Source organism: Streptomyces sp. 4N124, assembly GCF_052245395.1.
Classification (GTDB): domain Bacteria; phylum Actinomycetota; class Actinomycetes; order Streptomycetales; family Streptomycetaceae; genus Streptomyces.
This window is the reverse complement of record NZ_JBQQBS010000005.1, coordinates 223,947-276,377: the sequence shown is the minus strand read 5'-3', so window position 1 is coordinate 276,377 and position 52,431 is coordinate 223,947. Positions and strand designations below refer to the sequence as shown.

Annotated in this window: 45 protein-coding genes (1 of these 45 cut by a window edge); 27 read left to right on the top strand and 18 right to left on the bottom strand. The window is 71.0% G+C overall.

All coding sequences use genetic code 11. The features are described from left to right. From ACTWQO_RS07675 to ACTWQO_RS07665, 3 genes are all read left to right on the top strand, one after another. On the top strand, positions 1–1,194 hold a 1,194-nt coding region (locus ACTWQO_RS07675), incomplete at its 5' end, for a S1C family serine protease (RefSeq protein WP_443236447.1). Between the two features lie 244 nt (positions 1,195–1,438). Continuing rightward, positions 1,439–1,888, top strand: a complete 450-nt coding sequence (locus ACTWQO_RS07670; RefSeq protein WP_443236446.1) for a sec-independent translocase — start codon at positions 1,439–1,441, stop codon at positions 1,886–1,888. Between the two features lie 303 nt (positions 1,889–2,191). Continuing rightward, positions 2,192–2,860: a hypothetical protein gene (locus tag ACTWQO_RS07665; protein WP_443236460.1), complete on the top strand. Its 669-nt coding sequence runs from the start codon at positions 2,192–2,194 to the stop codon at positions 2,858–2,860. Positions 2,861–2,984: 124 nt separating this feature from the next. Here ACTWQO_RS07665 and ACTWQO_RS07660 read toward each other — a convergent pair whose 3' ends face one another. The 3 genes from ACTWQO_RS07660 to ACTWQO_RS07650 are packed head-to-tail and all read right to left on the bottom strand — an operon-like array spanning position 2,985 to position 6,079. Beyond that, entirely contained in the window at positions 2,985–4,118 is a 1,134-nt protein-coding gene (locus ACTWQO_RS07660; RefSeq protein ID WP_443236445.1) for an Mrp/NBP35 family ATP-binding protein, read from the bottom strand. 43 nt (positions 4,119–4,161) lie between these two features. Beyond that, entirely contained in the window at positions 4,162–4,752 is a 591-nt protein-coding gene (locus ACTWQO_RS07655; RefSeq protein WP_443236444.1) for a DUF1003 domain-containing protein, read from the bottom strand. Then, positions 4,742–6,079: a magnesium transporter MgtE N-terminal domain-containing protein gene (locus ACTWQO_RS07650; RefSeq protein ID WP_443236443.1), complete on the bottom strand. Its 1,338-nt coding sequence runs from the start codon at positions 6,077–6,079 to the stop codon at positions 4,742–4,744. The genes ACTWQO_RS07655 and ACTWQO_RS07650 overlap by 11 nt, the downstream gene beginning before the upstream one ends. 226 nt (positions 6,080–6,305) lie before the next feature. Between ACTWQO_RS07650 and ACTWQO_RS07645 the strand changes: the two genes are divergently transcribed. Further along, complete coding sequence (locus ACTWQO_RS07645; RefSeq protein ID WP_443236442.1) at positions 6,306–7,061, top strand: hypothetical protein; 756 nt, start codon at positions 6,306–6,308, stop codon at positions 7,059–7,061. A gap of 7 nt (positions 7,062–7,068) precedes the next feature. Here ACTWQO_RS07645 and ACTWQO_RS07640 read toward each other — a convergent pair whose 3' ends face one another. Both ACTWQO_RS07640 and ACTWQO_RS07635 read right to left on the bottom strand, forming a co-directional pair. Continuing rightward, positions 7,069–7,581, bottom strand: a complete 513-nt coding sequence (locus ACTWQO_RS07640; RefSeq protein WP_443236441.1) for a hypothetical protein — start codon at positions 7,579–7,581, stop codon at positions 7,069–7,071. 23 nt (positions 7,582–7,604) lie between these two features. Next, complete coding sequence (locus tag ACTWQO_RS07635) at positions 7,605–8,720, bottom strand: magnesium and cobalt transport protein CorA (RefSeq protein ID WP_443236440.1); 1,116 nt, start codon at positions 8,718–8,720, stop codon at positions 7,605–7,607. A 466-nt stretch (positions 8,721–9,186) separates the two neighbouring features. Between ACTWQO_RS07635 and ACTWQO_RS07630 the strand changes: the two genes are divergently transcribed. The 4 genes from ACTWQO_RS07630 (at position 9,187) to ACTWQO_RS07615 (ending at position 12,282) form a co-directional block, all read left to right on the top strand. Then, positions 9,187–9,771 (top strand): suppressor of fused domain protein, encoded by a 585-nt coding sequence (locus ACTWQO_RS07630; RefSeq protein ID WP_443236439.1) that lies wholly within the window; start codon positions 9,187–9,189, stop codon positions 9,769–9,771. 210 nt (positions 9,772–9,981) lie between these two features. Then, the gene (locus tag ACTWQO_RS07625) at positions 9,982–10,623 is read left to right on the top strand and encodes a DUF6758 family protein (protein WP_301983807.1); all 642 of its coding nucleotides are present in this window, start codon (positions 9,982–9,984) and stop codon (positions 10,621–10,623) included. A 146-nt stretch (positions 10,624–10,769) separates the two neighbouring features. Beyond that, a complete protein-coding gene (locus ACTWQO_RS07620) occupies positions 10,770–11,630 on the top strand; it encodes a PHP domain-containing protein (RefSeq protein WP_443236438.1) in 861 nt (286 codons plus the stop codon). A 46-nt stretch (positions 11,631–11,676) separates the two neighbouring features. Continuing rightward, on the top strand, positions 11,677–12,282 hold the full coding sequence (locus ACTWQO_RS07615; protein ID WP_443236437.1) for a MarC family protein: 606 nt from the start codon (positions 11,677–11,679) through the stop codon (positions 12,280–12,282). Between the two features lie 79 nt (positions 12,283–12,361). On the opposite strand, the gene ACTWQO_RS07610 is transcribed toward ACTWQO_RS07615, so the two are convergent. Further along, positions 12,362–12,514 carry a hypothetical protein gene (locus tag ACTWQO_RS07610; protein ID WP_155060754.1) on the bottom strand — a complete coding sequence of 51 codons (153 nt, stop codon included), beginning with the start codon at positions 12,512–12,514 and terminating at the stop codon, positions 12,362–12,364. 192 nt (positions 12,515–12,706) lie between these two features. Here ACTWQO_RS07610 and ACTWQO_RS07605 point away from each other — a divergent pair, with 192 nt between their 5' ends. Beyond that, on the top strand, positions 12,707–13,600 hold the full coding sequence (locus tag ACTWQO_RS07605) for an NYN domain-containing protein (RefSeq protein WP_443236436.1): 894 nt from the start codon (positions 12,707–12,709) through the stop codon (positions 13,598–13,600). 1 nt (position 13,601) lies between these two features. Here the strand turns inward: ACTWQO_RS07605 and ACTWQO_RS07600 are convergent, their stop codons facing one another. Continuing rightward, entirely contained in the window at positions 13,602–14,474 is an 873-nt protein-coding gene (locus tag ACTWQO_RS07600) for an alpha/beta fold hydrolase (RefSeq protein WP_443236435.1), read from the bottom strand. Between the two features lie 126 nt (positions 14,475–14,600). After that, on the bottom strand, positions 14,601–16,970 hold the full coding sequence (locus ACTWQO_RS07595) for a DEAD/DEAH box helicase (RefSeq protein ID WP_443236434.1): 2,370 nt from the start codon (positions 16,968–16,970) through the stop codon (positions 14,601–14,603). 483 nt (positions 16,971–17,453) lie between these two features. Between ACTWQO_RS07595 and ACTWQO_RS07590 the strand changes: the two genes are divergently transcribed. Continuing rightward, a complete protein-coding gene (locus tag ACTWQO_RS07590) occupies positions 17,454–18,209 on the top strand; it encodes a ferritin-like domain-containing protein (RefSeq protein ID WP_443236433.1) in 756 nt (251 codons plus the stop codon). 139 nt (positions 18,210–18,348) lie between these two features. Here the strand turns inward: ACTWQO_RS07590 and ACTWQO_RS07585 are convergent, their stop codons facing one another. From ACTWQO_RS07585 to ACTWQO_RS07570, 4 genes are all read right to left on the bottom strand, one after another. After that, positions 18,349–18,618 (bottom strand): hypothetical protein, encoded by a 270-nt coding sequence (locus ACTWQO_RS07585; RefSeq protein ID WP_443236459.1) that lies wholly within the window; start codon positions 18,616–18,618, stop codon positions 18,349–18,351. A gap of 181 nt (positions 18,619–18,799) precedes the next feature. Next, positions 18,800–19,027, bottom strand: coding sequence for a DUF3107 domain-containing protein (locus tag ACTWQO_RS07580; protein ID WP_210577227.1), 228 nt, complete (start codon positions 19,025–19,027; stop codon positions 18,800–18,802). Positions 19,028–19,197: 170 nt separating this feature from the next. Continuing rightward, entirely contained in the window at positions 19,198–19,839 is a 642-nt protein-coding gene (locus tag ACTWQO_RS07575; protein ID WP_147993574.1) for a TetR/AcrR family transcriptional regulator, read from the bottom strand. A 171-nt stretch (positions 19,840–20,010) separates the two neighbouring features. Further along, on the bottom strand, positions 20,011–20,232 hold the full coding sequence (locus ACTWQO_RS07570; protein WP_210577228.1) for a hypothetical protein: 222 nt from the start codon (positions 20,230–20,232) through the stop codon (positions 20,011–20,013). A 284-nt stretch (positions 20,233–20,516) separates the two neighbouring features. On the opposite strand from ACTWQO_RS07570, the gene ACTWQO_RS07565 reads away from it, so the two are divergent. The 7 genes from ACTWQO_RS07565 to moeZ all read left to right on the top strand — a co-directional run bounded on the left by ACTWQO_RS07565 (position 20,517) and on the right by moeZ (position 29,341). After that, positions 20,517–21,515, top strand: coding sequence for an alpha/beta fold hydrolase (locus ACTWQO_RS07565; protein ID WP_443236432.1), 999 nt, complete (start codon positions 20,517–20,519; stop codon positions 21,513–21,515). Positions 21,516–21,523: 8 nt separating this feature from the next. After that, positions 21,524–23,026 (top strand): DUF3152 domain-containing protein, encoded by a 1,503-nt coding sequence (locus tag ACTWQO_RS07560; protein ID WP_443236431.1) that lies wholly within the window; start codon positions 21,524–21,526, stop codon positions 23,024–23,026. A 226-nt stretch (positions 23,027–23,252) separates the two neighbouring features. After that, positions 23,253–24,965, top strand: a complete 1,713-nt coding sequence (locus ACTWQO_RS07555) for a DUF3492 domain-containing protein (protein ID WP_443236430.1) — start codon at positions 23,253–23,255, stop codon at positions 24,963–24,965. Then, positions 24,962–26,239 (top strand): hypothetical protein, encoded by a 1,278-nt coding sequence (locus tag ACTWQO_RS07550; RefSeq protein WP_443236429.1) that lies wholly within the window; start codon positions 24,962–24,964, stop codon positions 26,237–26,239. The genes ACTWQO_RS07555 and ACTWQO_RS07550 overlap by 4 nt, the downstream gene beginning before the upstream one ends. A 163-nt stretch (positions 26,240–26,402) precedes the next feature. After that, a complete protein-coding gene (locus ACTWQO_RS07545) occupies positions 26,403–27,362 on the top strand; it encodes an NAD-dependent epimerase/dehydratase family protein (protein ID WP_443236428.1) in 960 nt (319 codons plus the stop codon). After that, entirely contained in the window at positions 27,350–28,099 is a 750-nt protein-coding gene (locus ACTWQO_RS07540) for a spherulation-specific family 4 protein (protein WP_443236427.1), read from the top strand. Before ACTWQO_RS07545 ends, ACTWQO_RS07540 begins: the two co-directional genes overlap by 13 nt. 63 nt (positions 28,100–28,162) lie before the next feature. Then, entirely contained in the window at positions 28,163–29,341 is a 1,179-nt protein-coding gene (gene moeZ, locus ACTWQO_RS07535) for an adenylyltransferase/sulfurtransferase MoeZ (RefSeq protein WP_443236426.1), read from the top strand. Positions 29,342–29,403: 62 nt separating this feature from the next. Here the strand turns inward: moeZ and ACTWQO_RS07530 are convergent, their stop codons facing one another. From ACTWQO_RS07530 to ACTWQO_RS07520, 3 genes are all read right to left on the bottom strand, one after another. After that, the gene (locus ACTWQO_RS07530; RefSeq protein WP_443236425.1) at positions 29,404–30,915 is read right to left on the bottom strand and encodes an alpha/beta hydrolase; all 1,512 of its coding nucleotides are present in this window, start codon (positions 30,913–30,915) and stop codon (positions 29,404–29,406) included. 138 nt (positions 30,916–31,053) lie between these two features. Then, positions 31,054–32,604 (bottom strand): alpha/beta hydrolase, encoded by a 1,551-nt coding sequence (locus tag ACTWQO_RS07525; RefSeq protein WP_443236424.1) that lies wholly within the window; start codon positions 32,602–32,604, stop codon positions 31,054–31,056. A 61-nt stretch (positions 32,605–32,665) separates the two neighbouring features. Further along, a complete protein-coding gene (locus tag ACTWQO_RS07520; RefSeq protein ID WP_443236423.1) occupies positions 32,666–35,473 on the bottom strand; it encodes a lysylphosphatidylglycerol synthase transmembrane domain-containing protein in 2,808 nt (935 codons plus the stop codon). A gap of 177 nt (positions 35,474–35,650) precedes the next feature. Here ACTWQO_RS07520 and ACTWQO_RS07515 point away from each other — a divergent pair, with 177 nt between their 5' ends. The 5 genes from ACTWQO_RS07515 to nudC all read left to right on the top strand — a co-directional run bounded on the left by ACTWQO_RS07515 (position 35,651) and on the right by nudC (position 45,875). After that, complete coding sequence (locus tag ACTWQO_RS07515) at positions 35,651–36,064, top strand: MGMT family protein (RefSeq protein WP_443236422.1); 414 nt, start codon at positions 35,651–35,653, stop codon at positions 36,062–36,064. A gap of 323 nt (positions 36,065–36,387) precedes the next feature. Next, on the top strand, positions 36,388–39,792 hold the full coding sequence (locus tag ACTWQO_RS07510; RefSeq protein ID WP_443236421.1) for an ATP-dependent helicase: 3,405 nt from the start codon (positions 36,388–36,390) through the stop codon (positions 39,790–39,792). Positions 39,793–39,883: 91 nt separating this feature from the next. Then, positions 39,884–43,363: a UvrD-helicase domain-containing protein gene (locus ACTWQO_RS07505; RefSeq protein WP_443236420.1), complete on the top strand. Its 3,480-nt coding sequence runs from the start codon at positions 39,884–39,886 to the stop codon at positions 43,361–43,363. A 10-nt stretch (positions 43,364–43,373) separates the two neighbouring features. Further along, the gene (locus ACTWQO_RS07500; protein ID WP_443236419.1) at positions 43,374–44,786 is read left to right on the top strand and encodes a dipeptidase; all 1,413 of its coding nucleotides are present in this window, start codon (positions 43,374–43,376) and stop codon (positions 44,784–44,786) included. A gap of 144 nt (positions 44,787–44,930) precedes the next feature. Further along, a complete protein-coding gene (gene nudC, locus ACTWQO_RS07495; RefSeq protein ID WP_443236418.1) occupies positions 44,931–45,875 on the top strand; it encodes an NAD(+) diphosphatase in 945 nt (314 codons plus the stop codon). Positions 45,876–45,930: 55 nt separating this feature from the next. On the opposite strand, the gene ACTWQO_RS07490 is transcribed toward nudC, so the two are convergent. After that, a complete protein-coding gene (locus ACTWQO_RS07490) occupies positions 45,931–46,173 on the bottom strand; it encodes a mycoredoxin (RefSeq protein ID WP_009293545.1) in 243 nt (80 codons plus the stop codon). 185 nt (positions 46,174–46,358) lie between these two features. Between ACTWQO_RS07490 and ACTWQO_RS07485 the strand changes: the two genes are divergently transcribed. From ACTWQO_RS07485 to ACTWQO_RS07465, 5 genes are all read left to right on the top strand, one after another. Beyond that, positions 46,359–48,557, top strand: coding sequence for an ATP-dependent DNA helicase UvrD2 (locus ACTWQO_RS07485; RefSeq protein WP_443236417.1), 2,199 nt, complete (start codon positions 46,359–46,361; stop codon positions 48,555–48,557). A gap of 165 nt (positions 48,558–48,722) precedes the next feature. After that, a complete protein-coding gene (locus tag ACTWQO_RS07480) occupies positions 48,723–49,049 on the top strand; it encodes a hypothetical protein (protein ID WP_443236416.1) in 327 nt (108 codons plus the stop codon). A gap of 173 nt (positions 49,050–49,222) precedes the next feature. Then, positions 49,223–49,591, top strand: coding sequence for a WhiB family transcriptional regulator (locus ACTWQO_RS07475; RefSeq protein ID WP_188183286.1), 369 nt, complete (start codon positions 49,223–49,225; stop codon positions 49,589–49,591). After that, the gene (locus ACTWQO_RS07470) at positions 49,588–49,911 is read left to right on the top strand and encodes a hypothetical protein (protein ID WP_443236415.1); all 324 of its coding nucleotides are present in this window, start codon (positions 49,588–49,590) and stop codon (positions 49,909–49,911) included. Before ACTWQO_RS07475 ends, ACTWQO_RS07470 begins: the two co-directional genes overlap by 4 nt. A gap of 136 nt (positions 49,912–50,047) precedes the next feature. Then, on the top strand, positions 50,048–50,257 hold the full coding sequence (locus ACTWQO_RS07465; protein ID WP_443236414.1) for a hypothetical protein: 210 nt from the start codon (positions 50,048–50,050) through the stop codon (positions 50,255–50,257). A 27-nt stretch (positions 50,258–50,284) separates the two neighbouring features. On the opposite strand, the gene ACTWQO_RS07460 is transcribed toward ACTWQO_RS07465, so the two are convergent. Together ACTWQO_RS07460 and ACTWQO_RS07455 are read right to left on the bottom strand one after the other, a co-directional pair. Beyond that, complete coding sequence (locus ACTWQO_RS07460; RefSeq protein WP_443236413.1) at positions 50,285–51,655, bottom strand: ABC1 kinase family protein; 1,371 nt, start codon at positions 51,653–51,655, stop codon at positions 50,285–50,287. Beyond that, positions 51,648–52,431 carry the 3' portion of a ThiF family adenylyltransferase gene (locus tag ACTWQO_RS07455; RefSeq protein ID WP_443236412.1) on the bottom strand. The gene runs 431 nt beyond the window's last position, so 784 of the gene's 1,215 nt are visible here — the last part of the coding sequence; its start codon lies off the right edge, out of view; it ends in the stop codon at positions 51,648–51,650. Before ACTWQO_RS07455 ends, ACTWQO_RS07460 begins: the two co-directional genes overlap by 8 nt.

Sequence of the window (52,431 nt, the reverse complement as noted above, 5' to 3'; positions counted from 1 at the left end):
TGGCAGAACTACGACCCCTGGGCCCCCGTCACCGCCCCCCTCCAGCAGAACGGCGCGGCGGTACCCACCACCACCCAGCGTCGTAAGCGCGCACGTAAGGCTCTGCTCGGCGGTGCCCTGCTGCTGGCGCTGGTTTCCGGGGGTGTCGGGGGTGCCGTGGGGGCGTACTTCGAGCGGAACGGTGGCGTGGGGAGTGTGGAGTTGCCGCAGGCCGATGTGGAGCCCACCGGTCGGCCCGTGGACAGCGTGGCGGGGATCGCCGCGCGGGCGCTGCCCAGCGTGGTCACCCTGCATGTCAGTGGCAGCGAAGCACAGGGCACCGGCACCGGCTTCGTGCTGGACGACCGGGGCCACATCCTCACCAACAACCACGTCGTGGAGCCGGCTGGAACAGGCGGCGAGATCTCCGTGACGTTCCACAGCGGCGACACCGCCAAGGCCAAGGTCGTGGGCCGGGACGGCGGCTACGACCTCGCCGTCGTCAAGGTCAGCGGCGTCACGGGGCTCAAGCCCATGACGCTGGGCAACTCCGACAACGTCCAGGTCGGCGACCCCGTCGTCGCCATCGGCGCCCCCTTCGACCTGGCCGGCACGGTCACCTCCGGCATCATCAGCGCCAAGGAGCGCCCCATCACGGCGGGCGGCGAGAGCGGCGACGGCAGCGATGTGTCGTACGTCGACGCCTTGCAGACCGACGCGCCCATCAACCCCGGCAACTCCGGTGGACCCCTGCTCGACGCCGAGGCCCGCGTCATCGGCATCAACTCCGCCATCCGCTCCGCCGGCGACGGCTCCGACCTGGACGGCGGCCAGGCCGGTTCGATAGGGCTCGGCTTCGCCATCCCCGTCAACCAGGCCAAGCGCGTCGCCGAGGAGCTGATCAACACCGGTAAGGCGACCCATCCGGTCATCGGCGTCACCCTCGACATGGAGTACGCCGGCGACGGCGCCCGCGTCGGCACGAAGGACACCGGCGGGGGCCCCGCGGTCAACGCGGGCGGCCCCGGAGACAAGGCCGGCATCAAGGCGGGCGACGTCATCACCGAGGTCGACGGCCAGCGCATCCACTCCGGCGAGGAACTGATCGTCAAGACCCGCGCCCACCGCCCCGGCGACCGTCTGGAGCTGACACTGGAACGCGACGGCAAGGAGATCCGGATCGCGCTGGTGCTCGGCTCCTCCGACGCCGACTGAAACACCCCGAGAACAGTGACCCGCCGAGACTCACAGAAACGTCACAGTCCGGACCCGTTCAAGCCGCCCATCAGCGCCCCCACAAGGCAAACAACTCCGAAAACCGCACTCCCACCCGCATTCGGAGGCCTCGGGACAGTACCGGTCGTACGGCATAGCCGGGTACCGTGGACCCGGCCCGGACCACGGAAGACCACACAGACCACCGAGGGCCGAGGACCGAGGGACTCGCAAGGAGCTTCAGGTGTTCAATGACATAGGACCGCTCGAGCTGATCACGCTCGTTGTCCTCGCCGTGCTCGTCTTCGGTCCGGAAAAGCTTCCGAAGGTCATTCAGGACGTCATGCGGACCGTCCGCAAGATCCGTGAGTTCTCGGAGAGCGCCAAGCAGGACATCCGCGAGGAACTCGGGCCGGAGTTCAAGGACTTCGAGTTCGAGGACCTCAACCCCAAGACGTTCATCCGCAAGCAGCTGGACAACGACGAACTGGGGATCAAGGAGATCCGCAACGGCTTCGACCTGAAGAAGGAGATGGCCGAGGTCACGGACGCGGTCCAGGGCCGCGACGCCGACACCTCGTCGTCTTCGTCCTCCTCCGCGTCGTCGGGCTCGTCCGGCTCCCGCATCGACATGACGAAGAAGCCCGAGAGCCCGCGCGACGAGCGCCCGCCGTTCGACTACGACGCCACCTGAGCGGTCGTACGACGCGGGCTGAGCAGTACATACGTCGCCGCCGGAGCCGTACGACCGCGGCGCCCGCCGGCGTCGTACGTGACGCGTTTCATACTCCGCCCCTGCGCCCTGCGGCCTGAAGACGGCGTCCGAGCGGCCCACGCGCCGGGCGATTTCCCGGCTGCCCCGAGTGCTGTGGATATGCTGCCGAGTTGTTGTGCGGACCGGATGACTGCGCCCGAGGGGGGCGGGCCGTCCCGGGCCGACGAGAGCAAGGGGGGCGGGCCGTACCGGCCCGACACGAGCGAGGAGGCGTCCGGGCACATGGAGACGACGAGTCGAGTCGCGCAGCCGGCAGCCGCGGAGGGTGGACAACAGGTCCCCTCCGCCAGGCGTACGGTCGACGGCTACCTGCTGGCGCCCTTCCCGTGGTACGGCCTCGACGAGGCCTTCACGGGGCCGCGCTGGCTGATGCAGGTGGGGACGGCGGCCGACGGGGCCGTGGAACACGGGTCGATCGGGCACGGTGACGAGCCCTCCGTCCGCAGCGAGAGCGTTGCCGCGGCCGCTGCCGATGCCAGGGAGAAGTTCGCGGTCGTGGTGACCGTCGCGGCGAATCCGTCCCGGCGGAGCGCCGACGGTACGGGGCTGCTGGAGGCCACGTCGGTGTCCTCGGCGGCGTGGCTGGCGGGGGTGGGGCTGCTGTCCTTCACCTGGCCCGGGCAGATGGACCACTCCCTGCGGGACGACTGGCTGGAGCAGCAGACGGAGACGGCGTGGGCGCTGGCCGACGATCTCGCCGGGGCGGCGTGGTCGACGTTGTCCCTGCCTGTGGACGGGGTGCCTACGCCGTTCCACTACCGGGAGTCCGAGTTCGGGTGGGTGCTGGCCGGGTCCACGCCGGAAGGGGTGCATGTGGGGGCGTACGGGCGAGGGATGAGTGCGTATGGGCTTGGCTTCGCCGTGATCAAGGACGTGGCTGCTTACGCGTGACAAAGGGCGCCGCCGGGTTTGCGGCGCCCCTTCGCCGTAGGGCTTCAGACGTGTCGCGGGTGCGGGTTCGCTGTGGCTGGTCGCGCAGTTCCCCGCGCCCCTGACGGGGCGCCCCGCACCGCCACTAGAACTTGTTGCGCGGCGTGATTCCCAGCGACATGCCCGACAGGCCCCTCTGCCGTCCGCCCAGCTTCCCCGCGATCGCCCGCAGTGCGGAGCCCGCCGGGGAGTCCGGGTCGGTCAGGACGACCGGCTTGCCCTCGTCGCTGCCCTCGCGGAGGCGGACGTCGATCGGAATGGAACCCAGGACCGGGACGGACGTGCCGGTCGTGCGGGTGAGGCCATCCGCCACGACCTGGCCGCCACCCGTGCCGAAGACGTCGACCATCTCGCCGCAGTGGGGGCAGGGGAGGCCGGACATGTTCTCGACGACGCCGACGATCTTCTGGTGGGTCTGGACGGCGATGGAGCCGGCGCGCTCGGCGACCTCGGCAGCGGCCTGCTGGGGCGTGGTGACTACGAGGATCTCCGCGTTCGGCACCAGCTGGGCGACCGAGATGGCGATGTCGCCCGTGCCGGGCGGGAGGTCCAGCAGCAGCACGTCCAGGTCGCCCCAGTAGACGTCCGCCAGGAACTGCTGCAGCGCGCGGTGGAGCATGGGGCCGCGCCAGACCACCGGGGCGTTGCCCGGCGTGAACATGCCGATGGAGATGACCTTCACGCCGTTCGCGGTCGGCGGCATGATCATGTTCTCGACCTGGGTGGGGCTGCCGTCGGCGCCCAGCATGCGGGGCACGGAGTGGCCGTAGATGTCGGCGTCGACGACGCCCACCTTGAGGCCGTCCGCCGCCATCGCCGCCGCGAGGTTGACGGTGACGGAGGACTTCCCGACGCCGCCCTTGCCGGAGGCGACCGCGTACACGCGGGTGAGGGAGCCGGGCTTGGCGAAGGGGACCTCGCGCTCGGCCGTGCCGCCGCGCAGGGCGGAGGCCAGCTCCTTTCGCTGTTCGTCGCTCATCACGTCCAGTTCGACGTCGACGCGGGTGACGCCTTCGACCCGCGACACCGCCTCCGTGACGCGCTGCGTGATCGTGTCGCGCATCGGACAGCCGGAAACCGTCAGGTACACGGCGACCGCGACCGCTCCGTCCGCACCGATCTGAACCGACTTGACCATCCCGAGTTCGGTGATGGGGCGGTTGATCTCGGGGTCGTTCACCGTCGACAGTGCTTCACGCACCGCGTCTTCCGTAGCCATAAGGACGATGGTACGGCGCCTCACAAGTACCCCGGAAAGCCCGTCAGCGGTCGTCTACGTCACGTCCGAGCGGCCGATCTGCCGGGAATACGCCGTGCCCGTCCTGCCGGTCCTCCATTTCCTTGACCAGGTCCTGCAGCTCCGAGCGGATCCAGTCCCGGGTCGCGACCTCGCCGAGGCCGATGCGCAGGGCGGCGATCTCCCGGGTCAGATACTCGGTGTCGGCGATCGACCGCTCGTTCTGCCTGCGGTCCTGTTCGAGGTTGACCCGGTCGCGGTCGTCCTGCCGGTTCTGCGCGAGCAGGATCAGCGGCGCGGCATAGCTGGCCTGCAGCGACAGCATCAGCGTCAGGAAGATGAACGGGTACTCGTCGAAGCGCACCACACTGGGCGCGGCCACGTTCCACAGCACCCACATGATGATGACGAACGTCATCCAGACGAGGAACCGCCCGGTGCCGAGGAAGCGCGCGATGCGCTCGCTCAGCCGCCCGAAGGCCTCCGGATCCCACTCCGGCAGGACCCGGCGCCGGGGCGGGGCGGGCTGGTCGAGGCGGGGATGGCGCGGCCGGGCGGCGGCCGTCGCGCCGGTGGGCGTCCGCTCACGGGCCGCGGTCTCGCGCTCAGGCACCACTCGTCCCCACCCCCTCGTCGAGGTCCTCGAACTCCGACTCCCGCCAGTCGTCGGGCAGCATGTGGTCGAGTACGTCGTCCACGGTCACCGCCCCGAGCAGCGACCCCGACTCGTCGACGACGGGCGCGGCGACCATGTCGTACGTCGCGAAGAACCCGGCGACGAGGGGCAGCGCCGCGTCCGGGGCGAGCGGTTGCAGGTCGTCGTCGACGAGCGAGCTGACCAGGGTGTACGGCGGGTCGCGCAGCAGACGCTGGAAGTGGACCGTGCCGAGGTACTTGCCGGTCGGTGTCTCGTCGGGCGGGCGGCAGACGTAGATCTGGGCGGCGAGTGCCGGGGACAGGTCGGGGTTGCGGACGCGGGCGAGGGCGTCGGCGACGGTGGAGTCGGGACGGAGGATGATCGGCTCGGTGGTCATCAGGCCGCCCGCCGTGCGCTCCTCGTACGCCATCAGACGCCGTACGTCGGCCGCTTCGGCCGGCTGCATCAGACCCAGCAGCCGCTCCTTCTCCTCCTCCGGCAGTTCGCCCAGCAGGTCGGCCGCGTCGTCCGGGTCCATCGCCTCCAGGACGTCCGCCGCGCGCTCCTCCTTCAGCTTGCCGAGGATCTCGATCTGGTCGTCCTCCGGGAGTTCTTCGAGTACGTCGGCGAGGCGGTCGTCGTCGAGGGCGGCGGCGACCTCCGCGCGCCGTTTGGGGGAGAGGTGGTGGAGCACATTCGCCAGGTCGGCGGGGCGCAGCTGCTCGAAGGTGGCGAGGAGGCTCTCGGCGCCCTGTCCGTGCTCCTCCAGGGAGAACCCGGTGACGTGGGACCACTCGACGGTCAGCGTCTCGCCCGCCCGTCTCCCACCACCACCCTTCCAAGGAAGCGCTTCGCGCCCTTTTTCTTTGGCCCGCCGGAAGGCGCTGCCTTTCCTGCCCTTGCGCACGAACACCCGGTCGATCTCCCAGTCCCGACGCGCCGGCAACTGCTGCACCGACACATCGAGCACCGTGACCTCCTCGCCGGTCTCCGCCAGCGTCACGCGCCGGTCGAGCAACTCACCGAAGACCAGCCGCTCGGTGGGCCGCTGCTCGAAGCGCCGGACGTTGAGCACACCGGTGGTGATGACCTGGCCGGACTCGATGCCGGTCACCCGGGTCATGGGCAGGAAGATCCGGCGGCGGGTGGCGAGTTCGACGACCAGTCCGAGCACCCGAGGCGGGCGCCGCCCGACACGCAGCACGACGACGAGATCGCGTACCCGCCCGACCTGATCACCGGCCGGATCGAAGACGGCGACGCCGGAGAGGTGCGAGACGAAGATCCGGGGGGCGCCGGCTGCCATGGCTGCGCCTCCTTCTCGTACGGGTTGCTGCATCTGTTCCGAAGTGTCGTACAGGTTGCTCGCACATGTTCTGAATTGCCCGCTCGAACGGCCTTCAGGCTAGCCCGTCCCGATCGGGTCCGCCCTGGTGAGCGGTCCGGACGGACTGGCTCCGCCGGACCCGCCCGGCCCCGGTACTCTGCGGTACGCCGCTGAAGGAACCCTCGTCAGAAAGGCAGCCCCACCTGTGACTGCGATTCCCCAGGGCCGTACCCGCAGGGCCACGCTGGTGGGCGCGATGTGCGCCCTGGCCGTGACGGGCACGGTGACACTGACGGGATGCAGCGAGGACCCCGACGCGGGCACGAACGGGGTCGGCAAGCTGCCGGCCGACAAGATCCAGAGCAGGACCCGCACGGCCGCCGAGTCCGCCACCGCGGTACACCTCTCCGGAACCGTGGTCACCAGTGGGCGCACTTACAAACTCGACATGCGTCTGAAGTCCGACGGCGGCTCGGGCGAGGTCACCGCTGAGGGGACGACGTTCCGCCTGCTGCGGACCGGTGAGCAGCTGTTCCTGAAGGCCGACGCGGAGTTCTGGCATCCCGAGCACGCCAAGGGCGACGACTCCGACGACACGGCCGCCGCCGACAAGCTCGACGGCAAGTATGTGAAGGTGCCCCAGGGCGACCCCTCGTACAAGAAGTTCAGCGGCTTCACCGACAAGGACGTCCTCCTGGACGGCCTGCTGACCCTGCACGGCACCCTGGAGACCGACGGCCACCACGAGGAGTCCGGCACCCGCACCATCCGCCTCGCCGGCGACAAGGGCTCCGGCGGCACCCTCGACGTCTCCCTGGAGGGCAAGCCGTATCCCCTCCGCCTGGTCCGCGCGGGCAGCGCCGGCACCCTGCTCTTCACGGAGTGGGACAAGGACTTCAAGATCGAGGAACCGAAGCAGGACGAGACGGTGGACTACGGCAAGGCGTTGCCGACGTCCTGACGACCGCCTACTTCTTCTTCCGCTTCTTCAAGAGCAGACGCGGCAGGCCCGCCGGCATCGGCTGACGCGTAGTCGCCGACGTCGGCAGCGGCGCCGCCGCCTGGTTGTCGTCGGGCAGCGACGCCGTCGTCCCTGTCGGCTCCAGCCGCACCACGCGACACTCCCGAGCCCACCGCTGAGGCATCGCCTCTCCGTCGGGCGCGTTCAGCCGCTTGCCCTTGAGCTCGGCGACCGTGGCGTCCCACTGCTCGGACCCCGGCGACAGCTCGACGACCTTCGCCGCCCAGGAGACCAGCCGGCCGCCCTTGTCCTTGCTGCGGACGGTCACTTCGGCGGCGGCCCCGTCGGCCAGCCCCGGCAGCGGCTGCTCGCCCGGCCCGTCGCCGATCAGACACGCAGCACCCTCGTGCCACACATGCCACAGCGCACGGACCGGTCCGCCGGGCCCCTTGACCCAGATGAGGCCGGACTTCTTGGTGGCCTCCTCGACGAGGGCCTGGTCGAGCAGCTCACGTGTCATGAGCCCAGCCTAGCCAGCCACGCTCACAGCCAGCCGTTGCGCTTCAGGGTGCGGTGGATGCCGAAGCAGATGGCGACGGTGATGGTCAGGACCATCGGGTAGCCGAACTTCCAGCGCAGCTCGGGCATGTAGTCGAAGTTCATGCCGTACACACCACACACCATCGTCGGTACGGCGATGATGGCCGCCCAGGACGTGATCTTGCGCATGTCCTCGTTCTGCGCGACGGACGCCTGCGCGAGGTTGGCCTGGAGGATCGAGTTGAGCAGCTCGTCGAAGCCGACGACCTGCTCCTGCACTCGGGCCAGGTGGTCGGCGACGTCCCGGAAGTACTTCTGGATGTCGGGGTCGATCAGCCGCATCGGCCGCTCACTGAGCAGCAGCATGGGACGCAGCAGCGGCGCTACGGCACGCTTGAACTCCAGCACCTCACGCTTGAGTTGGTAGATCCGCCCGGCGTCCGTACCGCGCGGGGAGCCCTTGCGTCCCGGCGAGAACACCTCGGTCTCGACCTCGTCGATGTCGTCCTGCACGGCGTCGGCGACCGCGACATACCCGTCGACCACATGGTCGGCGATCGCGTGCAGCACCGCCGAGGGGCCCTTGGCGAGCAGCTCGGGGTCGTCCTGCAGCCGGTGCCGCAGTGCCCGCAGTGAGCCCTGCCCACCGTGCCGGACGGTGATGAAGAAGTCCCGTCCGGTGAAGCACATGACCTCGCCGGTCTCCACGATCTCGCTGTTGGCGGTGAGTTGGTCGTGCTCGACGTAGTGGATGGTCTTGAAGACGGTGAACAGGGAGTCGTCGTACCGCTCCAGCTTGGGCCGCTGATGGGCCTGGACGGCGTCCTCGACGGCCAGCGGGTGCAGCCCGAACTCGCTTGCGATACCGGAGAATTCGGCCTCGGTGGGCTCGTGCAGCCCGATCCAGACGAAGCCCCCGTCGCGCCGCACCTGGCGCATCGCCTCGTGCGGGGTGAGCGGCGTCGGGGTCTGGAGGCGGGCGCCGTCGCGGTAGATGGCGCAGTCGACCACGGCCGAGGGCGTCGACGGGTCGCGCGTCGTGTCGTACCCAGCGGTGTCCTTGCGGAGCGACGGACGGGACGGACGGACGGCGGCACGCAGGTCGCGGATCATCGACATGGCAGGCTCCTTCGCGGACAGGCAGCGAAAGGCTCCGACGAGGGGTGGAACTACCCGGAATGGGGACGTCCTGACTTCACATGTTTGGCACGTCCACAAAGCGGGGAGCACCGCACCATCGCGGTGGTGAGCTTCGCTACTGATTCAGCTACTGCTGCGGGACAGACAGATCAGGCAATACGAAACGAAGGCTCTTCCGCGGTGAAGAAGGTGCGAGAGGTGGCGGCCGGCTAGAGAAGCAGAGCGGCTACGTCAGCGGCGGGAAGAGCGGGTGCTACTGCACGGTCGACTTCGATCCATTGCAGCCCCACCTCCTCCGGCCGGTCCCTCGTAAGGGAGTGTCGTCGGCGTCGGGACTCGATCGCGACGCCGCAGCGTGCTGCCCCGAACCTCGGGCAAGAGTATCAGCCGACTGAAGTGTCAAGGTGCTCGTTTGCCCGGTCCTGACGAGTTCTATGCTCACCGCATGGTTGATGTTCTTCCTCTGGTCGAGGCCCGGTTGCGCACCGCGCTGGGCGAACCGGACGCCCGCGCCGCGGTCACCTTCCTCGGTACCGACCGCATCGAGGTGCTGCGTTTCCAGCAGGACGACATCGTCCGCTACGCCACGCTGGGGATGTCCGCGCACCCCATGGCGGACCCCACCGCGGTCCTCGCCGACCCGGTCAAGGGCCCCCGCGCCGAGCTGGTCCTCTCCGTACGATCCGGGCTCGCCGAGACCGACAAGGTGCTCCGCCCGCTCGCCGTCCTCGCCGCCTCTCCGCAGGTGGAGGGTCTGATCGTGGCTCCCGGCGCGTCCCTGGACGTCGGGGATCCCCTCTGGCCCGGCGCCCCCTTCACCTCGGTCCTGGTCGCCGAGCCGGGCGGCCTCGTCGAGGACCTGGACCTCGACGAGCCGATGGACCCCGTCCAGTTCCTGCCGCTGCTCCCCATGACCCCGAACGAGGCGGCCTGGAAGCGCGTGCACGGCGCGCAGGCCCTCCAGGAGCGCTGGCTCACGAACGGGACGGACCTGCGGGATCCGTCCCGCAGGTCCGTCCCGCTGGACTGACCCCCCGAGTGACCCATCTCACCAACCGCTGGCCGCGATCGGCCAGTTGGCGAACACCTCACTCCCCGCAGAAGGTGGTTGGTGTGTGCACGCGGTAAGTCAGCTCGGCTAATTAATGCAAGACGCATCTAGTTACGCCTTGTCAGGCGTTCCGGCCGGACGGGTGATCGTCCTTGACGTGGCGGAGCAGGGGTAGGACCGTGGGGCCCTATGAGGGGCGAACCCAGTTGCCCGAAGTGTGGTGGCCGGGTCAGGGCTCCCGGACTCTTCGCCGATTCCTGGCAGTGCGATGTGCACGGCACCGTGCATCCGCTGCAGCCCGTGATCCCGCCCAGCGTCGAGGCCCTCAGCGTCGTGGTGCACCGCACGCAGGTACCCGTGTGGATGCCGTGGCCGCTTCCGGTCGGCTGGCTGTTCACCGGTGTGGGCTGCGCGGGCGACGACCGCAGCGGAGGGCGCGCGACCGCGGTGGCGTGCTCGGGGCCGGGGCCGCTCGGCGGTATGGGTGAGTTGATTCTGGTCGCCGAGGAGCTTGGTGTCGGGCTCGGTGCGCGGTACGCGGGGATCGACGGGCCCGATCCGGGGCCGTACATGAACGTCGAGAAGCCGCCGCAGGCGAAGGTGCTGGCCGCGGGGCGGCCCACGCCGTTGTGGCATGTTGCCGGGTCGCCCGACGACCGTGCGGTCTTCGCCGGTGAGGCGCGGGGGTTGTGGCTGTGGGCGGTGGTGTGGCCCGAGCAGTCGGGGCTGCTGATGTATGACGAGCTGGTGCTGACGGATTTGCGGGATGCGGGGGCCGAGGTGGACTTGGTGCCTTGTGGCGCGTTGTCGCCGCGGTTGCTTGAGCCGTAGGGCGCCTGAGAACTCGGGTGGCTGGGTTTCGTGGCGGCTGCGGGTTCGTTGTGGCTTGTCGCGCAGTTCCCCGCGCCCCTGGGTGGGTGATGCAGCCGTTAGTCTGAGGTGTCCCCTCCGTACCATCACCCGCTGGAGTTCGCGCAGTGCGAATAGATCTGCACACCCACTCCACGGCTTCCGACGGCACGGACACCCCGGCTGAGCTGGTGCGCAATGCTGCCGCGGCCGGGCTGGATGTTGTCGCGCTGACCGATCACGACACGACCCGTGGGCACGCCGAGGCGATTGCCGCGCTGCCGGCAGGGCTGACGCTCGTTACCGGGGCCGAGCTGTCCTGTCGTATCGACGGGATCAGCATGCACATGCTGGCCTATCTGTTCGATCCCGAGGAGCCGGCGTTGCTGGCCGAGCGTGAGCTGGTGCGGGACGATCGGGTGCCGCGGGCCAAGGGCATGATCGGCAAGCTGAACGAGCTGGGCGTGGCGGTGACGTGGGAGCAGGTCGAGCGGATCGCCGGTGGCGGGTCCGTGGGGCGGCCGCATGTCGCCTCCGCGCTGGTGGAGCTGGGCGTCGTACCGACCGTGGGGGACGCCTTCACGCAGGACTGGCTGGCGGACGGCGGGCGGGCGTTCGTCGAGAAGCACGAGACCGACCCCTTCGAGGCGATCGGGCTGATCAAGGCGGCGGGCGGGGTCGCGGTGTTCGCGCATCCGGCGGCCAGCAAGCGGGGGCGCACCGTGCCGGAGTCCGCGATCGCCGAGATGGCCGCCGCGGGCCTCGACGGCATCGAGGTCGACCACATGGACCACGACCCGGAGGCGCGTGAGCGGCTGCGGGGGCTGGGGAAGGAACTGGGGCTGCTGACCACCGGCTCCAGCGATTACCACGGCAGCCGCAAGACGGTTCTGCTCGGCGAGTACACGACGGATCCCGAGGTGTACGGGGAGATCACGCGGCGGGCGACCGGGGCGTTCCCGGTGCCGGGGGCCGGTGGAGCGGGCTGACGCTCACCCCCCACCCACCAGTCCCTCTCTCTCGCAAGGCTCACCCATGTTCGACGTTGCCGTCTTCGGCTCTCTCTTCCTCACCCTTTTCGTCATCATGGATCCCCCCGGGATCACCCCGATCTTCCTGGCGCTGACCTCCGGCCGTCCGGCGAAGGTGCAGAAGCGGATGGCCTTCCAGGCCGTCTGTGTCGCCGGCGGTGTGATCACCGTGTTCGGGCTGCTGGGGCATCAGATCCTCGACTATCTGCATGTCTCCGTCCCCGCGCTGATGATCGCGGGCGGGCTGCTGCTTCTGCTGATCGCGCTCGACCTGCTCACCGGCAAGACGGACGAGCCGAAGCAGACCAAGGACGTGAACGTGGCGCTCGTACCGCTGGGCATGCCGCTGCTCGCCGGGCCCGGTGCGATCGTCTCCGTCATCCTCGCCGTGCAGAAGGCCGACAGTGTCGCCACGCAGGTGTCGGTGTGGGTGGCGATCCTGGCCATCCATGTCGTGCTGTGGCTGGTGATGCGGTACTCGTTGCTGATCATCCGCGTCATCAAGGACGGCGGCGTGGTCCTGGTGACACGGCTCGCGGGCATGATGCTGTCCGCGATCGCCGTGCAGCAGATCATCAACGGGATCACGCTGGTGATCCAGGGGAGCTGAACCCCGCGCAAGCGCAGAGCCCCCGCCCGGCGTCGGTGCCGGGCGGGGGCTCTGAAGCTTCTGCGGTGATCCGCGTCTGTTACGAGGCCGTGGTGTCGGCCGGACGGATCCACAGCCGCTGGCCTATGGCGGCGGCCTGCTGAACGATCCGGTTGACGGAGGCGGCGTCCACAACGGTGGTGTCCACGGGCGTGCCGTCGACGTCGTCGAGTCGCATGATCTCGAAGCGCATGGCTTCTCCCTTCGTCTGGTCATCCTCCTGAGGAGAATTGCTGTACGTCTCTAGTCAACGAGCTGCGTGTTACAAACATTCCCTACGCTAAAGAAATTTTTCGAACGGCTAACTACTGTCGGGTATAGGAGGTTTCGGAGACCCTTTGGGACCGGTTGTGTTCACAGCGTGACCGCCGGGACAATGGAGGCGATGAACGACGACCTCGCGGCGCTCGGCGCCCGTATCGACCGCACCAACGAGCTGCTCCAGCGCATGCTCGCCGAGGTGGCGAAGACGCCATCGACCCATGCGATCTTCGTCGACGCGGGGTATCTGTACGCGGCCGCGGGCCGGCTCGTCGCCGGGACCGAGGACCGGCGCGCCTTCGACCTCGACGCCGAGGGACTGATCGACGCGCTCATCGACAAGGCCCGCACGATCTTCGCGGACAGCCGGCTGCTGCGAGTCTACTGGTACGACGGCGCCCGGCGCCGTATCCACACCGCCGAGCAGCAGTCCATCGCCGAACTCCCGGACGTCAAGGTGCGGTTGGGCAATCTCAACGCCAACAACCAGCAGAAGGGCGTCGATTCCCTCATCCGCTCCGACCTGGAGTCACTCGCCCGGCACCGCGCGATCAGCGACGCGGCCCTGCTCGGCGGCGACGAGGACCTGGTGTCGGCCGTGGAGGCGGCGCAGGGGTACGGCGCGCGGGTGCACCTGTGGGGCATCGAGGCGCCGGACGGCCGTAACCAGGCGGAGCCGCTGCTGTGGGAGGTCGACAGCCAGCGCACCTTCGACCTCGACTTCTTCAAGCCCTACGTCGCCCGGCGCACCGCCCCCGCCTTCGACGCCACGGGGACCCGGCCCACCCGCGAGGACGTGCGCTTCGTCGGCGCGCAGATCGCGGCGAAGTGGCTGGCGGCGCGCGGCAGGGAGTCGCTGGTGGAGCTGCTGCCCGGGCATCCGTATCTGCCGGGGTCCGTGGACCAGGATCTGCTGGTGGAGGCGGAGGGCCTGCTCCAGTACTCGCTGCGCGGCCAGGCGGATCTGCGGCGGGCGCTGCGCGACGGCTTCTGGGAGCACCTGCAGACGCTGTACTGACTCAGTCCCGGCCGGCGTCGTCCCAGAAGTCCGCGAGGGCGTGGGCCGTGGGGAGCGGCTGGTCCATGTTGGGCGAGTGCTCCGCTCCGGCCACGACCGAGCGGCGCGCCTTCAGTCGTACGGCCATGTCGTCGAGGAGCGTCACGGGCCAGGCGTCGTCGCGGGAACCCGACAGCACATGGAACGGGAGCGGGACGGCGGCGAGTTCGGCGACTCGGTCCGGCTCGGTGCACAACTGGCGGCCCGTCGCGATGAGCTGGGCGGGCTTGTTGCCCAGCCAGCGACGCTGAAGCTGACCCAGGTCGCCGATTCCGCGGGCCGGGCCGCCGACCTCCTCCGGAGGGCCCATGGCCAGGATCGCCTCCCACACCTCGGGCATCGTCAGCACCGCGAGCGTGTCGTGCAGCAGCTTGATGCGCTGCTTCTGGGAGTCGGAGACCTCGGCGGGACCCGAGGCCATCAGGGTGAGCGAGCGGAAGGGCGAGTGGTCGAGGAGGACGGCGGCGCGGGCGATCAGGCCGCCGAGGGAGTGCCCGAGGAGATGCAGGGGCGTGCCGAGTGCCGCGGCCTGTGCGAGCACGTCCTTCGCCAACTCGTCCTGCGCGTAGGCCGATTCATCGTGCTCCGGGCCGTCGGACTCGTGCTGTCCGCGCCCGTCGACGGCCACGACCCGGTAACCGCGCGCGTTCAGCGGCTCGTGCAGCAGCGTGAAGTCCTCCTTGCTGCCCGTGAAGCCGGGGACCATCAGCACGACGCCCCTCGGCTCGACGCCGGACGGCACGGGCGAGTCGACGGCGGCGAAGTCGCCACGGGCCGTGTGCAGCCGGTGGAGGCGGGCGCCGGGCGGCGGGGGAACGGGCGCTGAGCTGGTCACGAGGTGAGGCTATCGGGTGGGGCGGCGACGTCGGTGCCCGGTTCCCGGCCGTTGTGGGACGGCGGGTGCGCAAGAACGCCGATGGCCCGGTCCACGCGAGGTGGACCGGGCCATCAGGGTGAGCTATCAGCCCTCCGCGGGCTCCGCGGCGGCCGTGGCCTTGCGCGTGCGGCGCGGCTTCGGCTCCGTGGTCTCCGGCGCCTCGGTGACCGCCGTGGCCTTGCGGGTACGGCGGCGCGGAGCGGCAGCCTCCGGCTCCTGCGTGGCCTGCGCCGGAATCTCCGCCGTCTCGACGGTGGCGGCGGCCTTGCGGGTACGGCGGACCTTGGGCTTGGCCTCCTCCGTGCCGTCGACGGCGTCGACCGCGGCCGTGGCCTTGCGGGTGCGGCGCGGCTTGGCCTCCGCGGCTTCCGGCACCTCGGTGGTGGCGGCAGCCTTGCGCGTACGGCGGGGCTTGGCCTCCGTACCCTCGGCCGTGTCGACCGCTGCTTCGGCGGCAGCCGCGGTCTTACGGGTGCGGCGGACCTTGGGCTTGGCTTCCTCCGTGCCGTCGGCGGTGTCGACCGCGGTCTCGGCCGCCGTCTTCCGCGTACGGCGCGGCTTCGCCTCGGTGGCCTCCGGAGCCTTGGTGGCTTCCGGTGCCTCGGTGGTGGCGGCAGCCTTGCGCGTACGGCGCGGCTTGGCCTCCGTGGCCTCGGCCGTGTCGGTCGCCACCTCGGCGGCGGCCGTCTTCTTGCGGGTGCGGCGGGGCTTGGTCTCCTCCGCGCCCTCCGCCGTGTCGACCGCGGTCTCCGCGGCGGCCGTGGCCTTGCGGGTGCGGCGACGCGGGGCGGGAGCGTCGGTCTCGGGGGCCTCGGCAGCCGCCGGAGTCTCCGACACCTGCACGGCGGACGCGGCCTGCGTGTCCTCGGTGGCCGTGGCCGGCTCCGTCGACTTGCGCGTACGGCGGCGGCGCGGCTTGGCCGGGGCCTCGGGGGCGTCCAGGGCGGGGCCCTCCGCGGTCGCGACGGCGGCTGCGGCGGACTCGGTGGTCGGCTCCGTGGCCGTCGTCACCGGCTCCGCCGCTCCGCCGCGGGTGCGGCGACGCCGGCGCGGGGTGCGGGGAGAGGTCACGTCGTCCGCGGTGGTCTCCGCCGGGGTGCCCGCGACGGGGGTCGTACCGCTGGCAGCCGTCTCGTCCAGTTCGGACCCGCCGCGCGTACGGCGGCGGCGACGCGGCGTACGGGCCGTGCGCTCACGGTCGGCGGACCGGGATTCGTCCCGGCCGCCACGGCCACCGCGGCCGCGCGGACCGCCACGTCCGCCCGTCTCGCCGAGGTCCTCGACCTCCTCCGCTGCGAGCCCGGCGCGCGTGCGCTCCGAGCGCGGCAGGACACCCTTGGTGCCCGCGGGGATGTTCAGTTCCTCGAAGAGGTGCGGGGAGCTGGAGTACGTCTCCGCCGGGTCGTGGAATTTCAGCTCCAGCGCCTTGTTGATCAGCTGCCAGCGCGGGATGTCGTCCCAGTCGACGAGGGTGATCGCGATGCCCTTGGCGCCCGCGCGGCCCGTACGGCCGATGCGGTGCAGGTACGTCTTCTCGTCCTCGGGGGACTGGTAGTTGATGACGTGGGTCACGCCCTCGACGTCGATGCCGCGCGCTGCGACATCGGTGCAGACGAGGACGTCGACCTTGCCGTTGCGGAAGGCGCGCAGCGCCTGCTCGCGGGCGCCCTGGCCGAGGTCGCCGTGGACCGCGCCGGAGGCGAAGCCGCGCTGCTGCAGCTGGTCGGCGAGGTCCGCCGCCGTCCGCTTCGTACGGCAGAAGACCATCACGAGACCGCGGCCGTCGGCCTGCAGTATGCGCGCGACCAACTCCGGCTTGTCCATGTTGTGCGCGCGGTAGACGAACTGCGCGGTGTTGCGGACCGTCTGGCCCTCGTCGTCCGGCGCCGTGGCGCGGATGTGCGTGGGCTGCGACATGTAGCGGCGCGCGAGACCGATGACCGCGCCCGGCATGGTCGCCGAGAACAGCATCGTCTGACGACGGGCCGGAAGGAAGTTGATGATCTTCTCGACGTCGGGCAGGAAGCCCAGGTCGAGCATCTCGTCGGCCTCGTCGAGGACGAGCGCCTTGATGTGCTTGAGGTTGAGCTTCTTCTGGCCCGCGAGGTCGAGCAGTCGGCCCGGGGTGCCGACGACGACGTCGACGCCCTTCTTGAGGGCTTCGACCTGAGGCTCGTACGCCCGGCCGCCGTAGATGGCGAGCACGCGGACGTTGCGCACCTTGCCCGCCGTCAGGAGGTCGTTGGTGACCTGGGTGCACAGCTCGCGCGTGGGGACCACGACGAGCGCCTGCGGGGCGTCGGTGAGGGCCTCGGGCTTGGCGCGGCCCGCCTCGACGTCGGCGGGAACGGTGACGCGCTCGAGAAGCGGAAGGCCGAAGCCCAGCGTCTTGCCGGTGCCGGTCTTGGCCTGGCCGATGACGTCGGTGCCCGAGAGGGCGACGGGGAGCGTCATCTCCTGGATGGGGAAGGGGTTGATGATGCCGACGGCTTCAAGGGCCTCGGCGGTCTCGGGAAGGATCCCGAGCTCTCGGAAAGTAGTAGTCAGGGTGCTGCCTCTTCTGTGTGCGCGGCGCGAGGCGAGCGCGGGGGTCGTGTCAGACCGTGCCCGGGGGACGTCGGCTGCCGTACGGCGAGCCGTATGGCACGGGAGACCTCTGCCGACGCTCTAGCGCTCGAACCGCTGAGGGTCCCTCCAGGCTTTGTACGCAGAGTGCCGTACGGCCGTGGAGAGCTGTCTGGTCGGAGCCGATCGGGCCACCGACCGGGCATCCTCATACGTGCGGCCTGTCGAGTAACCGTCGAGCTACGTCGATGTACTCAGCAGGCGCATTACCACCATACCCCGGAAACGCGCACATGCGATGGCCGATTAGGTCACGTAGTCGTCGTCACAGTGACTGACCAGGGACTTCCTTAGTGCGGCGAGCGGGCTATTGTGCGCTTCATGACGACCTCTGACAAGCCTGACAACGGCTCCGACGCCCCCGCCGAAGCCACCGGAGTCGCCGCCCAGGACTGGGCGAAGGCCGCCGCCGACCCGCAGTACCGCGCCGCGGTCGTCGACCTGCTGGGCGCGCTCGCCTATGGGGAGCTGGCGGCGTTCGAGCGGCTGGCGGAGGACGCCAAGCTGGCGCCGACGCTGGCGGACAAGGCGGAGCTGGCGAAGATGGCGTCGGCCGAGTTCCACCACTTCGAGCGGTTGCGCGACCGGCTCACGGAGATCGGTGAGGAGCCGACGCGGGCCATGGAGCCGTTCGTCGCCGCGCTGGACGGCTTCCACAAGCAGACGGCGCCTTCGGACTGGCTGGAGGGGCTGGTCAAGGCGTACGTCGGCGACTCGATCGCCAGCGACTTCTACCGTGAGGTTGCCGCGCGGCTCGACGCGGACACGCGCGAGCTGGTCCTGGCTGTGCTGGACGACACCGGGCACGCCGGGTTCGCCGTGGAGAAGGTGCGGGCGGCGATCGACGCGGATCCGCGGGTGGGTGGGCGGCTTGCGCTGTGGGCGCGGCGGTTGATGGGGGAGGCGCTGTCGCAGTCTCAGCGGGTGGTGGCTGACCGGGACGCGTTGTCGACGATGTTGGTGGGTGGGGTTGCCGACGGGTTCGATCTCGCGGAGGTCGGGAGGATGTTCTCGCGGATCACTGAGGCGCATACGAAGCGGATGGCTGCGTTGGGGTTGGCTGCGTAGCGCTTCGTGGGGGGCGCTTCTGTTGAGTCGCGGCTGCGGGGCTGCGGGGCTGCGGGGCTGCGGGGCTGCGGGGCTGCGGGGGCTTGTCGCGCAGTTCCCCGCGCCCATTCGGGGGCGCTGTCCTACTCGGCGTCGGGTGTCATGCCGTTGCTGATCGGCGGCGGAGTCTTCCCGACGGGCGCACCAGCAGGGACAGGGACGCTGCGGAGACGGTTGTCGCGCCGGTCAGGATAAGGAGGACGTTGCCTGCGTCCAGGGCGCTGTGGGTGAGGAAGGCGCCGAAGAGGGCGCCTGCTACGCCGGTCGAGACGACCAGGGAGCGGGCGGGGAGGCGGTGCGAGAGGCGGTGGATCGCGGCCCAGGCCAGTGCGAGGCCGAGCACTGCGGAGCCGAGCGCTTCCAAGATCATCACGGGGTCCCTCCCACACAGCCTGCCTGCGCACCACGGACGTAGCCCGTCATACCCGTGACCTGCGGAATGCAATCCTCCCCTGTGCGCGATATGTGCTCCGCCGGTGAAGGAATTCGGCCAGGGGACAGGAAAAGGCCCGGCAGTCGAGCGACCGCCGGGCCCTTTCCTTCACACGTGACTACAGCGCGCCGAAGCCCACCTTGCGCGGCGCCGGCTCGCCGAGCTCGACGTAGGCGAGGCGGTCCGCCGGGACCAGGACCTTGCGGCCGTGCTCGTCCACGAGGCTCAGCAGCGCCGACTTGCCGGCCAGCGCGTCGGACACCGCCCGCTCGACCTCCTCGGCGCTCTGACCGCTCTCCAGAACGATCTCGCGGGGCGCGTGCTGCACGCCGATCTTGACCTCCACGGCTATGTCCCTCCGACGGTCAGTGAAGTGCGCGACCTTGCGCGCCGTACGCAGCACACATTAGCCCGGTGAGGGGATGTACACGGTGCGCAGGGGAACGCCAGGAGCGAACAGCGGACGGGAACAAACGGACGGTCATGGTGCCTCAGTGCCTCGGTGTCGTACGGCGGTCAGTGGTGCTCACTGCCGTGCAGCGGGAAGCCGGCGATGCCCCGCCAGGCCAGTGAGGTCAGCAACTGGACCGCCTGGTCGCGCGGGACGCTGCGGTCGCTGTGCAGCCAGGAGCGTGCCACCACCTGGGCGAGGCCGCCGAGACCGGAGGCGAGCAGCATCGACTCGGCGCGCGAGAGGCCGGTGTCCTCCGCGATGACGTCGCAGATCGCCTCGGCGCACTCGTTGGTGACCTTGTCGACGCGCTCGCGTACCGCGGGCTCGTTCGTCAGGTCGGACTCGAAGACCAGGCGGAAGGCGCCGCCGTCGTCCTCGACGTACGCGAAGTACGCGTCCATCGTCGCCCGTACGCGCTGCTTGTTGTCGGTCGTCGACGCGAGCGCGTGCCGTACGGCCTGGATCAGGGACTCGCAGTGCTGGTCCAGCAGGGCGAGGTAGAGGTCGAGCTTGCCCGGGAAGTGCTGGTAGAGCACCGGCTTGCTGACGCCGGCGCGCTCGGCGATGTCGTCCATCGCGGCCGCGTGGTAGCCCTGTGCCACGAAGACTTCCTGGGCGGCGCCCAGCAACTGGTTCCGCCGGGCCCGGCGCGGCAGGCGCGTGCCCCTCGGGCGTGCCGCCTCTGTCTGCTCGATGGCTGTCACGCCGCCTCCCAATGTCGTCCACATGCGGTGTGCGCCGCGCGGCCATCGTACTTTTCGGTAACCGTGGTGTGCGCGGTGCGAGCGCAGAATTTCACGGACCGGACGGCTACGAAAGCGGGGTGAAGGGTTTTAAACAGGGGTGGGTCGGGCATTATGCCGCCTCATTGCTGCTCACCGGTAGTCGTCCTCGTCCAGTGACACCACGCGGGCCTGTTCCAGCAGATCCGCCTCGCTGGCGCGGTCCGGGTCCACGCCGTTCAGCGAGTCGTCGCGATCCGGCGCGACATCGGCCTGCTGCTCGGCGGCGTCGCCTTCCGGGGCCTCGACGTCGATCTCCTCGTCGCTCTCCTCGATCTCCTCGAAGGTGTCGGGATCGGTCGGGTCTACGGCCATGACGGGCTCCCTTCCTACGAACGTCCCTGGGAAAGCAGGGGCCACATGCGGGTGCCCTCTGTACGAGCCTAGGAGACACCCGATCCGGACGCTATGCGATCCGCGTCCGGATCGTGACGCGGTGCGTCCGGGCGGGGGGAGGGGGCGATTGTCATGATTCGTGCGGGGTAGGGCGTCGGCTCTCGTGGTTCGCGCGGGGCACGGGTGCCGGCTCTCGTGGTTCGCGCGGGGCTTGTGATGGCGAACACATGAACCACTGCGTGATCGTCTCGTAACATTGCTGCATGTCTTCGACCGAGCTCCCGTCCGCACCGGCCAGCAGTGCGCTCCCGAAAGTGGCGCCCGTCAGGGTCGCTGAGGGCGAGCGGCTCAGGTCGGTGCGGCTGCCGGGAATCACGCTGACGGTCCGGTCGAGGCCCGCCGCCCGCGCAGATCTGCCGCCCGCGCTGTACGTCCATGGGCTCGGCGGTTCCTCGCAGAACTGGTCCGGGCTGATGCCTCTGCTCGACGCGCATGTCGACAGCGAGGCCCTCGATCTGCCCGGCTTCGGCGATTCCCCGCCACCGGACGACGGCGACTACTCCATCACCGCGCATGCTCGCGCGGTGATCCGTTATCTCGACTCCTCCGGGCGCGGGCCCGTGCATCTCTTCGGCAACTCGCTCGGCGGCGCGGTCACCACCCGCGTCGCCGCCGTGCGCCCCGACCTGGTCCGTACGCTCACGCTCGTGTCGCCCGCGCTTCCGGAACTGCGTATCCAGCCCACCGCCGTCCCGACGGCCCTGCTGGCGCTGCCCGGTGTGGCGACCCTGTTCACCCGGTACAGCAGGGACTGGTCCGCGGAGCAGCGGGTGCGCGGGGTGATGGCGCTCTGCTACGGCGATCGCGCGCGCGTGACGCCCGAAGAGTTCGACAACGCCGTGGAGGAGATGGCGCGGCGGCTGCAACTGCCGTACTTCTGGGACGCGCTGGCACGCTCCGCGCGCGGGATCGTCAACGCGTACACGCTGGGTGGCCAGCACGCGCTGTGGCGCCAGGCCGAGCGCGTCCTCGCGCCGACCCTTCTCATCTACGGCGGCCGGGACCAGCTCGTCGGCTACCGCATGAGCCAGAAGGCGGCCCGTTCCTTCCGCTCCTCCCGGCTGGTGTCCTTGCCGGACGCCGGGCACGTGGCCATGATGGAGTACCCCGAAGTGGTGGCGCGAGCCTTCCAGGAACTCCTCGCCGACACCGGTGAGTTGAGTAACGTCACGGGGACCGCCGTCGAGACCGCGGGGAGCTGAGGGGCGAGGTGGGACGCCACAGTCGGCGCGGACCTGCGCCCAAGGGCGCGGTCAAGGGTGATTCTTCCGACGGCACTCCGGCACGGGGTGCGCCGAGGATTCCTGACGGTTCCTCTGCTCGCGGTGCGCCGAGGGTTCCTGACGGGACGCCGGCCCATGGCTTTCCGAGACTCCCTGACGGCACGCCGGCTCGGGGTGTGCCGAGGCTTGCGGATGGGACGCCCGCGCACGGTTTTCCGAGGCTTCCTGACGGCACGCCGGCCCACGGTTTTCCGAGGCTTCCCGACGGAACGCCTGCCCATGGCACCCCGCGGTTCCCCGACGGCACTCCCGCTCACGGCACCCCCCGTTACGCCGACGGCACGCCCGCGCGCGGGGTCCCCCAAGTCCGGGGTGGTCACCCCGAGCAGCGGGAACCCGGCGGGGGCTGGGGCGAGCCGAGGGGGCGCGGTGGAGTCGGGTACGGGGCTCCGGCCGGGCCCGGCGCCTCGATACCGCGACAGCGGCAGGCGCCTCCGGGCGGGCCGCGCCAGGATTACGTCGATGCCTTCGGCGAGGACGTCGACGTCTTCTCACCCCGTGCGCCCGGCTCCTCCGATCCGTATGACTCCGTCACCGACTGGTCCGCCGCGGCGACCGGCATCGCGAACGACACCGACGCCGACGACGCGCCGCCCACCGGTGAGCCCGCGCAGGCCAAGGGCGGCAAGGGGCGGACCTTCACGGGGATCGCGGCCCTCGCCGTCACGACCGTGCTGGCCGTCGTCGTGGCCGGCCAGGTGACAGGCGGGCGCGACGACGACGAGGGCGTGCAGTCGCAGTCCGCCACCGACCAGGCCCGGGACGCCCGTGACGGTGCCTCGCGCGCGGACGGGCGGCCGACGCCCTCCACGGCGCCGAGCGCGGCCACGCTGACGTATGCGCAGAAGATGGACCAGAAGTACCCGCTCAGCGCCGCGCTCGACGGCTCCGGCAAGTTCGACGCGATCGCCGGCATCGACAGGGCGCCGGGCACGGGGCAGAAGTACACCTACCGCGTGGACGTGGAGCAGGGGCTCGGGCTCGACGGTGAACTCTTCGCGCAGGCCGTGCAGCAGACGCTCAACGACGACCGGAGCTGGGCCCACAGGGGCGCCCGTACCTTCGAGCGCATCTACTCCGGCAAGCCCGACTTCGTGATCACGCTCGCCAGCCCCGGCACCACCGCCGAGTGGTGCGCCAAGTCCGGTCTCGACACGACCGAGGACAACGTGTCCTGCGACTCGGCGTCGACGGAACGCGTGATGATCAACGCGTATCGGTGGGCGCAGGGGGCGAAGACATACGGCGATCAGATGTACGCGTACCGTCAAATGCTGATCAACCACGAGATCGGCCACCGGCTCGGCTACAACCACGTCACCTGTGACAAGAACGGCGACCTCGCCCCGGTCATGCAGCAGCAGACCAAGTTCCTCGACCACGACGGGATCCGCTGCCGGGCGAACCCCTGGCCGTATCCCGGGAGTTGACGAACGGCACCGAAGTGCCGCCATGCCGCGACTTAACGAAACGTAACTGCTTGATCTCTTAGCGCGATCGAACGCGATCCGCACGGGAAAGTTACGACCGTTCACCCCTTTTGGTGGCGTGATGGACAACCGTCCGTCGCGCCACCGCCTTGTCCGCATACGTTCTTCCCGCTGCGAGCCGTCGAGTCAACGGCGGCTCCCCATACGGGAGATCGGGGGTGCACTTGTGCGCATCGGACTGCTTACGGAGGGTGGCTATCCGTATGTGAGCGGTGACGCCAGGCTCTGGTGCGACCGGCTCGTGCGCGGGCTCGAGCAGCACGAGTTCGATGTCTACGCGCTCAGCCGCAGTGCACGCCAGGAGGACGAGGGCTGGGTGCCGCTGCCGTCGCAGGTCGGCCGGGTACGGACGGCGCCGCTGTGGACGGCCGAGGACGACGGTGTCCGGTACGGGCGGCGGGCGCGGCGGCGTTTCGCCGACTGCTACGGCGAGTTGGCGGCTGCCCTGTGCGCGACGGGGGACATCGGGGCGGAGGCCACCCCTGAGGCAGGGGCCACCTCCGAGGCGGACCGTTTCGGCAGCGCGCTGTACGGGCTCGCCGAACTCGCTCGCGACGAGGGCGGCCTGGTGGGAGCGCTCCGCTCCGAGACCGCCGTACGCGCTCTCGAACGCGCCTGTCGCGCACCCGGTGCCCTGCGCACGGCGCGGGAAGCGCGCGTTCCCGAACTCCTCACCGTCGCCGCGCACCTGGAACGCGTCCTGCGCCCCCTCTCGCTCGACTGGTACGAGGACGACGGGCTCGGCGCGGTCGACCTGTGCCACGCGGCGTCCGGCGGCCCGGCCGCCCTGCCCGGGCTGGTTGCCCGCCACTTCTCGGGCGTACCGCTGCTGGTGACCGAGTACGGCGTACAACTGCGCACGCACTACCTGACCGCCGGCGACGCGGCACCCGCCGTGCGGGCCCTGCTCGCGGCCTTCCACGGTCGGCTCGCCGCCGAGATCTACCGCCGGGCGGCCGTCATCACGCCCGGCAACTCGCACGCCCGCCGCTGGCAGGAGCGCTGCGGCGCCGATCGCGAGAAGCTGCGCACGGTCTACCCGGGCATGGAGGCCGCCCGCTTCACGGAGGTGGGTGAGGCGCCGGAGTGCGTGGATCCGGACACCCTGGTCTGGGTGGGCCGGATCGAACCCACCAAGGACCTGATCTCCCTGCTGCACGCCTTCGCGGAGGTGCGCAAGGAGGAACCGAAGACCCGGCTGCGGATCGTCGGCACCCCCTCGGGCGCCGACGGCACGGCCTATCTGGCCCACTGCAAGGCACTCGCCGCCCAGCTCTTCCCGGACGAGGCGGAGGGCCCGCACGCGGTCGGCCGCAACCCGGTGACCTTCGAGGAGATCGGCGGCCCCGAAGCCCCGACGCTCGCCGAGGCGTACGCCGGGGGAGCGGTGGCCGTCCTGTCCAGCGTCGTCGAGGGCTTCCCGATCGGCCTCGTCGAGGCCATGCTCTGCGGTCGCGCCACGGTGTCCACCGACGTCGGCGCCGTCGTGGAGGTCATCGGCGGCACCGGACTGGTCGTGCCGCCGCGCAATCCGCGGGCGCTCGCCGAGGCGTGCGTGGCGCTGCTGCGCGACTCCGAGCGCCGTGCACGCCTGGGCGCCGCCGCCCGCGCCCGCGCGCTCGAACTCTTCACGGTCGAGCAGAACACCGCGGCGTTCCACGGCATTTATCTGGAGATCGTCTCTCAGTGCCCGGTCCGCCGGGTCGTTCTCGACGACACCGGAGAACCCCTGCCGTTCGGTGTCCCCGCCGAAGCCCATGTCCCCGGCCGCTGGACCGACCCGGCGGCCCGCGTGGCGGCCCGTGGCGGCCCCGGCTGGGCGACGGGACGGCCGGTACGCGCGAGCGGCCCCGTACCCGCGACGGAGGGAGCACGATGAGCGACCTGGGCGAACTGGACCGCCCCGGCACACCGGCCGGCGCCGGAGCATGGGACACGCGCTCGGAGGAGTGGCTGTCGGGAGCCGCGTGCTTGAGCGATGACGGGCAGCCGCACGCACGGGGCGAGGCAGAGCCCGGCAAGCCCGCTCCCGACGCTGGCCCGGTCCACGGTCCCGGGCGCCGTGCCGCTGCCGCGGATCCGGTGAAGACACTGATGCACCGTCACCGTGAGCTGTGCGAACGCGCCGTGGATCCCCTGGAGATCGCGGCGGGCCTGGAGGCCCACGGTGTCACCGACCGCACTGCGTCCCGTTTCCGCCACCGGGACGTCTTCTCCCTGGCGGAGGAGATGTACGCCCGCGTCCCGCGCGACGGCGAGACAACCCACCGCCCCTCGCCGCCGACAGCCCTCCGGCTCCGAGCCGACTGGGCGCTGCTCACCCTGCTGCCGGGCGCACTGTGCGCGGCCACGCTGGCCGGCCTGCGCCTCACCCAGGGCCAACCACGCCTGATCACGGCGGCCGTGGGCGTCCTCGCCGTGACTCTGGGCATCCGCGTGGCCCTGTCCCGCGGCCCGCTCGCCCCGAAGGACCGCACGCCCGAGCCCGGCAGCGGCCTCTGGACCTGGTGGCTGGTGGCCTACGCCGTCCTCGGCGACGGACTGCTCCGCGCGGCCGTGGCCGGAGGACCCGACGCCCTGCCCATCGGCACCACGGACGGCGGCCCCTGGCCCCTCACCACCGCACCGGTCCTGGCCCTCACCCTGGCCTGCGCCCCCGCGGCGTGGAGCGCCCACCTCTTCGCCGCACGAGCCCGCCGCAAACTGACGGCCAGTCGTGGCCTGAACGAGTTCACCTCCTCCGTACGACCCCTGCTGTGCGGCACGTTCGCCCTGTTCCTTTGCCTCTTGACCGCCCTCCTCGCCCTGACCGGCGCCGCCCTGGACGAGCCCGCGGCCTACGCCCAGACCGTCACCCTGGGCGCCCTCCTGTTCCTGGCCCGCCTGCTCACCGCCCACGGCTTCACGCACGCCCCCGCGGTCGTCCTCATCGCGACGGCGACGGTCGAAGGAGCGGCCCTGGCCACGGTCTTCGCGGGCCGCCTCCCCGGCTGCGGCTTCCTGGCCACCCCGGTCGACACGCTCGTCGAGACCTGGGGCCCCGGCAGCGTCCCCGCCCTCGCCTGCGGAGCCGCGGCCCTGACCCTCCTGCTCCACGCGAACCGCCGACTGACGAGGGCGTCGGCCCACGCGCGATCGGACGGGTCGTCATGACACCCGCGCATCGGACGGGTCGCCACGACACGCGACGCGACAGCAGGCGACACACACCCCGGCCGGTCGGCTGTATGCCGGCCGCCCCGAACCACCACCCCCGAGAAGGAGAACCCCAGATGATCACCTCCCGACCCGGAACCTCGGCCCCGGGAGCCGCCCGATGAGGGTCCTGCTGATCGGAGCCAACGGCTACCTCGGCCGCTTCGTCGCCGACCGTCTGCTCGCCGACCCGGCCGTGCAGCTCACCGCACTCGGCCGTGGTGACGACGCGGACGTCCGCTTCGACCTCGCGTCCGGCAGCCCCGGCGCGCTCACCCGCTTCCTCGACGCGGTGCATCCCGGCGTCGTCGTCAACTGCGCCGGCGCCACCCGAGGCGGGGCCCGGGAACTCACCCGCCACAACACCGTCGCCGTCGCCACGGTCTGCGAGGCTCTGCGCCGCAGCGGCTGCGGCGCCCGCCTCGTCCAGATCGGCTGCGGCGCCGAGTACGGGCCGAGCCAGCCCGGCTCCTCCACGGCCGAGGACGCGGTGCCCCGCCCCGGTGGCCCGTACGGCGTCAGCAAACTCGCCGCCACCGAACTCGTCCTCGGCTCCGGCCTGGACGCCGTGGTCCTCCGCGTCTTCTCACCGGCAGGCCCCGGTACCCCCGCCGGCTCCCCGCTCGGCCGCCTGGCGGAGGCCATGCGCCGTGCCATGCAGTCCGGCGACGGCGAGCTCAAGCTCGGCGGCCTCGGCGTCCAGCGCGACTTCATCGACGTACGCGACGTCGCGCGCGCCGTGCACGCCGCGTCGCTCTCCGCCGCGCAGGGCGTCATCAACATCGGCTCGGGACGCGCTGTCCGTCTCCGTGACGCCGCCGCCGTCCTCGCGCGCGTGGCCGGATACGGCGGGGCCCTCCACGAACTCGACGGCCACCCCGGCCCCTTGAGGGCCACCATCGGCCACCCCCGCTCCGAATCGGACCACGTGGCACCGGTCGCGTACCCGTACCCGGACGGCTGCGGCAGCTGGCAGCAGGCCGATGTGCGCACCGCACGCGACCGGCTCGGCTGGCGCCCCCGGATCAATCTCGAAGAGTCCCTCGCCGACATCTGGATGGAGGCGGCATGCCGCATCTGACCAGCACCAAACCGAGCACAGCGAGCACGGACCTGCGCACCGGCTTCGGCATCCCGGGTTTCGCGCACCCCCTCGTCGCCCCCGCCGAGTGGGCTGAACTCACCCGCCCCGGCACGCCCGTGCACTGGGCCGTCCTCAATGTCGCCGACGGCCCGGGCACCCGTCCCGACCCGCACTGCCTGGAAGCGTCCGGCCGCCTCCGCAACGCGGGCCTGCGCGTCCTCGGCCACCTCGACACCACCTACGGCGCTCGCGTCTTCGGCGAGCTGATCTCCGAAGCGCACCGCTATCTCGACTGGTACCAGGTCGACGGCTTCCTCCTGGACCGCTGTCCCACCGAAGGCGCCGCGCTCCCGGAGATCCACCGCACGGTCACCACGCTCCGCGCGATCAGTGACGACCCCCACATCGTCCTCGGCCACGGCACCCATCCCCACCCCGGCTACGCCGAGAGCGCCGACCAGCTGGTCACCTTCTCCGGCCCGTGGAGCGACTACCGCTGGTCGCAGGTGGCGGAGTGGACCGCCGACCATCCGCCCGAGCGCTTCTGCCACTTGGTGCACGGAGTGCCCCTCGGCCACCTCGACGAGGCCCTGCGCATCGCCCGCTGGCAGGGTGCCTCGACGATCTGGTTCACCGACCGTACGGACCACGGCGGCCGCACCGACCCCTGGGAGACGATGCCCGGCTACTGGGACGAAATCGTCTCGCGGGTCGGAACGGGTGTCTCGGAATGAAAAAGGGCATGGCACTGTTACGGGGAGAACAACTGTAGTGATTGACCGACCAACGGAGCCCCCGTGTCGCTGCCACCCCTGGTCGAGCCAGCTCCTGAGCTCACCGTAGACGAGGTCCGCAGGTACTCCCGTCACCTGATCATCCCTGACGTCGGGATGGACGGGCAGAAGCGGCTGAAGAACGCCAAGGTGCTCTGTGTGGGCGCCGGCGGCCTGGGCTCGCCGGCGCTGATGTACCTGGCCGCCGCGGGTGTCGGCACCCTCGGCATCGTGGAGTTCGACGAGGTCGACGAGTCGAACCTGCAGCGCCAGATCATCCACAGCCAGGCCGACATCGGCCGCTCCAAGGCCGAGTCGGCCCGTGACTCCGTCAAGGGCATCAACCCGTACGTGAACGTGGTCCTTCACGAGGAGCGGCTCGAGGCCGACAACGTGATGGACATCTTCAGCCAGTACGACCTGATCGTCGACGGCACGGACAACTTCGCGACCCGCTACCTGGTCAACGACGCCTGCGTGCTGCTGAACAAGCCGTACGTCTGGGGTTCGATCTACCGCTTCGACGGCCAGGCCTCCGTCTTTTGGTCCGAGCACGGTCCCTGCTACCGCTGCCTGTACCCGGAGCCCCCGCCCCCCGGCATGGTCCCCTCCTGCGCCGAGGGCGGCGTCCTGGGTGTGCTGTGCGCGTCCATCGGCTCCATCCAGGTCAACGAGGCCATCAAGCTCCTCGCGGGCATCGGTGAGCCGCTCGTCGGCCGCCTGATGATCTACGACGCCCTGGAGATGCAGTACCGCCAGGTCAAGGTCCGCAAGGACCCGAACTGCGCGGTCTGCGGTGAGAACCCGACGGTCACCGAGCTCATCGACTACGAGGCCTTCTGCGGCGTCGTCTCCGAGGAGGCCCAGGAGGCGGCCGCCGGTTCGACGATCACTCCCAAGCAGCTCAAGGCGTGGATCGACGACGGCGAGAACATCGAGATCATCGACGTCCGCGAGATCAACGAGTACGAGATCGTCTCCATCCCGGGCGCCAAGCTGATCCCGAAGAACGAGTTCCTCATGGGCACCGCCCTGGAGACCCTCCCGCAGGACAAGAAGATCGTCTTGCACTGCAAGACGGGTGTCCGCAGTGCGGAAGTCCTGGCCGTGCTGAAGTCCGCGGGCTTCGCGGACGCCGTGCACGTCGGCGGCGGCGTGATCGGCTGGGTCAACCAGATCGAGCCGAGCAAGCCGGTCTACTGACCTCAGGTGTTCCGAACGGCGGGGGTCGCATGCACCACGGGTGCGCGCGGCCCCCGCCGTCGTCATGAACAGACCTTGCCGTCCTTCGGCACCTTGCCGTCGAGCAGATACGCGTTCACGGTCGAGTCGAGGCAGTCGTTCCCGTTGCCGTACGCGCCGTGACCCTCGCCCTTCCAGGTCAGCATCACGCCGACGCCCCGGCCCAGTTCGTCCGCCATCCTGCGGGCGCCCTCGTACGGCGTCGCCGGGTCGCCGGTGGTGCCGACCACCAGGATCGGCGCCGCTCCCGGCGCACTCACTTCCGGGGTCTCGTACTGTCCGGGCACCGGCCAGTCGTGGCAGAAGCCGGCCGTGTCCCAGCCGAAGAAGCGCCCGAAGACCGGCGAGATCTTCTCGAACTTCGGCAGCAGCTTCTTCGTCTCGGCGGCTGTCGGCCGCTCCTTGTCGTCCAAGCACGATATGGCTCGTTGTGAGTGGGTCGTCGTGCCGTAGTGGCCCGACGCGTCGCGCTCGTTGTAGCTGTCGGCGAGCGCCAGGAGTTCGGAGCCGTCGCCTTCCTCCGCCGCCGTCAGGGCACTGGTCAGCGTCGGCCAGGTCGACTGGTTGTACAGCGGCAGCGCGATGCCGGTGACCGCGAGCGTCTGTGTCAGCTCCCGGCCGGACGACGTCGGCAGCGGATCCGCGTCGATCCGGTCCAGCAGGTCCGCGACCTTCCGGGAGCCCTCCTCGGGGTCCTGGCCGGTGGACTTCACGTAGTTGTCCAGCGCGCGCTGGAAGCCCCTGGCCTGGTTCTCGGCGTGACCCACCGTCCCGGCGGTCGGGTCGACGACCGCGTCGAGGGTCAGCCGCCCCACGTTCTGCGGGAACAAGTGGGCGTAGACGCCGCCGAGTTCGGTGCCGTACGAGATGCCGAAGTAGTGCGTCTTGGCGTCGCCGAGGACCTGGCGCATCAGGTCCATGTCGCGGGCGGTGTCCGTGGTGGACACATGCGCCATCAGCTCCCCGGAGTCCTGCTCGCAGCCCTTCGCGAAGTCGGCCGCGCCCTGGAGATAGGCCTTTTCCTCGGCCGCGGTGTCCGGAGTGACGTCGACGGACTCTGCGGCCTGGATCTCCTTGTCGCCACGGCAGCGGACGCCCTCACTTGCGGCGACCCCGCGCGGGTCCCAGCTCACCAGGTCGTACCGCTCGCGGAGCTGGGAGTACGACGGTGAGAACGACGGCAGGGCGGAGACGCCCGAGCCACCCGGGCCGCCGAAGTTGAACAGCAGCGAGCCGATGCGGTCGTCCCCGGTGGCCTTGGCCCGGATCAGCGCGAGGCCGATCGTCTCGCCGTCCGGCTTCGCCCAGTCCAGCGGCACCTTGAGCGTCGCGCACTGCCACTCGCCGCCCGGCGCGGGCGAGTCCGCGGTGGCCTCGCAGCGCCCCCAGTCCAGCTTCTGCGTGGTCAGTGCGGAGGGCTGCTCTCCGCTCCCTTTCTCCCCGTCCTTGCCGTCGTCGGACGAGCCGCTGCTGCAGCCCGCCGCCAGGAGTGCGGCAGCGGCCGTCAGAGCCGTCCACCGGACGATACGCGCCATGTGCACTTCCCCCCTCGCAAGCCGTCCGCGTGGATCCGCGGATGGTGGTCAGGCCATGGTAGGCGGATCTCGCAGCACCTGTCGGACCCTGTGGATAACCTTCTGACCTGTGCGTTTGCCCGGATTCCGGCTTTGGTATCAGGAGCAGACGGCGCCTGCGGCCGGGACCTTCCCGTCGAGCAGATAGCCGTTCACCGCGCTCTGCACGCACTTGTTCTTGCTGTCGTAGGCGCCGTGCCCCTGCCCCTTGTACGTCAGCTCGACGCCCACGCCCTTGCCCAGGGCCTGCGCCATCTTGCGCGCGCCCTCGTACGGCGTGGCCGGGTCGCCGGTGTTGCCCACGACCAGGATCGGGGCCGCGCCGGGCGCGCTCACGTCGGGGTGGTCGGCGGAGCCCGCCACGGGCCAGTCCGTGCAGCTGATCATGGACCAGGCGAGATAGTCGCCGAACACCGGCGAGGCGGCCCGGAACTGCGGCAGCTGCCGCTCCACGTCGGCGGGGGTGTAACGCGGCTTGTCGTCCGCGCAGTTGATGGAGATGTTGGCCGCCGTGAGGTTGCTGTACTCGCCGTTCTCGTTGCGCCCGTTCAGTGAGTCGGACAGCAGCATGAGGATCTGGCCGTTGCCGTCGTACGCCTGATCCAGGCCCTGAGTGAGGTACTCCCAGAAGTCCTGGGAGTACAGCGCCTGTGCGATGCCGCTGGTCGCCGCGGTCTGGGTCAGCTCGCGGGGGAAGATGCCGGTGATCGGCTTGCTGTCGAGGTCCTTCAGCAGCTTGGCGATGCGGTTCTTGACGTCCTGCGCGCTGTCGCCGATCGGACAGTCCTCGACCTGCGAGGTGCAGTGCTCGGCGAAGTTGTCGAGTGCGAGCTGGAAGCCCGCGGCCTGGCCGAGCGAGCCCTGCTCGGGGTTCTCCGTCGGGTCGACGACCGCGTCGAACACGGCACGGCCCACGTTCTTGGGGAACAGATGGGCGTAGACACCGCCGAGTTCGGTGCCGTAGGAGATGCCGAAGTAGTGCAGCTTGTCGTCGCCGAGGACCTGGCGCATCAGGTCCAGGTCGCGGGCCGCGTCCGTGGTGCGCACATGCGGCAGGACCTTCTTGGAGTTCTTCTCGCAGGCCGCGTTGAACTCCTTGGTGATGTCCAGGAGTTCGGCGCGCTCGGTGGCGTCCTCGGGCGTGCCGTCCTGCTGGAAGTAGGAGTCGAGCTGCTGGTCGTTCTCGCACTTCACAGGGGCGCTGCGGCCCACTCCGCGCGGGTCGAAGCTCACCAGGTCGTAGCGGGTGCGCAGTTTCGCGTAGTCCTCGCCGAAGGCGGGCAGCGTGGTGACGCCGGAGCCGCCGGGCCCGCCGAAGTTGAAGATGAGCGAGCCGATGCGCTTGCTCTCGTCGCCGCTCGCCTTCGCGCGGATCAGGGCGATACCGATGGTGTCGCCCTTGGGCTCGTCCCAGTCGAGCGGCGCCTTCATGGTGCTGCACTGCCATTCATCGCCGTTCGCCAGGGGCGACGGAGCGCCTCCGCCGCCTTCCGCCTGCGACGGGGCCGGGCAGTCCTTCCAGCTCAGCGACTGGGCCGACAGGTCCTCGTTCTCGTCCTGCGAGTCGTCGCCGCAGCCCGCCAGCACGGCGGACAGCAGCACGGCGGTGGCGGTCAGGGCAGCGGCGCGCGGCCGGGAGCGGTTGGGCATGATCCCATCCTGCGGTCGCGCCCGGATGTGCGCTCGGGGCGCGAGCCGTACGAGGTACGACCTACAGGGCGCCCTTGCGCGTCAGGTGGTTGAAGGCCAGCCAGCCCGGCAGCACCGGCAGCCACAGTGTCAGCAGCCGGAACAGCAGCACCGCGGGGGCGGCGACCTCACTGGGCAGACCCACGGCGATCAGACCGACCGTCAGGGTCGCCTCGACCGCGCCCACACCGCCCGGTGTCGGGGCGGCGGACCCCAGTGCGTTGCCGGCGAGGAAGACGACGGCGACGCTGGCGATGCTGATCGAGGTCGATTCGTTGCCGAACGCGCGGATCGACGCGTCCAGGCACATCACGAAGCAGGCCGTCAGCAGGAGCATGCCGCCGATGCCGGTCAGCAGCTTCTGCGGGCGCTGCAGCACGTCGAGCATGCGCGGGACGACACCCGCGAACAGCGACCTCACGCGCGTGGAGACGAATTTCCGCAGGAACGGCACCGAGGTCACCACGAGCACCAGCACCGCCACCGTCAGCAGACCCGCGATGACCGTCCTGGATGGCGACAGCGACGGCGTCTTCTCGGTACCGGTGAGATAGCCGAAGGCCAGCAGCATCATGATGTGGGCGCCGAGCCCGAACAGCTGCGAGGCGCCGACACTCGCCACCGCGAGCCCTGGCCGCACCCCCTCGCGCTGCAGGAACCGCGTGTTCAGAGCTACGCCGCCCACCGCGGCCGGGGCGACGATCTTCACGAAGGACCCGGCGACCTGGGCGGCCACGGTCCGCACGAACGGCACCCGCTCCGGCACGAACCCCAGGAGCGCCATCGCCGCGGCGAAGTAGCTGCCCGCCGAGAACAGCACGGCCGCCGCGACCCAGCCCCACTCGGCGTTGGCGATCAGCGGACCGAACTCGATGTGCGTGAGCTGCGTCAGCAGGAAGTACGCGCCGATCGCACCGGCGATGAGGCTGATCAGCGTGCGTGGCTTCACCCGCTCCAGGCGGGCGGGCTCGACCGGCGCCTGCGGCCTGATCCGCAGCACCTCGTGGCGGATCTGCGTCAGCAGATCCTCCTCGCGCGCCTCCTCCACGGCCTCGTCGATGGCCCGCTTCTCGGCTCGCTGCTCCGCTCGTACGGCCTTCTTGTCGAGCTTGTCGAGCTTGTCGAGCTTGTCGAGTACGGGCTTCGTGTCCTCGTGGACCTCGCCGTGGGCCTCGTCCAGCCGGGCCTGCTTGGCCTGCCGGGACGCCTCCAGGACGGCGTCGCGCTCGCGCTGGGCCCGCTCCCGGGCCAGTTTCCGCAGCGTCGCGCGCGTGGAGCGCGTCAGCGCGATGGGCTGGAGCATCGGCAGGCAGTCGGCGACGGCGTCGGGACCGAGGACCTCGACCGCGGAGGCCACCGCGCGCTCGGCGCCGACGCGCAGCCCGAGCGTCGTCACCAGCTGGGCGATGTCCATGCGCAGCAGCAGTTCGCCGGCCGCGATCTCGCCGCCGCGCAGATCGGTGAGGATGACCGTGCCGGAACGATCCACCAGAATCGCGTCGCCTGCCAGCCGCCGGTGCGCGATCCGCCGCGACTGCAGTGCCTGCACCTGGTGCCAGGTGCTGCGCAGCAGATCGTCGGTGATCTCCTTGTCGTCCAGCGAGTCGAGTGTGCGTCCGCCGGAGTGCTCGTAGACGAGCATCACGGCGTCCGGGCCGAGCTCGGAAGTGGCGATCAGCTTGGGCGCGTTGGCACCGGCCGCGATGGCCGCGTAGGCGAGCAGCGCCTCCTGCTCCAGCGCCTGGCGCAGCGACTGCAGGCTGCGGCGGGTGGTGATGCCGCGCAGCGTCAGGTTGCGCCACACCCGGTAGAAGAAGCCCTGTGCCTGCTGCTCGCGGTCGACGACCGTGACGTCCAGTGGCGGACCGTCCTCCAGGGTGACGAAGTAGCGCCGGCCGCGGTCGCCGCTCTCCGTCGTCTCCTGTGCGTCCTCGCGGGAGGCGGTCACCGGACGGAAGCCCACATGCCTGAGGCCCGCCATCAGTGTCCGTCCGGTAGGACGGACGTTGGGCGAGCCGACCGCGTACAGCGTCCCGTAGGCGACGGTCCAGCCGATCAGCACCGTCAGGATGATCGAGAACGGCGTGGTGTAGCCGGTGACGAGCATCGAGAAGGCGTCCAGGAGCAGCACGATCCACAGCACCGCGCGCCAGCGGGGCCGGCGCGACATGCCCACGGCCGTCATGTAGGCGATGACCGGGGCGAGATAGCCGTGCACGGGGTCGGTGAGGGCGTGGATGTCGCCGGGAGAGGGTTGGGTGAGCGCTTCCTGGATCGAGTCGGGGGCCGCCTTGGCGACCCACAGATCGGTGGCGAGCGTCACTCCGTGCGCGAGGACCGCCGCGAGCACACCGTCGGCGATACGCAGCCCGTCCCGCTTGATCAGCCGCTCGATTGCGAACGCGACCGGCACCAGGAGGATCGCGATGCTGGACGCCAGTCCCGCGATCTTGATGAGCAGATCGGGTGCCTGCCCGGTGCCCTTGTTGATGTCCTGTTCGAGGCCCGAGGTGGTGCCGTGCGCGAACGCGGCGATCGCGATCAGTATGGCGACGGCCAGCACGCCCACCAGGAGCCGCATCAGGTCGGACGGGCGGTGCACGCGCGCGGGGAGGAGTGGTTCGTCGCCCTCGACCTCGTCGGTGTGCGTGTCGTCCTCGTCGGGGTGGGCCTCGTCGAAGTGCTCGGCACCTGGGCCGGAGTTGCTCGCGACCACCGCCTCCTCGGCTGTGTCGGGCGCGTCCTTGTCGTCCGCGTCGGCGGTGTGCGGGCGCGATGAAGCGTCAGAGGTGCTCTTCGCGTCCTCCGGGTGCACACCCTGCTGCTTCATCGTCTCTTCTTGATCTCGTATCACCGATCACCGCCCGCACGATGGTGGCATGCCCCACCGACACACGGGGGCATCAGGGTGCAAACGCGGGGGCGCACAGTCTGCCCGAAGCGCCGCTCGGGGGCGAGGGATACGCACAGTCACGAGGGCGTCACATTGTCGGTGGGGTGCGGCAGGATGGGACGGATGAGCGAGGAGAGCCTTCCGGAGTACGCAGAGCGGGTCCTCGAGGTCGCCGAGCTGATTCCGCCGGGGCGCGTGATGACGTACGGCGATGTCGCCGAGTGGCTTCAGAGCGAAGGGGGCGAGCGCGGAGCGCTCTCCGGCAAGGGCGGTGGTGGGCGACGGGAGGGAGGCCCCCGGCAGGTCGGCCGGGTGATGGCGCTCTACGGAGGAGCCGTCCCGTGGTGGCGGGTCATCCGCGCGGACGGCGTCCTGCTGCCCGGTCACGAGCTGCGGGCACTCGACCGCTACCGCGCGGAGGGCACACCGCTGAAGGAGGCGAGCAGGGCGGCCGAGGGCCACCTGCCTCGGGTCGACATGAAGCGGGCGCGGTGGGACGGCGGCGAACACGCGGAACCTCACACCTGACAGCTTCCGCCATCGGACCCACCCAGGGGCAACCTGTGGCCCGTACGGGGGAAGCAGGGCACGTCCGTGGCATGCCGTACGTTCGTGGGGTGAGGGACGCACGAGACGTGAGCGCACTGACGGGGCGGATGCGCCAATCGGAAGCCCTGCTTCCGCACCATCCGTCGGCGTAGCGTCGGCGGCACGCGTCCCCCTCACCACGCGGCCAACGCCCTCAACGCGCGGCGGCCATCCCACCCGTCTCCCGACCACCGCCCCTCAACGACGGCGCTCCGCGCCGGCAGTGACCATCCCAAGCACACCCACCAGGACCGGCGAACCACGTGAGCTCCTCTTCCTCCACCAGGCGCCTGTCGCACTCCCAGGTGCGACAGGGGAGCCGTGGCGCTTACCGGCTGGTCCGTACCCCACCGGCGCGAGTGGTTCCCCCTCATCTGGACGCCGCCCAGCGCTCGGTGGTTGACCACGGCGCCGGTCCACTGCTCGTCCTCGCCGGTCCGGGCACCGGCAAGACGACCACGCTCGTGGAGTCCGTGGCGGCCAGGATCGCCCGGGGCGCGGACCCCGAGCGGGTCCTCGTCCTGACGTTCAGCCGCAAGGCGGCCGTCGAACTGCGCGACCGCATGGCACTGCGCATAGGGGCGGCGCACGCGCCACAGGCGACCACCTTCCACTCGTTCTGCTACGCCCTGGTCCGCGCCCACCAGGACAGCGACCTGTTCGTGGAGCCCCTACGGCTGCTGTCGGGCCCCGAGCAGGACGTCGCCGTCCGGGAGCTGCTCGCCGGCCAGCCCGACCTGGAGCGGCTCGGCCTCGCACATGTGCGCTGGCCGGACGAGCTGCGCGCCTGTCTGACCACGCGCGGTTTCGCCGACGAGGTCCGCGCGGTCCTCGCCCGCAGCCGCGAGCTGGGCCTGGACCCCGATGCCCTCGATGCCTTCGCCCGCCGTATCGGACGCCCCGACTGGCGGGCGGCGGCCACCTTCCTCGCCGAGTACCTCGACGTGCTCGACCTGCAGGGCGTGCTCGACTACGCGGAACTCGTCCACCGCGCGGTGCTCCTGGCACGTCGCCCCGAGGTCGCCGCCCAGCTTGCCGACCGGTACGACGCCGTGTTCGTCGACGAGTACCAGGACACCGATCCGGCTCAGGTACGACTGCTGCACGCACTGGCGGGCGGCGGCCGCACCCTCGTCGCCTTCGGTGACCCCGACCAGTCGATCTACGCCTTCCGGGGCGCCGACGTGAACGGCATCCTGGAGTTCCCGGACGCCTTCCCGCGCGCGGACGGCCGCCCGGCGCCCATGGAGGTCCTGCGCACCACCCGTCGCTCCGGCGCCGACCTGCTGGGCGCCACCCGGCTGCTGACCCAGCGGATGCCGCTGACTCGGCTGCCCGCCGAGAAGGTCCGCGCTCACCGGGAGCTCACCCCGGTCCGTGACGGCGGTCGTGTCGAGGTCTATACGTACCCGACGCCCGGCACCGAGCTGGACAACATCGCCGACATCCTCCGCCGGGCGCATCTGGAGGACGGCGTCCCCTGGAGCGACATGGCCGTCCTGGTGCGCGCCGGGTCCCGCACCATCCCGACAGTCCGCCGCGCGCTGACAGCAGCCGGCGTCCCCCTCGACATAGACGGCGACGACCTGCCCCTGCGGCACGAACCTGCGGTGGCACCACTGCTGACGGCACTGCGGGCGGTGGCGACGGCGGAGGCGGCCGAGGGGGGCGTACGGGATGAGGGGGCAGGCGAGGCCGATGCCTCTGAAGGAGCCTCAGAAGAGACCGGCGCCTCCGGAGAAGCTGACGTCTCTGAAGAGGCCGATGCCTCTGAAAGAGCTGAGTCGGACACCTCCTGGCTCGACACCGAAACCGCCCTCACCCTGCTGGCCTCCCCGCTCGCCGGCATGGACGCGGCCGACCTGCGGCGTCTGGGCCGGGCGTTGCGCGAGGAGGAGCGGGCCGGGGGCAACCCGCTGCCGCCGCCGTCGGACGACCTCCTCGCGCGGGCGCTGGCAGAGCCGGAGCGACTGGTCGCGCACGATCCGGCGTACGCGCGGGGCGCTCAGCGTCTCGGCGCGCTGCTGCGCAAGGCACGTGAGCGCCTGGCCGGCGGTGGTACGGCGGAGGAGGCGCTGTGGGAGTTGTGGGACGGCACCCCGTGGCCCGCACGGCTGGAGCGGGCCGCCCGGCGCGGAGGCGCGGCCGGGCGCAACGCGGACCGCGACCTGGACGCCGTATGCGCCCTGTTCGCCACCGCGGCCCGTGCCGAGGAACGCACCGGCGGGCGTGGCGCCCTCAACTTCCTGGAGGAGATCGAGGCCGAGGACATCGCCGCCGACACACTCACGCGGCGTGCCGTACGACCGGACGCGGTGCGCCTGATGACCGCGCACCGCTCGAAGGGCCTGGAGTGGCGCCTGGTCGTCGTCGCGGGCGTGCAGGAGGGCCTGTGGCCGGACCTGCGCCGCCGCGGCTCCCTCCTGGAGGCCGACCGCATCGGCCGCGACGGACTGGCCGAACCGCTCACCCCGGGCGCTCTGCTCGCCGAGGAGCGCCGCCTGTTCTACGTGGCCGCCACGCGCGCGCGTGAACGCCTCGTCGTGACGGCGGTGAAGGCGCCCGCGGACGACGGCGACCAGCCGTCCCGCTTCCTGACCGAACTGGGCGTCGAACCGAAGGACGTGACGGGTCGCCCGCGCCGCCCGCTGTCCGTCGCGGCGCTCGTGGCCGAACTGCGCGCCACGACGGTCGACCCGCGTGTCTCCGACACCCTCAGGGAGGCCGCCGCCCGCAGGCTGGCCCGGCTCGCCGCGCTCGCCGACGAGGACGGCCGCCCCCTGGTGCCGTCCGCGCACCCCTACCGCTGGTGGGGCATGTTCGAGCCGACCGAGTCCAAGGTGCCGCTGCGCAACCGCGACCAGCCCGTCGTCCTCTCCGGCAGCGCCCTCGACCAGCTCGCCAACACCTGTGCCCTGCAGTGGTTCCTGGGCCGCGAGGTGAAGGCGGACGCGCCCGCGACCGTCGCCCAGGGCTTCGGCAACGTGGTGCACGTCCTCGCCGACGAGGTCGCCTCCGGGCACACCCCGGCCGACCTCGCCGTCCTCATGGAGCGACTGGACTCGGTGTGGAACGCGCTCGCCTTCGACGCGCCCTGGAAGTCGGCGCAGGAGAAGGAGCACGCGCGCGTGGCGCTCGAACGGTTCCTGAAGTGGCACGTCATGGACCGGACGGGACGGACTCCGGTCGCCAGCGAGCACGACTTCGACGTCACCCTCGAAGCGGGCGACTACGAGGTGCGCATCCGCGGCCAGATGGACCGCGTCGAGGCGGACGGCGAGGGCCGCGCCTACGTCGTCGACTTCAAGACCGGCAAGCAGGCGCCCACGGCCGCCGAAGTCGCCCACCATCCTCAACTCGCCGTCTACCAACTCGCGGTCCGCGAGGGCGCCGTCGACGACGCCTTCGACGGGAGCCGCCCCGAGCCGGGCGGCGCCGAACTCGTCCAGCTGCGCCAGGGCGCCGCCCAGCGGGACGGCGGCGAGACCCTGCCCAAGGTGCAGGCGCAACAACCTCTGGAGGGGGAGTGGGTCGGCGACCTGCTCGCCACCGCCGCGGGCAAGGTCCTGGACGAGCGGTTCACGCCGACGTCCGGCCAGCACTGCGCGCACTGCGCGTTCCGGGCGTCGTGCAGCGCGCGCCCCGAGGGACGCCACGTGGTGGAGTGAGATACCGCACCACCTGTGTTGACCTGCGCTTCCTTCACCCCGGCCGCCGATTCGGCATCCACTGTCAGTGGCCGCCGCTAGCCTCTCTGAGGTGCCCGCTCGTATCACCGATCCCGACCAGCTCAAGGAGCTCCTCGGCATCCCGTTCACCCCGGAGCAGACGGCCTGCATCACCGCGCCGCCCGCCCCGCAGGTGATCGTGGCCGGAGCCGGTTCGGGCAAGACGACGGTGATGGCGGCCCGCGTGGTGTGGCTGGTCGGCACCGGGCAGGTCGCCCCCGAACAGGTCCTCGGCCTCACCTTCACCAACAAGGCCGCCGGTGAACTCGCCGAGCGCGTCCGCAAGGCACTGATCAAGGCGGGCGTCACCGACCCCGACGTCATCGACCCGGACAACCCTCCGGGCGAGCCCGTGATCTCGACGTACCACGCCTTCGCGGGCCGCCTGCTGACCGACCACGGCCTGCGCATCGGCCTCGAACCGACCTCCCGTCTGCTCGCCGACGCCACCCGCTACCAACTCGCCGCGCGTGTCCTGCGCGAGGCCCCGGGGCCCTACCCGGCGCTGACCCGCTCCTTCCCCGACCTGGTCGGGGACCTCCTCACCCTCGACGCCGAACTCGCCGAGCACCTCGTACGGCCCGAGGACCTGCGCGCCTACGACGCCGAGCTGCTGGGAGCCCTGCAAGGCGTCAAGCTCACCAACGCCGACCTGCGCAAGGTCCCCGAGGCCGCCGCCGCGCGCCGCGAACTCGCCGAGCTGGTGCTCCGCTACCGGGCCGCCAAGCGCGAGCGCGACCTGCTCGACTTCGGCGACCAGATCGCCCTCTCGGCCCGCCTCGCCGGGCTCCCCGAAGTGGGCCGCATCCTGCGCGACGAGTTCCGCGTGGTGCTGCTCGACGAGTACCAGGACACGTCGGTGGCCCAACGCGTCCTCCTGGCAGGCCTGTTCGGCAGCGGCACTGGCCACCCGGTGACCGCCGTCGGCGACCCCTGCCAGGCGATCTACGGCTGGCGCGGCGCCTCCGTCGCCAACCTCGACGACTTCCCCGAGCACTTCGCCCACGCCGACGGCCGGCCCGCCACCCGCCAGGCACTCAGCGAGAACCGCCGCAGCGGCGGCCGCCTCCTCGACCTGGCCAACGGCCTCGCCGAGCCCCTGCGCGCCATGCACGCGGGCGTGGAGGCCCTCCGCCCGGCCCCCGGCGCCGAACGCGACGGCCTGGTCCGCTGCGCCCTGTTGCGCACTCACGCCGAGGAGATCGACTGGATCGCCGACTCCGTCGCCCATCTCGTACGGACCGGAAAGGCGCCCGGCGAGATCGCCGTCCTGTGCCGCACGGCGACCGACTTCGCCGAGATCCAGGGCGCGCTCGTCGCCCGCGACATCCCGGTCGAGGTCGTCGGCCTGTCCGGGCTGCTGCACCTGCCCGAGATCGCCGACCTGGTTGCCGTCTGCGAAGTCCTTCAGGACCCCGGTGCCAACGCCTCGCTGGTCCGGCTGCTGACCGGACCGCGCTGGCGGATCGGCCCGCGCGACCTCGCTCTCCTGGGCCGGCGCGCCCGGCATCTCGTGTCGCACGCGCGCGTGGGCGCCGACGACGATCCGGACCGCCGGCTCGCCGAGGCGGTCGAGGGCGTCGACCCGTCCGAGGTGATCTCGCTCGCGGACGCCCTCGACACGTTCCTGGAGATGCCGATCGAGGCCCAGGGGGAGGACGACGGGCTGCCGTTCTCGCCGGACGCGCGCGTGCGGTTCGCCCGGCTCGCCGCCGAACTGCGCGATCTGCGCCGCTCCCTGTCCGACCCGCTGATGGACGTTCTCCACCGCGTCCTCGCCGTCACCGGCCTGGAAGTGGAACTCTCCGCGTCCCCGCACGCCCTGGCCGCACGCCGCCGCGAGACCCTGTCCAACTTCCTGGACATCGCCGCCTCGTTCGCCGCGGGCGACGGCGAGGCCACCCTGCTGGCCTTCCTCGGCTTCCTGCGTACCGCCGCGCAGTACGAGAAGGGCCTCGACAACGCCCTCCCCGGCGGCGAGAACACCGTCAAGGTGCTCACCGCGCACAAGTCCAAGGGCCTGGAGTGGGACGTCGTGGCCGTCCCCGGCCTGGTCACCGGCACCTTCCCCAGCACACAGGGCCGCGAGAAGTGGACCGCGCAGAGCAAGGTGCTGCCGCACGACCTGCGCGGCGACGCCGACACCCTGCCGGACGTCGGGGCATGGGACTCCCGAAGCCTGAAGGCCTTCCAGGAGGCGATGAAGGACCACCAGCACACCGAGGAACTCCGCCTCGGCTACGTCACGTTCACCCGCCCCCGCTCGCTCCTCCTCGGCTCCGGCCACTGGTGGGGGCCCTCGCAGAAGAAGCCCCGTGGCCCGTCCGACTTCCTCCAGGCGCTGTACGACCACTGCGCGGCCGGACACGGTGAGATCGAGGCCTGGGCGGACGAACCCGCCGAGGACGAGGAGAACCCGGCCCTGCACCGGGCGACCGTCGACCAGGTCTGGCCCCTGCCCCTCGACGACACGGCCCTCGCCCGCCGCCGCGTCGCCGCCGAGACGGTCCTGGCGCACCTGGAGGACCTCGCCTCCCACACCGACGGCCACCCGGGGGCCACACACGACCCGGACACATACGACGACCCGGACTGGCCGCCACCGGAGGACGACGAGGTCCTGGACGACGCATACGACGAAGAGGACACCCCCTTCGAGGAGGACCCGGGTGACTGGGAATCGTGGACCCCGGAACGTCCGACCGTCCCGCACCAGGCGGCACCTCCGGACCTCACCGAGCACTCCCGCGACACGGACCTCCCGCGCCCTCACCCCCGGCTCACCCCGGAGGAGGCCCGCACCATCGCCTCCTGGGACCGCGACCTCGACGCCCTCACCGGCGAACTCCTGCGCGCCCGGCAGGGGAGCACGGACGTACCCCTGCCGACGACCCTGACCGCGTCGCAGCTGATGCGCCTGGCCGCCGACCCGGACGGCTTCGCACAGGAGCTGGCCCGCCCCATGCCGCGCCCGCCGCAGCCCGCCGCACGCCGCGGCACCCGCTTCCACGCGTGGGTCGAAGCCCGCTTCGAAGAGCTGACGCTGCCCATGCTGGACCCCGAGGAACTGCCCGGCAGCGAAGCCGAGATCGCCGACGAACGCGATCTGGAGGCCCTCAAGGACGCCTTCGAGCGCACCCCGTACGCACACCGCACGCCCTACCGCGTGGAGGCCCCCTTCCAGCTCGCGATCGCCGGCCGGGTGATCCGCGGCCGGATCGACGCCGTCTACCGGGAGAGCGACGGCGACAGGACGTCGTACGAGATCGTCGACTGGAAGACCAGCCGTGCCCGCACCGCCGACCCCCTCCAGCTCGCCCTGTACCGGTTGGCCTGGGCCGAGCAGCAGGGCGTGCCCCTGGAGTCGGTCGACGCCGCGTTCGTGTATGTGCGCGGTGGTGATGTCGTACGACCGCCGGACCTCCCGGACCGGGCCGCGCTGGAGCGGCTGCTGACGGAGGAGCCGTCGTGTGACGAACCGCCCAATCAGGATGTCGGTGCGGGCCGATAGGCTCGTGACCATGAGCCAGTCCGTTGACAGTGCCGTCAGCGCCGTCCGCACGCACATCGAGCAGCACCGCGCCGCCTTCCTCGACGACCTCGCCGAGTGGCTGCGCATCCCGTCCGTGTCGGCGCAGCCCGACCACGCGGCCGATGTGCGCCGCAGCGCCGACTGGCTCGCCGCCAGGCTCAAGGAGACCGGCTTCCCCACGACCGAGGTGTGGCAGACACCCGGGGCGCCCGCCGTCTTCGCGGAGTGGCCCGCCGACGACCCCGAGGCGCCCACGGTCCTCGTCTACGGCCATCACGACGTCCAGCCCGCCGCCCGCGAGGACGGCTGGGACAGCGACCCCTTCGAGCCGGTCGTCCGTGAGAACCGCCTGTACGCGCGCGGGGCTGCCGACGACAAGGGCCAGGTGTTCTTCCACACACTCGGCGTCCGCGCGCACCTCGCCGCGACCGGCCGCACCACCCCGGCCGTCAACCTGAAGCTGCTGATCGAGGGCGAGGAGGAGTCCGGCTCCCCGCACTTCCGCGGGCTCGTCGAGGAGTACGCGGGCCGGCTCGCCGCCGACGCCGTGATCGTCTCCGACACCGGCATGTGGGCCGAGGACACCCCCACCGTGTGCACCGGCATGCGCGGCCTCGCCGAGTGCGAGATCCAGTTCCACGGCCCCGACCAGGACATCCACTCCGGTTCCTTCGGCGGCGCCGTACCCAACCCGGCGACCGTCGCCGCCCGCCTCGTCGCCGCGCTGCACGACGAACACGCGCGCGTGACGATCCCCGGCTTCTACGACGGCATCGTCGAACTCACCGACCAGGAGCGCGAACTCTTCGCCGAACTGCCCTTCGACGAGGAGCAGTGGCTGCGCACGGCCAAGTCGTACGCCACCCAGGGCGAGGCCGGGCACACCACCCTGGAGCGCCTCTGGGCCCGGCCCACCGCCGAGGTCAACGGCATCGGCGGCGGCTACCAGGGCCCCGGCAGCAAGACGATCATCCCCTCGTCCGCCATGGTGAAGCTCTCCTTCCGGCTCGTCGCGGGCCAGGAACCCGACCGCATCGAGGAGGCGGTCCGCGCCTGGGCCGCCGACCAGGTGCCCGCCGGAATCCGGCACGAGATCACGTTCTGCGCCGCCACGCGCCCGTGTCTGACGCCGCTGGACCACCCGGCCCTGCAGTCCGTCGTGCGGGCCATGGGCCGCGCGTTCGAAAGACCCGTGCGCTTCACGCGCGAGGGCGGCTCGGGACCCGCCGCCGACCTCCAGGACGTGCTCGGCGCGCCCGTGCTCTTCCTGGGCATCTCCGTCCCGTCCGACGGCTGGCACGCCCCGAACGAGAAGGTCGAGCTGGATCTGCTCCTCAAGGGCGTCGAGACCAGCGCATATCTGTGGGCCGACCTCGCGGACAACTGGCGTCATGCTCCCTGAGCCCTCCGCACCACCCGGAGGTGTGCCCCGCGCGGGGCACACTGGAAAGGCCGCCCCGCACCGCCATGCCGTCACCACTTGCCGCAGGTCCCGTCGAACCGCTCGCCGAAACAATCCGCTGCACCGGGGGAGTTGGAAGCACCCGTGACCACCTGGACCGACCACACCGCCGACCGACCCATCTCGCTCACCTCCCCCAGCGGCATCGACCGCGCCGCCCACCACCGGCTCGACGAGGCCTGGCTCGCGGCGGCATGGAGCCACCCCACGACCCGCTGCTTCGTGGTCTCCGGCGGTCAGGTCCTCATCGACGAGACGTCCGACGGGCGCACCGAACTCGTCATGACTCCCTCCTTCGAAGCCCCCCTCACCGAGGCACACCGCTACTTCCTCGGCATCGACGAGGAAGGCGTCAGCTACTTCGCCCTCCAGAAGGACGCTCTCCCCGGCCGTATCGACCAGTCCGCGCGCGCGGCGGGGCTGCGCGAGGCGGGGCTGCTGCTGTCACCGCGCGACACGGGCCTGATGGTGCACGCCGTCGGTCTGGAGAACTGGCAGCGCACCCACCGCTTCTGCTCCCGCTGCGGCGAGCGCACGGTCATCGCCGCGGCCGGCCACATCCGGCGCTGCCCGGCCTGCGGCGCCGAGCACTACCCGCGCACCGACCCGGCCGTGATCATGGCCGTCACCGATGAAGAGGACCGCATCCTGCTCGGCCGCCAGGTCCACTGGCCCGAAGGCCGCTTCTCCACGCTCGCCGGCTTCGTCGAGCCCGGCGAGTCCATCGAGCAGTCCGTGCGCCGCGAGGTCTTCGAGGAGGCCGGCATCACCGTCGGCCAGGTCGAGTACGTCGCCAGCCAGCCCTGGCCCTTCCCGTCCAGCCTGATGCTCGGCTTCCTGGCCCGCGCCACCTCGACCGACATCGAGGTCGACGGCGACGAGATCCACGAGGCCCGCTGGTTCTCCCGCGACGAGCTGGGCGCCGCCTTCGAGTCCGGCGAGGTCCTGCCGCCGTACGGCATCTCGATCGCGGCCCGCCTCATCGAGCTCTGGTACGGCAAGCCACTGCCGACGCGCAGCGTGTTCTGATACGCAGGAAGGCGGTCCCGAGCTGTCTCGGGACCGCCTTCCTGCATTGCCCTGGTTACGCGCCGATCTTCTGCTTGACCTGGGCCAGCGAAGGGTTCGTGAGCGTCGATCCGTCCGGGAACAGCACGGTCGGCACCGTCTGGTTCCCGCCGTTCGCCTTCTCCACGAAGGCGGCCGACTCCGGGTCCTGCTCGATGTTGATCTCGTTGTACGCGATGCCCTCACGGTCCATCTGGCTCTTCAGCCGACGGCAGTAGCCGCACCACGTGGTGCTGTACATCGTCACAGTGCCCGGCATGTCTATCGCGCTCCTCGGCGGTTCGGGGGGACGGGTGGTCGCACGAAGGGAACGTACGCGACCGCGCCGCCATTCCCGCGGGGGGTATCCCTGCGCACGTGACGCCTGCCGCATTAGTACGACTGCGGGTGCCTGCCTGTGGACAACCGGCTCACCCGTCTCCGGCGACCTGGCAGCATGGCCGTGTGACAGCAGCAACGCACTCCACGCTCTTCCCGCAGGCACCGGGCTCGGCCGACGCGGTGCTCGAAGGACTGGACCCCGAGCAGCGCGAGGTGGCCACCGCCCTGCAGGGCCCGGTCTGTGTGCTGGCGGGCGCCGGCACGGGCAAGACACGGGCGATCACCCACCGCATCGCCTATGGGGTGCGCGCCGGAATCCTCCAGCCCTCCAGCGTGCTGGCCGTCACCTTCACCAACCGTGCCGCCGGGGAGATGCGCGGCCGGCTGCGCCAGCTCGGCGCCGCCGGCGTCCAGGCCCGCACCTTCCACTCGGCCGCCCTGCGCCAGCTGCAGTACTTCTGGCCGAAGGCGATCGGCGGCTCCATGCCCCGGCTCGTCGACCGCAAGATCCAGCTGGTCGCCGACGCGGCCGCCGCCTGCAGCATCCGCCTCGACCGGGGCGAGCTGCGGGACGTCACCGCCGAGATCGAGTGGTCCAAGGTCACCCAGACCGTCCCCGCCGACTACGCTGCCGCCGCCGCCAAGTCCGGCCGCGAGATCCCCCGTCACCCGGCCGAGATCGCCCAGCTCTACTCCGCCTACGAGGACGTCAAGCGCAGCCGCGCCGTCATCGACTTCGAGGACGTCCTGCTGCTGACCGTCGCCGTCCTCCAGGACCGGCACGACATCGCCGAGCAGGTCCGCGCCCAGTACCAGCACTTCGTGGTCGACGAGTACCAGGACGTCAGCCCGCTCCAGCAACGCCTGCTGGAGCTGTGGCTCGGCGACCGGGAGAACCTGTGCGTGGTCGGCGACGCCAGCCAGACGATCTACTCGTTCACAGGAGCAACCCCGGACCATCTGCTCGACTTCCGCACCCGCCACCCCGGTGCCACCGTGGTCAAGCTGGTCCGTGACTACCGTTCCACCCCGCAGGTCGTCCACCTGGCCAACGGCCTGCTCGCCCAGGCCCGCGGACGCGCAGCCGATCACCGCCTGGAGCTGATCTCCCAGCGTGCCCCGGGCCCCGAGCCCGGCTACACCCAGTACGACGACGAGCCCGCCGAAGCAGAGGGCGCCGCCCGTCGCATCCGAGAACTCATCGACGCCGGTGTCCCGGCGAGCGAGATCGCGATCCTGTTCCGTACGAACTCCCAGTCCGAGACCTACGAACAGGCCCTCGCCGACGCCGGGGTGCCCTACCAGCTGCGAGGCGCCGAGCGGTTCTTCGACCGGCCCGAGGTCCGCAAGGCGGGCATCGCCCTGCGGGGCGCGGCCCGCTTCGGCGGCAACGACTCCCTGCTCGACGACGCGGTCGACCTCCCCTCCCAGGTGCGTGCCGTGCTCTCCGGCGAGGGCTGGACGCCGCAGCCCCCGGCCGGGTCCGGTGCCGTCAGAGAGCGGTGGGAGTCCCTGGCCGCCCTGGTGAACCTGGCGGTGGACTTCGTTGCCGCCAGCCCCGGCGCCACCCTCGGCGACCTGGTCGCGGAGCTCGACGAGCGGGCGAGCGCCCAGCACGCCCCGACCGTGCAGGGCGTCACGCTCGCCTCCCTGCACTCGGCCAAGGGCCTGGAGTGGGACGTCGTCTTTCTGGTGGGCGTCGCCGACGGCATGATGCCGATCACCTATGCGAAGACGGAGGAGCAGATCGAGGAGGAACGCCGGCTCCTCTATGTCGGCGTGACCCGCGCTCGAGAACAGCTCCATGTTTCCTGGGCGTTGTCCCGCTCGCCCGGCGGCCGCCCGAATCGCAAGCCCAGCCCCTTCCTCGACGGGCTGCGCCCCGGTTCGACCACCACCGCCGGCCGTGCGGCAACGGTCGGCGCCGGTGGCATCGAGCGTGGCGTCCCCAGCAGTACCCCGGCTGTCGCGCCGAGACGCAGACAGCGCAGCCCGGCCCGCTGCCGAGTCTGCGGACGCACCCTCACCGACGCCGGCGAGATGAAGCTGATGCGCTGCGAGGACTGCCCCTCCGACATGGACGAGGGCCTCTACGAGCGGTTGCGTCAGTGGCGTGCGGACCAGGCGCAGCGCAGCGGCCAGCCCGCCTTCTGCGTCTTCACCGACAAGACGCTGATGGCCATCGCCGAGGCCGTGCCCGACGACGACGGCGAGCTGGCTCGGATCCCGGGCGTGGGCGTGCGCAAGCTCAACCGCTACGGCGCCGATGTGCTGGCCATCTGCGCAGGCCGGGAGGGGCCGGGAGAGGAAGACCAGGGCTGAAAAGAACTCGTCGAAAAAATAGTTTGCGCATGCCCCAGCAATCCCCATAGGTTCTTAGCCACGGGGACGGAGGCCTTCTCGGAGGCCCCGATTCCGTGTTGTACTTGCATTTCCGTCGGACTGGCTCACCCCAGTCCCCCGAGACGCCGAGAGGAGGCGAGTCCAGTGATCAGCATCAACACCAGCTCCGTCAGCACCGTGAAAATGACCGATCGCTCGGTCGTCGCCTCCCTGTGCATGCTCGGCGCCTCCAACCCGGGCACCGGTCTGTCCGGCATTCGTGCCGCGCGTCCGGCGTCCTCGGTGTCTCCTGCGGGCCTTCCCGTGAGCGAGCGCAATGAGCGACCGGTCATGGCACTGGAAGCGGCTGTAGTGGCACAGGCCAAGGCCTATGCCCTTGCGGCGACCGGTGCCGGATTCCGGAAGCAGACGACGCAGCACCACCAGATGTGGGCCTTCCGTGGGCCAGAACCCTGGAGTGATCCAGCCTGATTGATCAGGCCGGCGCCTTCAGGGCCGCGGAACCCCATCCGGGATCCGCGGCCCTTCTGTTTGTCCTCGACCAGGGACGGCAGAGCGAAGGGGCCTCGGGACAAGAAAAGAACCCGGTACCAGCCGACCACCGGCCCAACAGGGCCGGACCGACCAGACGAGGAAGACGAACCGTGCAACTCGAAGCGCACGCCCCGTCCGTACCGCCTTCCGACACGATCCCCAAGCCCGGCCTCACGGAGGACTCCACCTTGACCCCGCTCACCGCGCTCACCGCGCTGGACGACGCCATCGAGAACCTCGGCGTGCCCGTCCCCTGCCGTTCCTACGACCCGGAGGTCTTCTTCGCCGAGTCGCCGGCGGACGTCGAGTACGCCAAGTCCCTCTGCCGCACCTGCCCGCTGATCGAGGCCTGCCTCGCCGGCGCCAAGGAGCGGCGTGAGCCCTGGGGCGTCTGGGGTGGCGAGCTGTTCGTCCAGGGTGTCGTCGTCGCCCGGAAGCGGCCGCGTGGCCGCCCGCGCAAGAACCCGGTCACGGCATGAACACCGCAGGAACGATCGACCGCCCCCTCACGCACGACCCCAAGAAGCAGGCCCCGATGAAGCCGTCCACCAACGAGCCCGCCGGCTCCGCGATCGAAGACGTCACCACCACCGGCGCGATCGACTCGCGTCAGAACAGGACCCGAGAGATGCAACTCATCCCAGAAGCCATGGCTCGTGCGCATATGCACGAGCGCCTGCACGAGGCCGAGCGGGAACGCCAGGCCGTGCGCCTGGTGGCCGCTCGCCGGATGCAGCGCCGGGCGGAGCGCGCGTCGCTGCGCGCCCGCCGTGCGCTCGCCATGGCCGTCATGCAGTGATCGAGAACACCTGAAGCGGTGGCCTCCCGAACTAGGGGGCGAGAGCTTTCCCGCAGGGGCCGGTCCGTCCGAACGGACCGGCCCCCGCGGTGCGTTGTGCCCGCCGATCCACCGGCCACGGCGATATCGTCACCGGGTGACGAGTCTTCCCGGAGGCAGTGACAACGGCGGTGCCGGCACGGAGCCGACCCCCCTCGTGTGCGCCCGCTGCGGCACCCGTGCGTCGGGTCCCCAGCCCACCTGGACCTGCTCCGTGGAGAACGGCACCCGCCACTACTTCTGCGACACCTGCTCCCGGGAGAACCTCAGAGCCATCGAGGGGCGGCTGGACTCGGCCTGGTGGTGACCCCCCGGCTCACGCCTGCGCCGCGGCTCACGCCTCCGCCGCCGAATCCTCCTCGTCCAGGATCTCCTCAGGTACGAACCCCGGCAGCCACTCCTCCAGTTCCTCGCGCAGTCGCACCGTCGCTCCCAGCTGACACAGCACGCCGATCGTGCTGAGGGTCACCCGGTGTATCAGCAGATACGCCGGAGGCAGGTTGAGCTGCTTGCCCAACTGGTAGGCGGGGGAGCGCGGGTCGGCGACTCGGGCCGCCTGGCTGCGCATCCAGCCGCGGGTGAAGGTGAACTCGTCCACAAGGGCCGGTTCGATGATCGGCAGAAGGTAGTCGAGGACGGCGTCGGGGTCCAGGTCTATCGATTCCTTGACGAAGCCCTCCGTGCACAGCAGTTCGTAGACGGCGTCCGCCTCGCCGTCGAGCGTCATACGCAGGGAGTCGCCGATCGGGGTCGGCAGTCCGCCCGGGAGGCGGTCGACGGTGCCGAAGTCCAGCACGCCCAGGCGCCAGTCGTCCTCGCCGTCGGGACCGCCGGGCAGGAGCCGGAAGTTGCCCGGGTGCGGGTCGGCGTGCAGGAGGCCGGTCCTGGCCGGGCCGGAGAAGAGGAAGCGGGCCAGGAGCTGGCCGGCACGGTCGCGCTGGTCCTGGGTGCCGTCCGAGATGATCTCGGACATGGGGATGCCGTCCATCCACTCGGTGATCAGAACCTGCTCGCGCTGGTGGACCACCTCGGGCACCACGACGTCCGGGTCGTCCGTGAACTCCTCGGCGTGCGCCTGCTGAGCCTGGGCCTCCAGGTCGTAGTCCAGTTCCTCCGAGACCCGGTCGCGCAGCTCCGCGATGAGGGGCTTGATGTCCATCCCCGGGATGAGCGGGCCCAACAGGCGGGCGAAACGGCTCAGTTGGTTCAGATCGGACAGCAGGGCTTCGCCGGCGCCCGGGTACTGCACCTTGACCGCCACCTCGCGGCCGTCGTGCCACACTCCCCGGTGCACCTGGCCGATCGAGGCTGCCGCGGAGGGCTTGTCCTCGAACTCGAGGAACAGGTCGTGCCAGTCCTCGCCGAGCCGCTCCGAGAGCACGGCGTGCACGGTGCGCGTCGGCATCGGCGGGGCCGCGTCCTGCAGCTTGGTCAGCGCCGCCCGGTAGGGACCGGCGACCTCCTCGGGCAGCGCGGACTCGAAGACGGACAGGGCCTGCCCGAACTTCATCGCCCCGCCTTTCAGCTCGCCGAGGACCTTGAACAGCTGCTCCGCGGTGCGCTGTTGCAGTTCGCGGCCGACGATCTCCGCGGACTCGCCGACGATCCGCTTGCCGAGTCCCCAGGTGGCCCGCCCGGCGAAGCCGAGCGGGAGCGCGGCGAGCTTGGCGGTCCGGGTGACCGCCTTCCGGGGAAGATCAGACATGCGCCCTCCAGGTCCCAGCCAGCCGCGCCGTGTGTGTCGTACGGCGAAACTCCTTCGACGGTTGTTGCTCTGCCATTGTCTCGTGTGAGTCCTCGTCCTCCGAGGAGTGTGCCCCCTTAGCTTTCTCCGCGGCGCCGCAGGGGCATGCGGGATGGGCCCAGATCGGCCGCGCATGCCAGTGGAGGCCGGGCAGGGACACCTCCCAGCGGGCGCCGGCGGTCGACGGCAGATGGCCGTCCAGGAAGGCGAGCGCATGCGTGGCCGCGAGCCCGGCGGCCGTGGTGGCCAGCGCCAGATCACAGGGTCCCACCTGCCGTTGTTTCCCCGAGCGCCACTGGGCCACCAGGCGTGGCCAGGCCGGATCCCGGTCCGTGCGCCCCTCGTGCAGACAGCCCGCACAGCTGGTCTCCCCGGGCAGGACGAGGGGGCCGACCACGCCGGTTCCCTCCACGACACCGGCGTACAGATGAGGCGTACCGGAGGTGATCAGTGACTCGGCGGTCGCGGGGACGGGCGCGTGCACGCCGACGTCGTCCCGTGGTGCGAGGACGACCAGGGAGAATCCCGGGTCACCGTCCTCGAGCGGGGACTGCGGGCCGCGGCGTGGCGGGCGGTCCGGTGCCGCCCGGCGGACGGCCCGGCGGGCCGCTTCGGCTCTGCGGTCGCCGATCGACTCGGCGGGCAGCCCACCCGGTGCGATGTCCCACGGCTCGACGGTGCCGCCGTCGAGCACGTCCACCTCGCCGACGCCGGCCCCCGACAGCAGGGAGGCGAGA

Excerpts from the sequence above, each read along its gene's own strand:
- ACTWQO_RS07660 (WP_443236445.1), bottom strand. The coding sequence starts at position 4,118 with ATGGCTACGGAAGACGCGGTGCGTGAAGCACTGTCGACGGTGAACGAC.
- ACTWQO_RS07515 (WP_443236422.1), top strand. The coding sequence starts at position 35,651 with ATGGGACGGATGAGCGAGGAGAGCCTTCCGGAGTACGCAGAGCGGGTC.
- ACTWQO_RS07500 (WP_443236419.1), top strand. The coding sequence starts at position 43,374 with ATGAGCCAGTCCGTTGACAGTGCCGTCAGCGCCGTCCGCACGCACATC.
- ACTWQO_RS07595 (WP_443236434.1), bottom strand. The coding sequence starts at position 16,970 with ATGACGCTCCCCGTCGCCCTCTCGGGCACCGACGTCATCGGCCAGGCC.
- ACTWQO_RS07545 (WP_443236428.1), top strand. The coding sequence starts at position 26,403 with ATGAGGGTCCTGCTGATCGGAGCCAACGGCTACCTCGGCCGCTTCGTC.
- ACTWQO_RS07525 (WP_443236424.1), bottom strand. The coding sequence starts at position 32,604 with ATGCCCAACCGCTCCCGGCCGCGCGCCGCTGCCCTGACCGCCACCGCC.
- ACTWQO_RS07470 (WP_443236415.1), top strand. The coding sequence starts at position 49,588 with ATGAACACCGCAGGAACGATCGACCGCCCCCTCACGCACGACCCCAAG.
- ACTWQO_RS07640 (WP_443236441.1), bottom strand. The coding sequence starts at position 7,581 with ATGACACGTGAGCTGCTCGACCAGGCCCTCGTCGAGGAGGCCACCAAG.
- ACTWQO_RS07630 (WP_443236439.1), top strand. The coding sequence starts at position 9,187 with ATGGTTGATGTTCTTCCTCTGGTCGAGGCCCGGTTGCGCACCGCGCTG.
- ACTWQO_RS07490 (WP_009293545.1), bottom strand. The coding sequence starts at position 46,173 with ATGCCGGGCACTGTGACGATGTACAGCACCACGTGGTGCGGCTACTGC.
- ACTWQO_RS07540 (WP_443236427.1), top strand. The coding sequence starts at position 27,350 with ATGCCGCATCTGACCAGCACCAAACCGAGCACAGCGAGCACGGACCTG.
- ACTWQO_RS07625 (WP_301983807.1), top strand. The coding sequence starts at position 9,982 with ATGAGGGGCGAACCCAGTTGCCCGAAGTGTGGTGGCCGGGTCAGGGCT.
- ACTWQO_RS07610 (WP_155060754.1), bottom strand. The coding sequence starts at position 12,514 with ATGCGCTTCGAGATCATGCGACTCGACGACGTCGACGGCACGCCCGTG.
- ACTWQO_RS07565 (WP_443236432.1), top strand. The coding sequence starts at position 20,517 with ATGTCTTCGACCGAGCTCCCGTCCGCACCGGCCAGCAGTGCGCTCCCG.
- ACTWQO_RS07650 (WP_443236443.1), bottom strand. The coding sequence starts at position 6,079 with ATGGCAGCCGGCGCCCCCCGGATCTTCGTCTCGCACCTCTCCGGCGTC.
- ACTWQO_RS07530 (WP_443236425.1), bottom strand. The coding sequence starts at position 30,915 with ATGGCGCGTATCGTCCGGTGGACGGCTCTGACGGCCGCTGCCGCACTC.
- ACTWQO_RS07605 (WP_443236436.1), top strand. The coding sequence starts at position 12,707 with ATGAACGACGACCTCGCGGCGCTCGGCGCCCGTATCGACCGCACCAAC.
- ACTWQO_RS07635 (WP_443236440.1), bottom strand. The coding sequence starts at position 8,720 with ATGTCGATGATCCGCGACCTGCGTGCCGCCGTCCGTCCGTCCCGTCCG.
- ACTWQO_RS07550 (WP_443236429.1), top strand. The coding sequence starts at position 24,962 with ATGAGCGACCTGGGCGAACTGGACCGCCCCGGCACACCGGCCGGCGCC.
- ACTWQO_RS07665 (WP_443236460.1), top strand. The coding sequence starts at position 2,192 with ATGGAGACGACGAGTCGAGTCGCGCAGCCGGCAGCCGCGGAGGGTGGA.
- ACTWQO_RS07460 (WP_443236413.1), bottom strand. The coding sequence starts at position 51,655 with ATGTCTGATCTTCCCCGGAAGGCGGTCACCCGGACCGCCAAGCTCGCC.
- ACTWQO_RS07570 (WP_210577228.1), bottom strand. The coding sequence starts at position 20,232 with ATGGCCGTAGACCCGACCGATCCCGACACCTTCGAGGAGATCGAGGAG.
- ACTWQO_RS07585 (WP_443236459.1), bottom strand. The coding sequence starts at position 18,618 with ATGATCTTGGAAGCGCTCGGCTCCGCAGTGCTCGGCCTCGCACTGGCC.
- ACTWQO_RS07615 (WP_443236437.1), top strand. The coding sequence starts at position 11,677 with ATGTTCGACGTTGCCGTCTTCGGCTCTCTCTTCCTCACCCTTTTCGTC.
- ACTWQO_RS07520 (WP_443236423.1), bottom strand. The coding sequence starts at position 35,473 with ATGAAGCAGCAGGGTGTGCACCCGGAGGACGCGAAGAGCACCTCTGAC.